Origin of the sequence: Mesorhizobium sp. M7A.F.Ca.MR.176.00.0.0 (assembly GCF_004023165.1) — a bacterium.
In the GTDB taxonomy this organism is placed as follows: Bacteria; Pseudomonadota; Alphaproteobacteria; order Rhizobiales; family Rhizobiaceae; genus Mesorhizobium.
The window spans coordinates 1-52,446 of sequence record NZ_RZTC01000043.1 but is presented as its reverse complement, the minus strand read 5'-3'; the positions used below and the strand labels follow the sequence as shown (position 1 = coordinate 52,446).

Below are 52,446 nucleotides of genomic sequence, written 5' to 3'. Positions count from 1 at the left end.
TACGAATGAGCCGCAGGAGGCATTTGACGAACGGGGAAGCAAGGGCCTCGTCGTCCTTGTGGACAGCAGGGCCAACCGGTTCATGAGGAATTTCGCTTTTCCCCAATTTCAGTACTCCTCTTGAAGGACGATCTCTTTTTCTGCGATGTGTGGTTCGGGCGCTTGCGTGGGCGGGGAATGGCTTGGGCGAGCCGATCCCACGCAACAGTGTCCCGTGGCCGACCTTGAGCACGTCCACCAATGCGAGACCTTTCACCGCGGCGCGAACGCCTGCGCCGCGGTTCGACCCGAGGTAAACGCAATGGAAATTCCACCTGCCGCAAGCCGCGCACTTTTGCGGCATCGACGTTATTGCTGCGAAGTGCGCCTGGGCGGGCGGATTTGCCGGTGTTCAATTCCAATTGTCATGCCCTTCGCGATCCTTGCTCAGGAAGTGACAGCGTTTTGAGTTTCGCAAGTCTTGTTTTGCGGAGCCACACAGAGACCCGCGTGACAGGCAGGCTCACCCGTGTAGTTGGCCAGGGCTTGGAGCAACGAGGTGAGGTAGCGCTGTTTGGTTTGGTCCGGCACTGGCTCCGAATGGTCCAGCGATTTGATTGCCACCTCGATCAACTCGATCGCCCGGTCCTTGTTGCCGCTCTCGTAATAATACTGAGCGGCCGGAAAGTAACACCCGAATTTAAAGTCTCCATCGCCTTGCGGAGGATTAAGTTCCAGGATCTGTTCGGAGAGCTCCTTGCCCATCGCAAAGCGATCATCATGCGGAAGATGGGAGTTGTCGATCGTGGGATGGAAGAGTTGGTTCAGCGCCATCACCACCCAAGACATCGCTTCGAACTTTTTGTTGATCGCGTCCTCGACCAATTCGCGCATAAGCGGCAAGCCGGTTTTGATGTCGCGCAGCTTGTGAAGCAGAATATCCGCATGAACCCGCCGAAAATCAAAAGAGTCTGGCATCACGGCGAGGCCTTCTTCGATGGCCAATAGTGCCGCTGCCCAATCCTCGTCCTGCATCGCCGGCCCAAGTTTGGCGTATATCGGCTGACTCAGCGACGATTCGCGCACACGCGAGATTCGCTTTGCATCGACGGCTTTCGCTTCATAGCTGCTGCGCCAGCTGCCGTTAAGGACTTTCGGCAAAACGTCATCGAGAGGTGCCGGGTGGCCGATATAAGCGATGTGGCCGTCGCGGTCGACCACGAACGAGGTGGGAATCCCGAATGAAGAGCTGGGTTCCAGCCAGAGCTTTTTCATTTCGCCAGTGCAATCGAACGCTGTCCGATAATTCAGATTCGGGAACTTCTCGGTCAGCCAGGCATCCACGTTGGTCCGCGCTTCGTCCGCGGTTGCAGCCTTTTCGCAAGCTGCGACTCCGATAATCTCAAATCCGCTGTCTTTATATTTCTCCTGCAGTTCGATCAAATGGGGCATGGCGTGGACACATGGTCGGCACCAAGTCGCCCAAAATTCAACGAGGTAGACCTTGCCGGGCCGAAGGCTCGTGAGGGGCTCGCCACGCAGCCAGTTCTCCACTTTGATCGCAGGAGCCGGGGACCCCATACGCAGTTCCATCTTGGTGTCCAAAGTCATTCCACACCTTTCGTCTCTTTTGTCGCGGATATTTTCCAGTCAAAATCGGACACGGTCTCGAGGGCATTGCTCCCTCTCGCTTGCTTCAGCGGAGCTCTCACCGTGTTGCCGCACATCAAGCACGGCAAAGGGCATGCCAACCCTTCTTAGCTTCGGCAAGCGCCGGTACCGCCTTGAATAAGCGAGCCCTAACACGGCCAGCTGACGTTAACCTGAATGTCGGCTTTCGACGGCTCACCTTAGCGGCTGCCGTTTAGGAAGGTGAGAGTTTGGCTGGCCCGCTGGCGATAAGACCGGCTTCGGCGTCCTGGAGTAGTCGCACTTCGGCGATGGGGTCGAAAGTGCGGGAGAGGCTCGGTACCCTTGCAGCCACCGCCGCATGTGGCCCGGCGTCATAATTCGCGTCGCGGTTGCCAACGGCGGCGTTGGGCTCGATCCACGTGGCGTTGAGCCCGACAGCACGTAAAGCTGCATCGTGATTGAATGCCCTTTGCTGTTTCACGCCAAGCAGGAGTCGCGCGACGCTACCTTGCTCAAGCGCGAGCAGAGCGATCTGACGCCGTAGGAATATTGCTCGTCCCGCTTTTGCCGCCAGAGGCGGAAATCTTTCCTGAATGCCACCGCCGATCATCAATATCGACGAATCATATCCCGCTGCCCATTTGTTCGACTCCGAGGTCGGGCCAGCACTCCGTCAAGGGACGGTTGATGAACCCTAGATGCTCGGGATTGGCGCATGGCGCGCGCCGCAGAAGGCTGTCAAGGATGCGGCGCGCTCGCCAGGCCAGCAGCCCAAAGTTCGGATCAGCCAGCCCGCGCTGTCCAAGGCAGGCGTTCTGAACGAAAAGGCGTCGGTCTCGCGGTCCGTCCCAGTACACCGAAAAATCCTCACCGATGGCGAGCTCATTGCCGATCTGTTCGAGGCGATCTGCGATCGGTTCTAGGAAACCCGGCAGCGGTTTCTCGTACCCGGTGGCCAGGATGACGATATCGGCGGTTACTTCTCCGATGTTGTCCAAGCCGCGTTGCAGCGTGAGCCTGTGCCCTGCTCCGGCATTGATGCAGCGCGACACGTTGCAACTTGGCCGCAATGTGATCTCGCATTGGTGTGGCTCGAGAAAGGCGTGGCGGTAGAGCGCCTGATAGACCGCGCGCAACTTGCTTTCTGAAATGCCCTCGGAGGCAAGCGCGAAACGCCGCAGGAACAGCTGTCGATGCACCTCGCTCATCGCAGCAAAACGATCCGAGAAGCATGGCGTGAACAGCCCGTTTGTGAACGCGTGGTCGTCGAAAGGCATCTCGCGCGTCAAGACCCATGTGATCGCCGCGGGCCGCCGTTCTTTCGGCCGGCCGACAAGGTGCAGTAGCAGCTCGGCTCCCGACTGTCCGCCGCCAACAACGCAGACATGCTTTTTTTGCACCTCAGGATTGATGTGGGCCAACTCAGATGAGTGGAACAGGTTGGGTCCAGTCCAGCCATGAAACTGAGGCGGAATTTGCGCCTGCTTGCCTATGTCGATGACGAGGTTTCTTGCATCAAGGACCGCGTTGTCCGTCCGCACGCGAAACTCGCCGTCGAAGCGGATTTCGCGAACGGCCTCGCCGCCACGGACAAGCGGATTCTTCTGGAACGCCCAGTTGAGATATTGGGCGAACTCGGCTCTAAGCACCCCGTGAAATTGCGCATTGAGGAAATTGTAAAGACGCCCGTTCTCGTGGAGGTAGTTTACGAATGTGTAGGCTGATCGCGGATTGACCAGAGTAACCAGATCCTGGAAGTGGCCGACCTGGAGCTCCGCGCAATCGAAAGCGCTGCCTGGATGTCCTCGGAAATCGACCTCCCGGTCCAGGAACAGTGCCCCTTGCGCAATCTCTTCCTGTATCTGACACGCAAGGCTCAAATTAGATGGTCCAGCACCCACACCAATACAAAAGAGGTCCACTTATCCTTACTCCTCTGGAGTGTTTTCCAACTCAGCGGCATGTTGACGTCGATCGCCGGGCATTGAGCAATGCGAACCTCACAGGCATGCTTGAGCCGCGGTCCCGACTGAGAGGACAGCAAAAGCGTGTGCCGCCTTCCAGGTCTTGGGCTCAATGTCGGCGGCATCGACAGCGGCGCGGCGTGATCCGAACCCAAGAGCAGAAGGAAAGTGTGTGATGCTGTCGCGCGGCTCTTCCGGATCTTACGGCGGCTTCTAGCGCCGGCCTCCACCCCAGGAGTGGCTGTTTCCCTGCCACGACGGAAGCGGCTCTTTCTTTCGAGGGGCGTAACCATGGATAACGGCTCTTAATGCTTTCGGAGACTCCCATGCATGCGGCGTGCCGGATAAAGACCTGTCAAACCAACGAGTTCGCGCAGTTCCAGCTCGTCTGGAATCCGACATTGTCGCACGCCCGACGATCGGGCAGGGGAAGCTCCGCGGCAGCGGCCCTTGCACACCGCAGGCTGACAGGGACAGCCGCCGATTTGACGCGCGTCCGGGTACTGATAAGGGGCCTTCCAACAGGGTTCGCGCACGAGGCGGGGTCTCCTGGTACACCCGCCCTGTGGCTTGGCTGCGGTCTGCTGCAGCCGTTCGTCTTTACTGCCCGTTGCGGACGATCTCGCACGAGTTGGTTCACGAGAGCGTCGTGAAGCAGTCGAGGCGTCCGGTTTGGCTCTGACAAGCGTCGCAAGATGTTCGCGGATCCAGCCATGTCTCCGCAATCCGACCGGTAACCGACGACGACTTCGGACTGGTTGGCGGTCCTACGACCTGATCGGTGTTCCTACGGAGCTGATCAGCGAGCCAAAAACAGCGGCAATGTGGTCTTCCCAAAGCTCCAGCTCGGCGGACCGCCGAAAATCCGCTCACGCAGCCCACGGCTGCCATAAGCACCCATGACCATCATGTCAGCACAGATGTCGTTCGCGTGCTGGGTCAGCACTGTGCCCGCCGATTTGCCGGCGCTCTTAAGCAGGTCAACGGAGACCCGAGCACCGTGCCGAGTAAGATAGGCAGCGATGTCAGCTCCAGACTGCGCGCCTTTCCCGTTGTTTTGCGCCTTTGGATCGACCATAGCGACACAGACTTCCCTGGCAGCGGATAGGATACTAAGAGCTTCCCGAACCGCACGCGAGGCCTCTACACGCGAATCCCAGCCGACCAGCACGCGTCGAGGCGACAGCGTCGCCTTAACGCCCTTCGGCACGATGAGCACCGGCTTTCCGCTATCGAACAAGCAGCCGTTGACAACAGGAGGTCCGAGAGTCTCATCGTTGAGGAGGTCTCCTCCAACGATCGTCAGGTCAGCGCAGAGCGCCCGCTGTCGTGCCACTTCACCGAGGCTAGCCGGATCGCAATAGTCGGTGTCAACGTCACAGGAAAGCGACATAGCTTTCAGCCTTTTGAGGATATCCGCGGACCGTCTTTCCATTCTGGTCACGTCCTGTGAAAATTTCTCGATTTGCTGAAATCGATAGTTCGGTACTGCAATTGCCTGTGCACGTCCTGTATTCCATTCGGGGGGCGGAGAGGACATCAAGAGCAATGGAGGCGGTATAATCAGTACCGATAGGTGCGCGCCGACCTCGGCACACAGTCCGGCAGCTGTTGTGAGGTCCTCATCAGAATGATCAGCACCCGTCACTTGAATATGCTTTTAAATTCCATTTGCCTGCTTCTCCTGGTCTTCGTTAGGAGCGCCTCAAAGCGGCAACACCGCTCTCAGGAGGAAGAGAGAGCGGCACCACATTCGATCACCGATTTCAGTCGTCCGGCTTCTCGAGCGAGTAGCCGGCCGACCTGACGGTGCGAATGACGCTGCCGGGCAAGGCCGTTTTCAGCGCCCTCCTGATTCGGCTGATATGGACATCGACGGTGCGTGCACCGACATGAATGTTGGGCAGCCAGGCCGCCCCGATAAGCTCGTCCCGGCTGAAGACCTTGCCGGGGGCCTCAATCATAAGCCGCAGCACGTTGAAGTCGATCCGTCCGAGATGGATGTCGTGGCCATTACCGCGAACCCGATGGGCATCGAGCTTCATCTCCAGGCCTCCACAACAAATCCAACTGTCGTTTTCAACCCCGTTCGGACCACGCTTGGTCAGCCCGAGCCTCGACCGCAGGCAGTCGAGCAGCTTGGCCGGAGCCACCGGCCGCACAAAGCTCTCAACGCCTGCCTTCAAGAGATCGAGGTGCTGGTGCTCGGCGCCAGGCGCGATCAGGGCGATGATGGGCAGGTCGGTGGTGCGCGGTTCCCGCTTGAGGTGGGCGCAAATTGCGGACCCGTTTATGCTGGCTGGGTCGCAATCCAGCACTACGGCCTGAAGCTCCCGTTGTTCGGCCAAGGCCAGCGCAGCCTTCGCGCCGTCTGCCGTCTCACTGCTGAAACCGTCAACCTCCAGTATGTGGCTGTAGAGCAGATAGAACTCGGCATCTTGCGAGCAGATCAGGACCAGCGGCTTTTTCATCGGCGATACCCCAACAACCTGGTCGGCCTCGAGTCCCTGGATCGAGGGGACTGGCCAACATAGTTTCTCGGGTCCGTCATGATGGCCTTTCTCGAAAATCGCGCCCATCATGCCAGCGCCACGTGGGGAAAGGTTTCGATGACAGAAATCGCATCGTCGACCAGCTTCGTACCGGCCGTGGCGAGCTTCAGGAGCGTCTCGAAGCCAAACCGGTGGACATCGCGCAGCGTTTTGGACAAAACGACCAGCCGTCCGGTCGTGAAAAGCACCCGACCAAAACCCTCATGGCTCACCTGGATCATCGGCGATGCCATAAGGCCGCAGCGCTCCTCGATCGCAAGCCCGATGGCGGCGTAGTACTTGTCGAGCCTCCACAGCACGTCGGGATCGGGATCTCCGATGATTGGGATCCCTCGGCGCTGTTCCTTGGTAATGATGAAGTCGCCCAGCAGCTCAGCGTCCGCTTTGCGTTCCCACGAGCCATAGGAATCCTGAGAACGGATCAGCCGCACGAGGCATTTGACGAACGGGGTGCAAAGAGCCGCCTCGTCTTCGGCGACAGCTGGGGGGATTGCGGGGTCAGGCATTGGCGTCCTCCTCTTTTCAGTCCTCGTCCTCGAAGGACGGTTTCTTTTCGGCAATGCCCGCTCGCGCCAGCACCTTGCGCAGCCAAGGCGGAGGACACGTCCTGAGCATCATCTGCGTGCGCAAGAGCACCTGTGGGATCGATTGGGACTCCGCCACTTTGATCGGGTGGATTTTTGCCGCGACAAGCTTGGCTGCCGAAGGGCCGCCAATTGCCAGACAAAACAGGATCTGACAGCCCTTGAGCGCATCCACCTTTGGCGTGATGCGATCATCGCGCTCGGCCCGATGCTCCCCGCTTTCATCGGACACGTCATCGAAGGCCACGGCTTCTACGAGATTCCATTCCTCGCGCGTCACGTCGTAGACAGCAAAGCGCCTGGCCGACCCGAAATGGGCGTTGAGGTCCTGCATGTCCTGAGTGGCGATCGCAACGCGCAATGCGCCCTTACGTCGTTCAGGCATCGGGGCGAAAACCTCACTACTGACCAGCGAGAGGCGGCGAACAGCGTTCATCGTGATATTTCTCGATTACGGAGTGGATCAAGCGCCTCAGGAGTGGGCGCGTGTTGGTTGGCCTGGAAGATGCTGGCGACCTCGAAGATCATGTCTCGGGTGCCCTGATAGAGAATTGCGAGCTTGTGCTGGCTGCCTAGTCGATCGAAGACCGGGAACCCGATGCGCATGAGCGGAATTCGGAGCCGCTCCGATGCTTGGCGCCCGTGCGAATGCGTGACAAGCAGGTCAGCACCGACGGCAAGACTTTCCAGATCGCCGAGATCGCCGATCTGAACCGAAACCGCCGGGACTTTCTCGAGAATTTTAGACCTGTCGGTCGTTGTGACGGCCGCGGCTATCTCGGAGCCGAGGCCAGCAAAGAAGGTCGCAAGTTGGAACAGCTGGTCTGGTTCGGCAGCGATGGCAATTTTCTTGCCGCCGAAATGGAAATGTCCGTCGAGCATCGCGTCCTGCAATTGCGCCCGGCGCCGGCGCACGCGGGCCGGTACCGCCGCGCCCGAAATCGCAGACAGCAGCGACACGAAGCGGTCCGTGTCCTGCAGCCCAGTCAGTGACTGGAACAACACGTAAGGCACGCCGGTCAACCCGTGCAGCGCTTTCGCCGGGCGGCGCATGTGCTCACCGATGGCGATGCATTGCATGGCCGTGCCCAACTCGCGAATGTCTTCGACGCTGGTGCCGCCGTATGTGGTCGCTACCCAGCGGTCAGGAACCGTACCGTCGAGCGAGCCTGAAATGTCGGGCAGAATAACCGGCTTGAGCCCAAAGCTTTCAACCATGTCACGCATATGCTCGATGTCGGCGACAGTGAGGTTGCATCCGGGCAGGATCGCGATCTTCTTCGGCTGCCGCGCACGTTCGCCCGAGCCTGTAATCCCTTTGATCATTGCGGTGACTGCCTTGGCCCAGCCCTCTTCGATCGCGCCGTCAAAATCCGGCGTGTTGGCCAGCACGACCTCCGTACCCGCAAGCTCTTGCGTGTGCTTCAGCTTGATGTTCGCAATATCACTCGCGCAATCTTCGCCACGCGTCTCCACCAGCGCGGTCGTGCACACCCCGATCAGCTTTGGCTTCGTGCGGTTCTTGAGGTTGAGGATGGCTTCTTCAAGATGGTCGGCAGCGCCGAGGATGGTCGCCACCTCATCCATCGCTGTTGTCTGCAATGGAATCGTTTCTTTGAAGTGCCGTACGAAGAGCACGAGCGCGAAGCTTGTGCATCCCTGGCTGCCGTGGAACAGCGGCATCGCGCCGTCGACCCCAAGAAAGGCAAAGGCGGCACCCAGCGGCTGCGACGACTTCAGCGGGTTCACCGCCGCGGATTTGGTCTGGGGAAGGATGCGGGCCATCGGTCGCCTCAACACTCGCTGAACTCGTGTGCCGTCGCGCCGGCGAATTCATCGAACAGGTGCCCGGACTCCTTCTTCGTGCATGGCAGTTCGTCTTTTAGATCAGGCTGGCAATCCCACGGGGCCGGCTGGCGCACCTGAGACCAGACCGGATTGTGAATGGCGAGGTCGATCTGGCGTACGAGTTCCACCATGCCGGCATAGCCGGCATAAGGGTGCTGGCGCTCCTGGTTGATATCGAGCCAGGGCGTCTTGGCCTTGAGCGCAATGAATTGCGTGCGACCGCCCGACAGCATGATATCGGCCCTGTGTTCAGAGAGCATGGCGTACAGCTCGCGCGCAGCCATGTATTCGAACATATGCTTGTCGTGCTTGAGAACTTGTTTGATGCGCTCCTTGTCCTGCACCGTAGATTTCTTGACCGAGGTGCCGACGATCTCGATTCCGATCTCCATCAGCGCACGGACAACCGACCAGGACTTCACACCGCCTGTGTTGAGCAGCACGCGCTTGCCTTGGAGCCTTTGCCGGTAGGATTCGAGTTTCTTCCACGCGATCGCCTCCTGCTGCGCGATCAGCGTCTCCGTGCGCTCGAGGATCTCCGGATCGGCGCCCTTCCTCACCAGCAGCCTGACAAGGTTGCGAAGAGCTTGCGATGTGTCGGAGATGCCATAGAAGGAGCCCTCGAAGAACGGGATGTCCCAGCGCTCCTCCATCTTGCGGGCAAGACTGATCAGCGCGGTCGAGCACACGATCATTGCCGCCCGGGCGCGGTGCGCGGAAGCAATGTCGCGGTAACGCGCATCGCCGGGAATGCAGGCGCGCACCCGGATGCCGAGCCGATCGAGGAGCGGCTTTACAAGCCAGAATTCGCCCGAGAGGTTGAATTCGCCAAGGATGTTGATGTCGTAGGGCCCGGGGTCGTCGGGTTCGACCGTGCCGATGACATGATCGAGCAACGCCTCGGCGGCGAGCTTGTTGCCGAGGTTCTTGGAGCCTGCCAGGCCAGGCGCATTGATCGGCACCACGGCCAAACCGAACTTTTCCGTGGCGCGTTTGCACACGGCCTCGATGTCGTCACCGATCAGCGCCGTTACGCAAGTTGAGTAGACGAAGATCGCCGGCGGCGCGTATGTGTGCTTGATCTCGCGGATCGCCTTGAAGAGTTTCCGCTCGCCCTGCCCCATCACCAGGTCGAGTTCGGTGAGGTCGGTCGTGAAGCTTGTCCGCCACAAGGTCGGCCCTGACGAAACCGCACCACGGTTGTCCCAAGAATTGCCCTCGCAGGCGAGCGGCGCATGGACCAGATGCGCAACGTCGGTGATCGGCTGCAGGACGATCTTGGCTCCGTCAAAGGCGCAGCCGCCGGCTGCCGCCCCTGGTGTCAGCGACTTCGAGCAGCCCTCCTTGCGCGCCTTGGCATCTTTGCCACGGTTCTTATCGCAGGCGGGCTCATCGAAGGCGTCCTTGATTTTGGCGCTGAGGGAGGACATCGCTCAGCCTCCCCAGTCCATTGGGCAAGGAATGGCCTCGGCGAAAAGCCGGCCACGGCTCTTAGCGCGTGAGGTCATAGGAATAATCCGTCACACCCGTCTCGCTCGTCTCGCGATCGAGTTTGTCGAAGATCTTGTCGAGGATCGTCGTCAGCACGCGCAACGCGCCCTGGTAGCCAAAGAGCGCAAAGCGGTGATGATGGTGCCGATCGAAGATCGGAAACATCAGCCGGATCAGCGGCGTTCCGGTGTCGCGCTCCAGGTACTTGCCGTAGGAATTGCCGATCAAAAGGTCCACCGGCTCGGTAAAGAGCAGCGAGCGCAGCGCCCACAGGTCCTTGCCCGCCCAAACCTGGGCAGCCTTGCCGAAAGGCGAGGATGCTAGCAGCTTCTTCAAATCGGCTTCCCATGCCGAGGTGCCATTGGTGGCGAGGCAATGGGTTGGCTCGCCGCCGGTCTCCATGACAAAGCGGGCCATTGCGTGAACGAAGTCGGGATCACCGTAGATGGCGTATTTCTTACCATGCAGCCAGGATTGGCTGTCCGCCATGGCGTCTACCAGTCGGCCGCGCTCGAGGCGAATTGCCTCGGGAATCTCCTTGCCGGAAATCGCCGCGACCTCCATCAGGAATTCGTCCGTCGCCTGAACGCCGAGCGGATAGTGGAACGAGGCCGTCGCCTGCCCGACCTCCTCGCAATAGCCCAGTGTCTTTCGGGTGTTGTGATGCTGCAGCGAAAGCGTTGCCTCGGCGTTGAGGGCCTTCTTCACCTCGTTGATCTTCGTGCCCCCGTCATACATGCGGTATTCACCGTCCGAAGGCGTATCGAACTGGTCAGAGGCATCCTGGATCAATGTATAGGACACGCCCATTACATCGAGCAGGCGCTTGAGCTCCCGGTTGTTGCCGACGCAGAAGCCGTCGAAGCCCGGAATGATGTTGATGGTTCCTTCGATTTGCGTACGCTCCTGACCTTTCCAGAAGTGCTCCAAAATGCCTTTGACCATGTTGTCATAGCCGTCGACATGACTGCCAACGAAGGCCGGGGTGTGGGCAAAGGGCACGTCGAAGTCGCGCGGGACTGAATCTTCGTCCTTGGCGTTCTGGATGAAGCTGTGCAGGTCGTCGCCAATGACCTCTGCCATACAGGTCGTCGACACGGCAATCATCTTGGGGTCGTAGAGCTGGTAGGTGTTGGCGAGCCCGTCGACCATGTTCTTCAGGCCGCCAAACACCGCCGCATCCTCGGTCATTGAGGAGGAGACCGCCGCGGCAGGCTCCTTGAAATGGCGCGACAGGTGCGAGCGGTAATAGGCGACGCAACCTTGGCTGCCGTGGACGAAGGACATGGTTCGCTCGAAGCCGGCGGCAGCGAATACCGCACCCAGCGGCTGGCAGGCCTTGGCCGGGTTCACGACAAGCGCTTTGCGGGCGAGGTTCTTTTCGCGGTATTCCCACGTCTGGGTGAAATCGCGCTGATCGGAAACGATTTCATCGGGGTGCGGACATTCGAAGTTTAGCTTCTTCTCAGCGAGCATCTTTCTGTATTCCGGCTCGCGGAACAGGGGAGCGTGATCGAGAATTTTTTCAGCCGACTGCGGCATGATGATTACCTCTTTTGCATCTGGCTGCGCGGGACGGCAGCTCAGGACGTCAAGACGTTCCAGGCTCCGGCGGATCAGAGGCCGCGGGAGTTCACCGTCTCAGTGGGAGACTGGGGCTGAAGCAAATGTTTATTCGGCAGCCATCGCCCGCTCATCGCCCCGGCTTCTTTTCCAAGGCGCGTGGAATAGGTCCCAGACCGGGTTGTTAATGGCGAGATCCACATCACGTGCGAAAATGGCAAAGCCATCGTAGCCGTGATACGGGCCTGAATAATCCCAGGAATGCATCTGGCGGAACGGTATGCCCATCTTCTGCACCGGGTATTTTTCTTTGATTCCCGAGCCGACCAGATTTGGGCGAATCCCTTCGATGAATTTCTCCAACTCATAGCCGGTCACGTCATCGTAGATCAGCGTGCCGTTCTTCACGTAGTGGCCGGTGCGCTGATAGTCGTCGCTGTGGGCGAATTCATAGCCGGTGCCCACGATGACCATGCCGAGGTCCTCGTAGGCCGTGACGACGTGGCGGGGGCGCAGGCCGCCGACATAGAGCATCACGGTATTTCCTTCCAGGCGCGACAGGTACTTGGCGATGACCGCATCAACAAGCGGCCTGTACTTGGCAATGACCTTTTCGGTCTTCTCCTCGATTTCCGGCCCAAAATGCTTGGCTATGTTGCGCAGAGAGGCTTCGATCTGGGAGGGACCGAAGAAATTGTACTCCATCCAGGCGACGCCATACTTTTCCTCCATATGCCGACAGATGTAATTCATCGACCGGTAGCAGTGGATAAGATTGAGCTTAGCCTTCGGGGCGCGCTCGATCTCTGCGAGTGTGGCGTCACCCGACCAGTTGCCAACCACGCGCAGCCCTATCTCCTCAAGCAGTATGCGCGAGGCCCAGGCATCGCCGCCGATATTGTAGTCGCCGATGACGTTGACGTCGTAGGGGCCGGCCTCGAACTTGACATCCTTTTTGTCGAAGACCCAATCCCGGATTGCATCATTGGCGATGTGGTGGCCAAGCGACTGCGAGACGCCGCGGAAGCCCTCGCAGCGTACCGGCACGATCGTCTTGTCATACTCCTTGGTCTTTTTGCGAGAAACGGCCTCGGTGTCATCGCCAATCAGGCCGATAGGGCATTCGGACTGCACGGTGATGCCGTTGTTGAGCGGAAACAAGACTTCAATCTCGTCAATGATCTGTTCCAGCTTCTTGTCGCCGCCGAAGACGATGTCCTTCTCCTGGAAATCGGAGGTGAACTGCATTGTCCCGAACGTGTCGACGCCCGTTGTACCGACGTAGTAGTTGCGGCGCTGCGACCAAGAATATTGGCCGCAGCCGACCGGGCCGTGCGAGATATGGACCATATCCTTGACTGGCCCCCACACCACGCCTTTCGAACCAGCATATGCACAGCCGCGAATCGTCATCACCCCGGGAATGGACTTGATGTTCGATTTGACGTCGCATTCGGAAAGGACCTCGCTTTCCCCGCCAGCCTCGTTGCCGCTCTTTGCGACGTTGAGGTGCTTCTTGCGGCGCTTCGCCGCCTTGTCGGGATAATGCGACAGCACCTCTTCGATAAGCTTCGCATGAAGAGCACCGTCATTCTCGTATTCCCGGCTCATGAGTCCCCCTTTCAAGGTTGGGTGACGCCTCAAAGAATAGGCGCCGTTCTCTGCAAGGCGCGCCGATTCATGGCAGCGCTAATGTCACTACTGGGCCGCCGCCTTCGCCGCTTCCTTGGAGTGAAGCTCGGCAAGCATCTGCTCGTCGGTCTTCATGATGCCGAAGTCGAGCAGCATCTCCTCCAGCTCCTCCATGGTGATCGGCGTCGGGATCGTACCCTGGCCCGAATTGGCGTGGATCTTCTCGGCCAGAGCGCGGTATTCCCCTGCCTGCTTTGAGTCCGGCGCGTACTGGATCACCGACATCTTCCTGAGTTCGGCATGTTGGACGATGTTGTCGCGGGGCACGAAGTGGATGAGCTTGGAATTCAATCGGCCAGCCAGTGCTTCGGCCAGATCGAGTTCGCGGTCGGTTTGACGTTCATTGCAGATCAGCCCGCCCAGCCGCACACCGCCCGAATGGGCATATTTGAGGATGCCCTTGGCGATGTTGTTGGCGGCATAGAGCGCCATCATCTCGCCGGACATGACGATATAGATCTCCTGGGCCTTGCCTTCGCGGATCGGCATGGCGAAGCCGCCGCATACCACGTCGCCGAGGACGTCATAGGAGACATAATCGACATCGTCATAAGCGCCATTCTCCTCGAGGAAATTGATCGAGGTGATGACGCCGCGGCCGGCGCAACCGACACCCGGCTCGGGGCCGCCGGACTCCACGCACTTGATGCCTCTGTAGCCCACCTTGAGCACGTCCTGGAGTTCGAGGTCTTCCACCGAGCCTTCCTGTGCGGCGAGATCCAGGACGGTATCCTGAGCTTTCGAATTCAGGATCAAGCGTGTGGAATCGGCTTTGGGGTCGCATCCTACGATGAGGATTCTCTGCCCGAGGTCGACAAGGGCAGCGAGCGTATTTTGGGACGTGGTGGACTTGCCGATGCCGCCTTTTCCGTAAAAGGCGATCTGACGCAGACCTGACATAATAGCTTTCCTTCCTTCGTTCTAATTATCGCGACTGCCCGCGACACAAGTGCCGATAGGCAGCTCGTGCCGCCTCACACCAAGCATCGCAAAAAGCGTACCAGCGTGATCGGCCGATCCCAGAAGAAACTTTGTCATTAAATTCCAGCCGCTTAGACGGCGGCAAAACGCGCGAACGGGCCTTTCAGGCGTCTGTCACGGACACGACAAAGCCGACACAGATTGTCGTGCGCCATCCAAACCGCCGTGTGTCGAGCTCGAAGCGGGAGAATGGGGAAGTTAGCCCAAAGCTGATGGCGAGACCATCGGAAGACATCGGCTCTTGTCTTTCCAGCCTGCCATTGATCGGGCGGTCGCTGGATGAGCAGGAGCCTGGGGCTTGACCGCGGCGCGGGTAGTTCAGGCAGGCTTACAGAGCGGGAACGCCGGCGGCCGATAGACATCCGCGCTTACCCTTTCATAGCCCGTCTACAAGTTGGTTCCGCCGACGCGCTATATGGAAGCCAAATAATTCAGTAGCTTAGCCGAGAGCATTGATTTTTTCAGAAAGATACGTGTTATACGCGTATGAACCGCCGAACCCATGGTCGGCGCCCTCATGCGCGTGAGACCCCGTTGTGGGCGAGGCTCGCGACTGGCTGCACGATCCTAGCCGGCCTGCTTGCCATTGAGTTTGGTCCCGCCGCGGTAGGCTGCGGCATCAAGGGCAACATCAGCTACAACACTGGCAAGAAGATTATCACGTTCTTGGACAGGAATCTTACTGGGAGACACGCATCAACCTATTGAAGGGCGAGCGGTGGTTTTGTTCAGAGGAAGCTGCACGAAAGGCGCCCACGGGGCCGCCACGATCGCAAAGTGTGTACAAAAGCGCCCTCTCTGCCGAACTGAACAGTGCTCACGGCCATAGCCTCGGATGAGCCCGACTGGCTTGACCTCTGCATGATGAGAGCAGCTTTTACACCAGGTGCGCAGCACATGTCTTTAACGAACGCATCGTCTTCAAGAATATAGAGAGCAATTCGGAAAACCGAGTAGTTGGCGGCGAAGCTAGGAGAAGGTATACACCACCCTCTTGTTACCCCAGAGTAGAACGTGCAGCTGCGGCAAGACGCGGGCTTCGAACCACCTGTCGCTGGTCACCTTTTCTACCAGCGGTTCCATGCGCATCATATTCCGTCCGACTCGACAGAGACGTCTTCATTACCACGGCGGGGCGGCGTGTGATTGCCGGGTTGCAGACAAACCTCGCCGCGACGTCTTTGGGACGAGTGGTGCCGGCACCGAATCCCTATCATTTAGACTAGCCAGCTTGGGGAGCGCCGTCAGACCGCCAGACCGGAAGAGGAGGCTTCGCGCCAAGTTGTGCCAAGAATGTTGGACCGTGCGGAACCGCTGGGGCGGCGCTCAACTCTGGCGCAGGATGAAGCGTCGATTGGGTGAATGACTAGGGCGCGCGTTCGACGGGTAGAGTGAGGTAAATCGCTGGATGTCTGCCGGATCAACGTCAACCGGTTCCATCGCCACCATCCACTCGACGTTTTCGGTGCACGGCGGCGTCGTCAGTGAGCCTTCATAAGTCCAATAGCCAAGCGAGGCTGGCAGAAGCCAGTTGGGATTCACCTCGTCGATCGTCACCTCCCCATTCGGCAGTTCGGGAAAGGCCGCAGCAAGGGCAGCAAAGCTGGCATTTGTCGCGCCGGGCGTTAAAAAGACGCCCAGCACGCCCAGAGTACCACTTTGCGTGTCCTTGTGAACGAAATGCACCTCCATCGGGAAGCTCTTGCCCGCCACGTGATGTTCGCTTGGCGCATGGAAATGGAACTGTACCAGTTCGTAGACACGATCGCCGCGGGTCAGCGTGCTGCCTTGTGGCATATTGATTTGAATGGTGTGGCCGTTGTTCACCATATTGCCGCCGCCCTTGTGCCAGCCGATGGCGATATGCGGGATATCCGCCTTGACCGCGCTGTTGATATTGATCGGCGATTGCTGCGTGCCGGCAGAGCATACGAAATTTTCCTTATCCAGATCAGCCCAGTGCTCCGGTCCGACCGGACCGGTGTACCCCCAATGGGCACTGGTCGCTTGGGCGGCTTGAACGCAAATCCGGCATGCGCCGAGCGCAACCAACCCTTTGATCAGGTGACGACGATACATATTGCTTTTGCTCCTCTTGCGAACTGATGTTGGTGGCTGCCCTAATGGACGCGTGATGGCCAATCGGCGCGGCCACTATTGTCCTTTGCAACTGATGGATGCCCGCATGCCTTGGCGTGCTTTCATAAGTGCGGCTCCCGTTTCTCGGCTGGCCGGCTTCTGCAGCCCGCAACGGGGGCAGTTTCAACCAGCTAAACGATAAAAAATTTGAGCAGACCAGCGCTTGACCCCCGCCGCAAAGGCACAGGCGAAGGTGATCACTGCGCGGCTGCCGCGCGCCTGAGGCCGCATCGCTATACTTTACACTCGCTGCCCAAGGAGACGCAGGCGACCCCAATACGTTTTCATCGCTACTCCCGACGCAGCCGACGACGCCACGAAAACGTTGCTATATTTCACGTTGGGCCAGTGAGGAAATCGATCTTCTTTATGGAAGGCATTTGCGCAATGGATGCATTCCCATGCTGACAGTCGTGCGTCAGGCCGGACAATGAGATACATCGATAAGAGCTGGACAAGGATGAGGGGATGACGTGCTTGCGACGGAGCAGGTGGGGCGAGAAGGCCAGTTCTTGCGGATTTCAACTTTGCGTGACGACAGCTCATCGGAGTCAAGGTGACACACGCCGGCAGCGGGGTGTCCGGGCGGTTTCCAGCCGCACAATCGCGAGACCGCTGACGCGAACAAAGCTCGGCTGTACTCGGCACGCGAAGAGAGCCTGCCAAGCCGTTGGAGCCCGGCCTTCCGGTGCGACGCAAGCCGCAGACTAGACCGCCCTCTTGTTACCCCAAAGCAGAACGTGCAGCTGCGGCAACACGCGGGCTTCGAACCACCTGTCGCTAGTCACCCTTTCGACAAGCCATTCCATTCGCATCATTATTCCGTCCAAGTCGACAGAGGCGTCTTCACTGCCAGGGCGCGGCGGCGTGTGATTGCCGGGTTGCAGATAGATCGGAAGGTGCGGATATCTCGCCGCGACTTCTTTGGCGTAGGCATAGTCACTCTCGTCGAAAACGACGAGCTTGAGCACGATTTGCGGCTTCTCTTGCGCCGCTTCGAGGCATGCATCAAACGCAGCCCAACGGGTCGTCATCTCGCTGGACGGCGGCTTTGGGCTAAGGGTCAGCACGTCAAGATCCGCAAACCACTCCCTCACCACGGAACCCTGCGTTTCCAGTGCAAAACGATAGCCCTCGCGATGGCCGCGTTCTATGAGGGGACCGAACGGCTGAATGGCCGGGTTGCCGCCTGACAAGGAGACCATAACCGGCCTGCCGCCGGAAAGCGCATGGACGGTTTGCCACACGGCATCGATCGGCATCGGTAGCCATTCATGGCGATACTGATTGTCCACCGCGTGAAGGCTGTCGCACCATGAACAGCGATAATCACATCCGCCGGTTCTGATGAACACCGTCGGCAAGCCGATGAGCACGCCCTCGCCCTGGATAGTCGGCCCGAATATCTCGCTCACACGGATTGCGGGATGCATGTCGGTCACGGACGGTATTCCGCCCAAGTTTTCGGTGTTTCGCTAACGCGCACGGCCGCGGTCTGCGGCAGACGTGCCTTGCACCATTCATAGAAATGTCTGGCCAGGCATTCCGCCGTGACCTTCTCATGTCCCAGCACGTCGTTGAGGTGCCGATGGTCGAAGCTCTCGTCAATGTAGCGTTTGAGCGGCGCCAGATCGTGATAGTCGCGCACGAAGCCGTGGGCGTCCAGTTCCTTGGCCGACAGCTGCACTACGACGACATAGTTATGCCCGTGCAGGCGCGCGCATTGATGGTTGGGAGGCAAGGAGGTGAGCTGATGCGAGGCCGAGAAGTGGAATTCCTTGCTGATGTGGAACATTACGCGCGCCTCCTGCGCAGCGCCTCAAGCCAGAAATCGGCGTCCTCGTAGTCGGTGGGATCAGCGTGCCCGGCGAGATGGAACGCTTCGCGCCGCTCGACGCAGGTCCCGCATCGTCCGCAGTGACGCACGCCGCCCTTGTAACAGGACCAGGTCTCAGCAAACGGGGTGCCGTATCTTGCGCCATCCGCAACAATGTCAGCTTTTCTGAGATTCACATACGGTGCATAGAGGCGTATCTGCGCATAGCCGTCGAGCGCGCGGTCTTGCATTGTCTGGAAAGCTTCAATGAAGGCCGGACGGCAATCGGGATAGATGAAATGGTCCCCACCATGCACGGCCGCCGCCACCGCTTCGGCGCTGTGGGCGGCGGCGAGACCGAAGGCGATTGCCAACATGATGGCATTGCGGTTCGGCACCACCGTAATCTTCATCGTGTCTTCGGCGTAGTGGCCGTCCGGCACGTCGATACTGCTAGTCAGCGCTGAGCCGGAAAGGCCACGGCCAATTTCGCCGATGTCGATGATCTGGTGCGGGACCTTCAGTCGCTGCGCGCAAAGAGCGGCGAAGCCCAATTCCTTCCTGTGCCGTTGGCCATAGTCGAAAGATAGAAGGCCGGTGAGTTCGTGCTCCGCTGCCACCATGTGAGCAAGGGAAACGGAGTCCAATCCGCCAGAGCAGACGGCGAGAGTCTTCATCATTGGTATCCTTGTTTTGACCGGGTAAGGCTGCGACCGGAGATTTCTCTGCGCCCCCACTACTCCAGCGACTCAGTTTTGTGAACCGGGAGAATTTGCGCTCAGCCCGATTGGAACGGGAGTGCGTCGCGTCCAACACGCGTGATCAATAAAAGTTGAGCGCTTCAGCAGTTTGTTTCGCATCGCGCCAACTTTCGCAACCTGCTGTCCGATCGTCGACTTCGAGAGAAGGTGATGTTCGGCCGACATCGGCTGGCTCTTAATTAAGCCGCAGAACACATGTTGGCTTTCTGGCCTTCGCTTGTGCGGTTGGCGAGGGCGACATGGATGCCAGCAAATTTGACATTGGCGACATCCGCCTGGAGAACCCTGCGCGGCGCGATTGAGGCCGCAGGCGAGCCTGCTCTACCTGCCGCCCTACAGTCCCGACTTCAATCCGATTGAGAACGCCTTCGCCCAACCTAAGGCGCTGCTGCGAGCAAAGGCCGAGATAACCATCAAGGCTCTATGAGACTGACGTTGCCCCAGCAGTTTTGAGTTCGTTTCCGGCGTGGGTTGTGCCCTGCTGGGCGGGTGAAGCGACGGGCGCTGGCGCGGAGCCCTTGGCATAGCGCAGCGCGAGCGACCGTCGCGGATTGAAGGTGCTGGCGAACTTGGCCGGGGTCTGCCAGGGGGGAGTGCGGCCGCGCGGTGTTGTAGTCGGCGTGCCACAGGGCGATGGCTACGCGCGCCTGAGCCAGCGAGGTGAACAGCGTCTCGTTGAGCAGTTCATCGCGCAGTCGGCCGTTGAAGCTCTCGATGAAGCCATTCTGCATCGGCTTGCCGGGCGCAATGTAATGCCATTCGACGCGGTTCTGATCCGCCCAGGAGAGGATGGCGTTCGAGGTGAACTCGCTGCCATTGTCGCTGACGATCATCCTGGGCCGGCCGCGCTGGTGATGAGCCGGTCCAATTCGCGGGCAACCCGCATGCCCGAGAGAGACGTATCAACGATGAGTGCCAGGCACTGTCTCGTGCAGTCGTCGACGACGGCCAGGATGCGGAAGCGGCGCCCGTCGGTGAGCTGGTCCGATACGAAGTCGAGCGACCAGCGCTCGTCGGGCCTCAGCGGCACCAGCATCGGCGCCCTGGTCCCGATCGCCCGCTTGCGGCCGCCACGGCGGCGAACGGCGAGCTTCTCCTCCCGATAGAGCCGGAACAGCTTCTTGTGGTTCACGACCAGGCCCTCCCGCCTCAGCATCACGAGAAGACGCCGGTAGCCGAACCGGCGACGCTCCTGCGCGATCGCCTTCATCCGCTCGCGAACCTCCCGGTCGTCCGGCCTGCTGGTCTGGTAGCGAACCGTCATGCGGCAACAGCCGATGGCTTTACACGCCCGCCGTTCGCTCATCCCGAAGCCTTCCTTCAGGCGAGCGACAGCTTTCCGCTTGGCGGCGGGCGTCACCATTTCTTTCCCACAAGGTCCTTCAACGCGGCATTGTCGAGCATGGCGTCGGCCAAAAGCCGCTTCAGGCGCGTGTTCTCGTCCTCCAGCGCCTTCAGGTCGCCGAGCCTCGGAGACATCCATCCCGCCGAAGCGGGCCTTCCAATTGTAGATCGAGGCGTCGCTGACCCCGTGCTTGCGGCACAGATCGCCAACCGATACCCCGGCCTCGTGTTTCTTCAAAATTCCGATGATCTGCTCTTCAGAGAAGCGGCTGCGTTTCATGTCCTGGTCCTCTGGATGGGCCAGAACGAACTTCAAACCGGATTAGATCAGAGGGGCAAGGTCAGGACGCCTCGGCGCGGTCGTCGACCTCTTCACCCCAGCCGAATGTGCCAACTACTTCAAAGCCGCAGGATATGACCTGGATCAGATAGGACGTGCTCCAATGGTTTACACCTGACACAGGAGTCCGGCCCCCACAACCGTTTCGCAATGAGGAGCAGCGCTGCCGCTGCTCCTCCAATCACACGACGGATTCACGATGCGGCAACTCGAGCCATGATTTCGGATCGAATGGCCGATGCGGTGTATAGTGAGGCATCCAGCGGCAAATCTCCAAATGCCAGTTGACACAGAAGATAATTAGCACCTGCCTCTTCCAGCTGATCAAGGAGAGCTTTTCGGACAGAATCTGCCGTTCCCACGACGCACAATTCACTTTCAATTGCTGCATCGAAGTTCAAAGGCAAGTTTGGTGGAGTGGAAATGGCATTTAGTTCGTATAGAAATTTGAAGCTATTGAGCCATCGTTCATAGGCAGGTGCTGCGAGCAAATACGCATCTGTTTCAGAACGCCCTATCACCACCATTCGGAGCAATCCAAGAAATGGCGCTTGCTGGCCAATGTCAGCATCGTGAATTCGGGCGGCGCGGAACGCGTCGGTAACGCTGCGAACAGAAGTGGAGGGTCCGACGCAGGCGATGTTTGCCCCATTCGCAGCGGCCCAGCTAGCCGGCTCGGGTCGATTGGTGGCGATCCATGTCGGCGGATGGGGATATTGGTGAGGTCTCAACGTCAGCGGAACATCTTTCAACTCAAAGTGGCGGCCCTGATAAGAAAGCGTCCCGCCTTTCATCGCATTGATGAGAATCTCACTGGCCTCCGCATACTGTTCTGGTGCTGCTTCTACAGCAACCCCGAAGTATCCCAATTCAGTGGGAGCAGAGCCGCGCCCTATGCCGAGTTCAAGCCTGCCGCCGCTCAACTGATCAAGCATGCAGATCTCCTCGAAGGCACGCAGCGGATGATAGAGCGCAAGTAGCATTACCATGGGACCAACACGAAGACTGCGGGTTCGCTGGGCGACGCTCGCTAAGAACATATTCGGTGATGGACCTCTGCCATGCGGGGTACAGTGGTGCTCGGCGAGATGATACGCATAAAAGCCAAAGCCATCGCACGCTTCTGCTAGGCTCAGCCGATCTGCATATTGCTGTGCGATGTCATCGCCGTTTTCGTCCAGATGATCGAAGATGCCGAAGGTCAGGCCCGAAGCGGAAATTTTCTTCAATTAATTGCTCTCCAAATTACCAATTATTTGTTCGATAAAATCATAGCTCACGACATATCAACACCTATTACTTGATGCTTAATGTGAATCGACTTCATGCTTGTGAACACCGCGATTCTTCTTAAAGTTCATACAGACGCGTTCGGCGGCAGCAAGGAATTTGTCCATCTGCTCTGTGGTGCCAATGCTGACGCGAATACAGTTCTTCAAATCTACGTCAGGAAAGCTGGCGATGAGGATCGCCTGCTCTTTCAACGCGGCTTGCCAGCATGAGCCCTCCTGTCCCGCCGGCACACGGGCCAGCAAAAAGTTTGCGTGGGAGGGTGTTACGGAAAAGCCAAGTTGCAACAGCGCCAGGGTCACTCGCTGTCGTTCATGCTTGATGTGCCTGTGGTTCTCTTCGTAGGCGTGGCGATGCGCAAGAATGCTTTTCCCGACCGCCTGCCCGATCACGTTCATGTTGAAGACATTCTGGATGTTGCGCAGCCTGCCAATGATTTCTGGGTGACCGAAACCGAAGCCGACTCGCACGCCAGCGGCAGCATAGCTCTTTGAAAAAGTCCTCAAGATCAAAAGATTCGGATGTCTATTGACGAGGCGCAGGGCATTGTCGGGTGCGAAGTCAACGTAGGCCTCATCCAAGACGATCAAGCGATCTGCTTGCTCCACAAGGCGTTCGATTTCGGCCACCGGCACGAATGTTCCGGTCGGATTGTTCGGATTAGCCAACAGAATGAACTTCGCGTCTTTTGCGGGGCCGGACAGCAGTTTTTCTATCGGCAGGGGATGAGCTTCGCTCGATGCGATTTCGAGAAACTCGGCACCCTGCAACATGGCAAGTTTACGGTTGAACGAAAATCCGGGCGACAGCATTGCCACTCTATCTCCTGGGGCGAGGAAAGCTCTGTAGATGAGTCCGAGCAGCTCCGACGAACCGTTGCCGGCAATCACCTGATCTTTGGAAAATCCGTAAGCATCGGAGGCAGCTGCCCTTAAGCTGAGATTGTCGTCTTCCGGATAAAGATACTGGTGTTCGATCGCAGCAATTGCACTTTGCATTACGCTCTTCGGCAACGGAAACGGGTTCTCGTTCGTATTTAGCTTAACGCAATTTGCATCCGTCGCTGGTCCGTTGGACGAGAGAGCATCTAATTTGCTGGCCACCGGCGAAAAAAGCGAAAGCACGGTCTTCAGTTTTGCATCGCACATGTTCTTCTCCGTTTTTCAGTCCCGCAGGGCATGTGACATGAGGCAATCGTTGATCGTGACTTGATCGACGTTCGGCTATATCAGCGCTGCCTTCCCACCCTGGTGGGGATCGCCGACCACGGTTTGGATTTGACACCGGGAAGCTGTCGAGAACCTGATGACGACCCAACGTTTGGCCGACGGCCGATTCGGCGCAACAGACGGTGTTTCAACATCGCATCGTCCTCAAAGCCGCATGCAGGGCCTGCACGACAGCCCGTCTCCAGCGCCCGCAGATAGGTGGAAGCCGAAGTCTTGCCGAACCTCAGTTGCTCTGCCACCTGGCCCACCGGACTGCCCTGTTTATGGGTCAGGCGCAGGATATCTCTGACGCTCGTTCGTCTTGCTTGCTTCCGTCTTGGCATGGGCTCTCTCGGTTTGCTGATGAGAGAGCCAAATACCGGCTCATCTGAGCATGAGACGCAGGCCTGACGATATGGAGCGTCGCTGGTGGCGCGCGTAGCCAAGAGGGTTCGCCTCGCTGGCGGGGCATGCAAGACGGCGCACCTCCTTAGCCATCCTGTCCCATCGTCTCAGATCGTGAGGCGCACCTTATAGTCGGTGAGGAGATCTTGCAGGGTCAGGTTACGCCCTAGCGCTTAAGGTTGTTGGTCGCACCGAGCAAGCGCGGGACCTGTCGACGGACAACAGCGGTGCCACTGCCGGCACTAGGTCGTCCAGCATCACAGTGAACCGCGTACGTAGTATTTTGTCGTAGGCGGCATTCTGGATAGCCGGATACGGGCTCTTCACCCGCTGCACCACCGATTGCGGGATGATGTCGCGAGAAACATTCACGGATTTCGTGAAAAAAGTGTACCCGCCGAAGAGCCCTACTCGCGGGGGCGGTGCAGCACCACCTCGGTGTCACTGTTCGTGTTCATGCGATGGACTAGGCCGGCCAGCTGTTGACGCAGCTCGCGGTAGTTGTAAGTCTCACCCGTGTAGACGAGCACCAAGTCAGGTCGGCCATCCTCCTGGAGCATCCTCGGCTGGCGGCCGCCCTGGATATCGATGATTGCCAGGCGGTGGTGTCCCAGCGCCGCAGGCCCGCCGATCCAAGTCCCCTCGTCGTCCGGACCGTGGTTCGCTATGGTGGCCGTCATATCGGCAAGCTCCCTTCGCGCATCGGGACCTCCGAGGTCTCGATTGAAGTCGATCCATTCACAGATGCCGCACAGGTTATGTCGCCGCATTTGGGCGAAGCAGATATAAGGCCAGTGGGAAACCATCGAGGCAAAGTGACGGATCTAGCCCAGCTACGATCCGCATCCGACATTGTCGGACATCGGACAGCACCGCGATTCGCTGCATAGGAAGCCTGGAGTCGCGATTTCCCCTGGGGGAATCAGCGCATGAAAGGAGAGCTGGGTCGTGTCTGCCGAAATGAGAAATTGCTCCCCCTTATTGCCTCACCGAGGAATGTTACCCAGCGCGATAGACGGACATGCCCTATTTCCCCCCGTTGCAGCTGAGGGAGATAGGGGCCAGCTCTTCATTCAACCCTCATGGAGGATGATCAGCCCAGCCATTTCCATGCGCCGGCCTTCACAAGCCGTGCACCATTCAGGTTCTTTTCCTTGAAGCGCGACGATCCTTGTCAGACGTCGCAACACTTGCTGCCGAGAGCACGAGCTCTTCCTCGAGCATGCCTTGATCTTCGCCTCGAACGGCTCGCACATGCTGGGTTTCAACGACTTCGCAGAGGTTGATATTCTGCAGTGACTTCGTCTCGCTGCTGCACGGCATTGACGCTGGGAGCCATGCTCGCGGGGCGCAATTGTGCTGAAGCCGGTGCCCACGGCAACGTTTCTTAACCCGCCCCAGATCCTGGCGTTTGGCTATTTGCGACATTCGTGTCCGGCTTCGGACAAAGGCCGGGTTTGCCGAACGGAGTCGCACCCAATTTCCAGTGCTGCTTGAGCAATAATATCGACCGGCATTACTGCACAACACGAAAGTTGCTGCAAAAACCGAAGTGAACCCAAGGCATCGGGTCAATTGGCATGGCGCTTGCGACTCGGTCGATAGAACGCAGTCAAAATCACGGTTGCAGACCATGCCTACCTCTCAAAGCTCGATAAAGCACGCGAGCAAAATTCCCCGTCTCCGCGGAAGCTCGTCGCCGTTAAACGTGCCTGCTCGGGGGCGGTCTTGCACAAGACCGGTCCGAGGCAACCACGCCAAGGCGCGAGGCTGCCGGAACTGTCGACCGAAGTCGATGCCGCTTCAGTTTAACCGAAAAATGCACCGTATCACTTTGGCCTGGAAGCAAATCAATGACCTATAGAAAGAACGTTCCTCTCGTGACCTTTCGCACGCGTGTTCGCGATGAGTCGATCGGGGGGCCAAATCCTTATCGGTGGGAGAACAAGACCTCCGACGATTATTTCGGGGGCAAGCGCATCATCCTGTTCTCGCTGCCTGGCGCCTTCACCCCGACCTGCTCGACCTTCCAACTGCCCGATTTCGAAAAACTCTATGATCAATTTCTGGAACTGCGAATTGACGCGATCTACTGCGTCTCGGTCAACGATGCTTTCGTCATGAATGCGTGGGGAAAGTCCTTGGGGCTGCAGAAGATCGAGCTGATCCCAGACGGGTCGGGCGAGTTCACGCGCAAAATGGGCATGCTGGTCGCGAAGGACAATCTGGGCTTTGGCATGCGCTCCTGGCGATACGCCGCTCTGATCGACGATGGCGTGGTGGAGCAGTGGTTCGAGGAGGAAGGCTTCTGTGACAACTGCGAGACGGACCCCTATGGCGTTTCATCCCCGCAAAACGTTCTCGACAAATTGAAGGCGGCGGCATGACCCAGAAGTGGAAAGTCTCACACAACCCAAGCACACACTAGAGCCTCCTCGGCAGATCACGGTTCAACATGCATCTCTCAGCAAGCCTGCTTCAACGCCAGAAGCAACGTATGGTCTTATCGCCTCAAGCCATTGAAGCTATTCGCTTGCTGCGATTGACGCATACTGAACTCCATCAGCTCGTGCAGCAGGCACTCGAGAAGAACCCCGTTTTGAAGCCTGACCCGTTTGACGACGATTCGCCGCTGCCAGGGGTGGATCAGCGGAGCAGTCAAAGCAGAAGCGAAATCGGCGAATCGCCCATTGGCGGGCCGTCTGGCGGGCGCGGGCAATGGAAGTCGCAACGCAGTAGCGGCAACGATCGACCTGCCGTCGAGGAGTTTACCGCCCACACCGAAACATTGCACGACCATGTCGCCCGCCAGGTCGCCCTCACCCCGTTCACCCCCCAGGAGCGGCTGATTGCCGGACAGCTCGCCGCTCATCTGGAGGACACTGGCTATCTTCAGGTAAACCTTTTCGATCTGGCCAGGAGGTTAAACGTTCGGCAAGCTGATGTGGAACGGGTCATCGGAATCTTGCAGCAATTTGATCCGCCGGGCATTTTTGCGCGAACTCTCAGCGAATGCCTGGAGATTCAGCTGCGCCAGCAAGACCGGTTCGACCCGGCTATGGCAGCTTTGGTCGCCAATCTCGAGATGCTTGCACGGGGGGATTTTCAGGGATTGAAGCAGCGTTGCGGAGTCGACGAGGAGGATCTCCTCGACATGAGGAACGAAATCCGCGCGCTCGATCCCAAGCCTGGAGACCGGTTCCAGTCCGGGACGCCGGAAACCATCGTACCGGACGTCTGGGTAATGCCCTCGTCCGAAGGTGGATGGCGGGTGGAGCTTGATCCGGCCACGCTGCCCAAAGTGTTGATCAACCACACCTATGTCGCCGAAATCTCGCAGCTGACCAAGCAAAATCCGGAAGGCAAAGCGTTTCTCGACCATTGCCAGGAAACAGGGAACTGGCTGATCAGCAGTCTCAAGCAGCGCGCTAAGACGATCCTTAAGGTTGCGAACGAAATCGTGCGCCAGCAGGATGCCTTTTTTACACACGGCGCCGCCCATCTGCGGCCTCTCTGTCTCAAAAATGTCGCTGACGAGATCGGCATGCACCAGTCGACGGTAAGCCGGGTGGCTTCGAACAGGTACATGTTAACTCCGCGCGGGGTGTTCGAGCTGAAGTATTTTTTCGCTGCGCCAATCGCATCCTGCGAGGGCGGCGATGCGCACTCCGCCAAAGCTGTCCGCCATCGGATCAAGGCAATCATAGCCGAAGAATCGCTCGACAAGGTACATTCCGACGAAGACATCGTTGCTCAACTCAAGGAGACCGGCATCGATGTCGCTCGCCGTACCGTCACCAAATATCGCGAGGCGATGAACATCCCTTCCTCCATACGACGGCGCCGCGATAAGCGTTTGTCCGCAGCTGCGATCAAGCGAAGTGACTAACCGACATTCGTGGTCGGCGAGAGGCAACTCTCAACTTCCTCCGGGCCGAAGCAGCTTTCGAAGTCATGGCATTCCCCGCAACTGGGTGCTGTGCATGACGAAAAGCCTTCGGCCTCACACAGCTTGCGGTAAAAGTACTTTTTCCATTTCATGTTTTCTGTGTTGCCTGCCGCCAGCGCGGGAAAATGTCTGGCAAGCAGGCGGCTGAGCTCAGCGCGATTTGAGAGGCCAAGATCCCGCCAAAGATGGTCCATGCGCATCGCACGCCGGGCGATGATCTTGGCCAAGCGGGCGCTCGCCGGGTCGGCCGGCGCAGCATGCGCTAGCAGCAGCCGGCGTAGCAGTTCCTCTTCCAGTTCCGGCTCGGGCTCGCTCAACTCCTCCAAAGCGAATACGCTGCTGGAGGTAGACGGGAAAGTTGCGGCCAAGACATCACGCAATTCGACAGACGAAAGGCCTGTCCCCTCCGTCGCCAACACCTCGCCCGCCTGGACCTCCTCAAGCGAACGTGAATGTACGCAGGGCAGCACATGCTGATCGAAGCTCCTCCCTAGCTCGGACCCACGCCATTGCGCGCTGGATAGGCAGCCATCATCGTAACGGCCGGCTTCAGCTTCCGGCATGACAAAGCGCCTTGTTGACCGCAGGGATGATCTTGTCGCCCCAGAGCTCGATCTGGCGCAGCATCGTCTTTTGGTCGAAGTCGCCCAATTGAGTCTGAACTGCGATCTGGTCCGGTTTCAAGATATCGATCTCTTCCAGCAGGCGATCAATCACGCGATTTACGCTGCCAATCGGCAAATTTTTGCGCATGGTCTCGAAGGACAGATCCTGCTGGGTCGGTGTCTCCTGCAGCAGGTAGCCATCGTGGCTCTGTTGGCGGCGCTGATGCAGGGCTTCAGAAAGCCGGCGCTGGAAGCGGGCATTGTCGAGATAGCTGTTGATCTCCAACTCGTCGTGGCTGGCATAGCAGCAGCGCAGCAGCGATATCTTGACGTCGGTGACGTTCTTTTCCTCGGATGCCGCCGCCCTCTCGACTGATTCACGCAGTGTGGTCAAAGTCTCTAAGCCGTCGTGGAAGGCTGTGACAAAAAAATTGTGCCCCTCGCGGTAGGCCCGAGCCATCCGTGCGGCTCCGCCAGCGATCCAGATAGGCGGCGTCGGCTGCTGGACTGTGCGGACCGAAATCGCTGTTGGGGGGATCTTCTCATATTGGCCGTCGTGTTCGAAGACGTTTTGGTTGAGGCCCTTGAGAATGATGTCCAGGTATTCCGAAAAGACGGCCGGCGCCTCATCGATGTCCACGCCGAACCGTTCGAACTCGAACTGCTGGTATCCCAAGCCTACGCCGAGCTCGAGACGGCCGTTCGCAACGATGTCGGCGAAGCCGATCTCGGACAGCAGGCGCTGCGGTTGGTAAAGCGGCAGCACGCAGACGGCAGTGCCCAGGCGAATCGTGCTTGTCAAGCCGGCGCAGTGCGCCACCATCATCAGCGGGGATGGTATGAGGCTGTAATTGTTGAAGTGGTGCTCAGCAAACCACGCGGTGTTGAACCCAGCCTGCTCCGAAGCGACGGCCTGTTCGATGGAGTTGCGGATGACGCTTTCTGAGGATTGGTGATAGCCACGCTGGGCGGCCAGAATGAAAGTGGCAAATTCCATGATTTCTCCTCGTTATGGACACGTCAGCCGACCGGGAATGTGCTCGGCATGCGCATGCTTGGATCTCAAGCACCTCAGGTGCGTCGTGGAGCCGAGGCTTCATAATGCTCGGCCGGTCGCCCTGGGAAGGCCTGGCAATTAACCTGCGGCCTCCGCAAAACATTCGTCATAGAGCTCGCTGGCGTTTCCCGCATCACCGAACGAGGTCCAGCCGCCGTCCACGTAGAGGATCGAGCCGTTGATGTATGAGGCGTCAGACGAAGCAAGGAAGAACGATGCATCTGCGACGTCTTCTGGCCGTCCCATCCTGCCCATGGGGATGCGTCGTCCGATTGCTGTCAGGTCGATGCGGCCGGCTTTGGCCAACTGAGCAAGTGCGGGCGTGCGGATGTGGCCAGGAGCGACGGTGGCTGTCCGAATTCCGACCGGCCCGAGTTCGGCCGCCATGCAACGGGTCAGCATATCCATCCCCGCCTTGGAGGCGCCGTAGGCATGGCGCGGCGCGAACGGCAGAAAGCTGTCGATCGACCCGAGATTGAGGATCACGCCGCCCGGGCGCATAGCCTTGATCGCTTCGCGCGCGCAGGTGAAGGCGCCGGTAAGGTTGACATCCAGGACGTGTTCGAGCTGTTTCGACAGTTGCTCGATCGCAGGCACAATCCTGTCGGCGGTATCAGCACTATTGACCAGAACATCGATATACCCGAAGCGTCCCCTCAGTTCTTCGAACATCGACACCACATCGCTCTCGACGGCCACGTCCAGCGATTTCGCCAGATGCTTGCCGGGGAGCGATGTAGCCAGCTCTGCCGCTGCAGTGCCATCTTTATCAGCAATCACGACGGTGTCGCCGTTCGCGGCAAAGCGGCGAGCGACGGCCGCGCCAATGCTTTTTGCGCCACCGGTGACGAGCACGATTCGCGCATCTGTGCATTCGGCCGGACAGGAGAGCTCGGCTTGAAGCGCACCATCCACCGGCGGGTGAGCATCCCCCGGCTGGTTGAATGACATCCAGCCTCCGTCGACTGCCAGCACCGAGCCGGTGATGTAGCGCGCCTGCGTGCTGCTCAGAAAACGCACGACCCTGGCGATCTCGTCGGGGCGAGCCAAGCGCCCCATCGGCACGCGGCGGCGTATCGCCGCGAGGTCCATTTTGCCAGCGCGTGCCAGTTCTGTGACCATTGGGGTGCGGACGGAGCCCGGCGCCACCGCCGTGACGCGGATTCCTCGCATAGCCCACTCGCATGCAAGGGATTTTGTCAACGAGATCACGCCAGCTTTCGAGGCTGCGTAGGCGTTGCGCCTGGGATTGCCGACCACGCCCGCCATCGAAGCCACATTGACGATCGCACCGCCCGGCTTCATGCGCCGCGCCGCTTCCCTGGCCATAACGAATGGCCCAATAAGGTTCACTGTCACGCCGCGTCGGAAGGTATCGACAGCGGTGTCGATGATCCTATCCATCGTGGGTCCAACCGCCGCATTGTTGATGAGGACATCGATTTGCGCGAAGCGTGCTTCGACCTGGCCGAAAAGTGAGAGCATGTCCTTCTCTCGCGACACATCGCACTCCAGACCGACGTGCGGCGACCCGAGATCCCGAGCCAGTTCAACCACACCACTGCCCGGAAGGTCCACCGCAACTACAGTGTCTCCGTCCGCGGCAAGGATATCGACCAGGGCACGGCCGATCCCGCCCGCAGCGCCTGTGATGATTACGGTGCGTGCTGCCAGTTTCACGAGAGCTTCTCCACGATGACCGCTTGTGATCTCAGCCCATCAACCTTGGGCGGAATGAAGGGCCGAGCCAAATCGTTCCAGTGACCGCCAGTTGCGGCCCCACACAGATGTCGTTCCCGTAGGGCGCTCATCCTCCATTTCTACCCACTTATGCAGCTCCCAGTTGGGGACCCTCGACGCCATCTTGGTCGGTGGGGATGTGACCCTTGAGCAACTGGTAGATGGGATCGTCTGGATGTGGTGCTCCAATCGGCTGTCGCCGGCCGAACCTATCTGCCTCAAGAATCGCTGGCGGGATTTGCTCCTCAACCCAATCGTAGACGACTGTCCGTTCCGCAATTCGCCACTCGTCCTGCCTCTTCTGAAACAGATCGCAGTAACGGCCGCAAAGCAGCGTCTGACGTATTTCTTGGTCTGTATCCGGTCCGCGTTGCAGCGCGGTGAAATAGCTCTCGACCGCGGCCTCTGCTGAACTGATGAAGTCGATCAGGCTGTTCGTGATTTGATGGATGTTACGGTGCCCCGGCAGACCGAGAGCAAATTGGATGAAGTCCTCTGCCGGTCCGCAATAGGGACCGTGCCTGTCATACGCTTCGGGCCAGTATGCGCTACGCAGCGCCGCCTCATCGGCGCGGTCTATCCCGCGGCAGTACCGATACAGGCAGTTGCGGATCGCCTCTCGGTCACGCAGTTCGGTAATTTTCGCGTGGTCGACAGGGTCTGTCGCGAATTGTATGATTGTTTTGTCCTTCCCGATGCCAGTCTGCACTTTGCGTGTGTCTCTCTCTACAACTGAGTTAGCGGGGGGCTCGTCAACTTCCAGAGCTTGTTCGGGGCAGGCTCGTACCCCTTTTGAGGCAAGCAGTTGCTCCCCATCGGCAACATCAATATCACCGGGCAAGATGTAGCCGGCGTCATCAAGCTTGAAGACTCTCGGCGCCCGCGCCCAGCAGCGCGCATGACCCTGGCATCTGGCTTTATGTACGACGACACGCATAGCGAACTCCAATGTCGTTGGCTGAAACTTCAGGACCAGTCCAGGATCAGATTCTCGATCCCGAACACATGGCCGCCGAAGGTGATAGGTTCAGTCCCTGTCTTGATCCGAAAGGCTGGGATGCGCGCCAGCCACTCCTCCAGGCCAATGACAATCTCCCGCCGGGCAAGGTGTGAGCCAAGACAACGATGGGGACCATAGCCAAAGGCAGCGTGCCGGTTGTCCTCGCGCGCCAGATCGATCTCATTCGGGCATTCGAATTCCGCCGGGTCACGATTGGCAATCATCGTGGCACAGGAAACATAATCTCCCTTGCGGATCGGCGCGCCTTTGAAGTCGACATCCTTCGTTGCCACTCGGATCATCTGAATGGTCGAATAGGCGCGCAGCAATTCTTCCGCAGCGACGGCAATCCGGTCAGGTTCGCTTCGTAGCAATTCCTGATCTTTGGGGTTGCGCGCGAGATGGGCCAAGTCGAAGCATATGGCTGCTGAGACCGTGTCGAGTCCCGCGACGAACACAAGCACGCCGATGCCACGGACTTCTTCGTCACTGAGCAGACGACCCTCGACCTTTGCCTTCACGATGAAGGTCATGAAATCATCGACCGGCTCCTTGCGGCGCTCGGTGGCAAGTTCGTCGATGAAGGCCACGATCGCCCGGGCTGCGGGTGGTCGTTGCTCCTTATCGCCGTGGAGCAGATCTCTAGCCCAGCCGACAAATGTTTCTAGTCCGTCGTCCGAAAGCCCAATAAAGCGAAGGAAGATATTGACCGCGAACGGAACTGCAAAATCCTTCATGATGTCGCAGCTCGTGCCTGATGCGGCGATCCTGTCGATCAGCTTGATCGCTCGTTCCCGGACAGCCGGCTCCAATGCCATTACCCGCTTTGGCGAAAGCAGCGGATTGAGCAATGAGCGAAAAACACCGTGGAATGGCGGATCGAGCTCAAGCGGGATCATCGGCCAGCTCTCGCCGAGCACAGAGGCGAAGATGCTGCGATGGCTGGAAAACGTTTCGGTGTCCTGCAGCACCCGGCGCTGGTCGCTCGCGCGAGTGATGACCCAGGTACCCCGACCGTCGCGCGTGTTGCTGGTTGAATAAAAGATCGGAGGCCCGGCATGAACGCAAGCAACCGCTGCATGCGGATCCCCGTTAGCCGTCGGCAACATGCCGGGCGACGTAAACAGGTTGAAGTCCCTCACCATTTCGGGCGGGACATGATCTGGAACCGGCCGCGATTTAACCGCGCCAGAATCGAGAGACCGTTCATGAGATGCTGTCGTTTGCATGCAATCGTTGGTGCAAGCTCCGTGCCGAATTCGTCTTTCGATAATCCTTGCCGTTTTGCTGGGCAACAGGTGGCGCCTGTGCTGACTTACTGGTCGGGATTGCAACATTCTTGTCCAGCGTCGGACACAGAATGTAGAAAGCTAGACACCGACTTGGAGCAACTCAACTGGTGGGATCGCTAGCCGATCATGTGCCCGGGGAGCATCCAGTTCGAAAGCTTGCGCTAAGCGGCTTGGTGACTTGGCCGAGGTCACCAGGTGGAAACGACCAACACTTGGGGTGAGCCTAGTGGCGCTCCCCTCGATGATGTCTGGCGGGGTGGTTAGCCGCCTCCGTGGGACAAGATCAGTCTACACGAATGGACTATAGCCTCTCCTCGCATGCCTCATTGGCCGTCCTTCAGAGCCGGTCACACGAGCTTTTGTCTTTCAGCAGGGCGTTTTTCTCGCCAGCTACAGAGCCACACCGACGCCATTAATGAGCGTCCAGTCGACGGGTTGGATGGCCCTGTCCATCTTGCCCAGCACCTTGGCTTCGCATTTGCCGGTGCGGCGGAAGCCTTCAAGACGCAGTTCTTGACCTTCTCCAGATCAGCCTCGGACGGATATCGGCAAGGGTTCAGCTCGTCCTTTTGAACTTGCGCATCTTCGTGTTGGCCAACCCCAGGCCGCCCGACATATTTGCGGTCTATCCGGCACCTCAACTTCGAACAACCTTGCGGCAAGCTCTTGGGATAGACCACGCTCGTGCCTCCACCACCCGCTCAGCAGAGCCAGATTTGTCGTTGATGGCACGGAACTTGCGCAGTCATTCGCAGATGCGTCACGGACCGAGAGTGTCGTCCCATGAATTCGATCACCAAAAAGGCCGCCCGACGTTGCTGGGACCGCCTGCAATTACCTTATCCCAGAATTGGGAGCAACGGCTTCAAAAGGGATAACTCATCACCTCAATTTTGTCGATCGCGCGGCCATCGAACCGCAGCCATCCATCAGACTTCCGCCTCGTTGCACTCATTGCGACCGCCTTGGTGCTTGCGACAACCGCTCAATTCTGGCTGCCAGGATAACCACATATGGCGACGGAACTTCCTGCTTCAAAGCAATATAGAGATCGTCGATCATCCCCCCATCAAGGCCTCAATCGAGGACACCGCGTTCGGCTTGCTTGGTTCGCAGTGAACAGACCGCACTTCACGAATGCGATCGATGCGACCGCGCCGAGAACTCTCCCGCATTGTCGACGGTTGGGTCCGTCGGCCCTCCGATGAGGCCTCGGATGCGTCGGGCGCCGAGGCCTCGACTGATGCCGACTGGCCGCCGCCGGAAGGTCTCGCGGCTTTGATCCCCGGCGATGTAGCCACCCCTGCTGCAACACTAGCCGGAGAACTCATTCATGACCGAATCGGCGACAGATTTAGTGGACGCGGCTTTGTTCGACCGAGATCGGCTTGACCCAGAAAGTCCCTATCAACGTTCTGGCCCTGCATGGGGTGCCATCATTTCGCTTTCCTTCGGCACCTTCGGGCTTGTGACGGCAGAGTTTCTGCCCGCCAGCGTTCTGACACCGCTCGCGCATGATCTCCGTATCACCACGGGCACGGCTGGACAGGCGCTAACAGCGACCGCAATCGTCGCGGCGATCTCGGCACCGATAATCGCCTTCGTGACAAAGCGTCTGGACCGCAGGGTCGTCATCTGGGCGATGACGCTCCTGCTGATCCTGTCGAACGTTCTGGCAGAGGTTGCGGGGTCGCTGCCGGTTTTGCTGGCGGCACGCGTCGTCCTTGGCATATCGCTTGGTGGTTTTTGGTCAATTTCGGCAGCGTTGGCGATGCGGCTGGTTCCAAGTCACCTCATGCCGCGCGCCATGTCGATCATCCTCACCGGCGTTTCTGTCGCCTCCGTCTGCGCGGCTCCAATCGGCGCTTATGTCGGTGACATTTGGGGATGGCGAGCCTCGTTCAAGGTCGCCGCAATCGTGAGTGCCGTTGCGCTGCTCGTGCAACTCGTAACCATTCCGCCACTGCCTCCGATCGAAGTGCGCAGATTCCGCAGTCCGCTGGATGTCGCGAAGAATCCGGCGATGAAGGTTGCGGTGCTAGTCGTGCTATTGGTCGCTTCCGGCCATTTTGCCAGCTTCGCCTACATCCGCGCCTTTCTCGAGAGCGTTCCTGCGCTCGAAAAGAAGTCAATCCCGCTCGTGTTCCTTGCTTTTGGCACGGCCGGCGTCTTCGGCAATTTAGCCGGCGCATTCCTCACCAAACACAGTCTCAAGGCGGTCGCGGCCCTGCCGCCCCTGCTCATTGCCGTAGCCGCTGTCTCGCTCCTGACCATGGGAGCATCGGCCTTGACCTCGGCAATTGCAGTTGCCGTATGGGGCTTTGCTTTTGGCGCGGTCCCGGTCGGATTGCAGACATGGATGGTGCTACGCGCCGCTCCGAAACAGGCCGAGAGCGCTGGTGTACTGATGGTCATAACCTTCCAAGTGGCCATCGCAGCCGGCACAACTTTCGGTGGCCTATTGGTGGATCACACGGGTATTGCCAGTGTCTTTGTCTACAGCGCGGTTGCCACGTTCCTCGCTGTCTTGACAGTATTTTTGCTCGGCCCCAACCGCAAAACCTGACCGCCTGGTGGGGAGTGACGGTCGGCGGCGTTCACGCTATTGTCACCTCTGAGCTCGGCCCAAAGGCCGCGGCTTCGTCGTAACCATGCGGTCGATGGGGCAGCGCCAAATTGCTTCCTGCTCATCGCGTTGCGATAATACAGCGCGCTTATTGCGTCATCGTGTCCCCGGTCTCGGCTTCAATGCCCGGCTACTGGCTGCGGAGGCAGATGGGCGCCGGCGTCCCACCGACGACGATCGGTCTTTTCTCATGTAGCTGTCGGGGAAACGAGGCAGGTTTTCCGCCAGAACCCGCCAGTCGTCGCGCTCGCGTTCGCCTTCCTTGCGCGCACCGAACAACTGGATGATGATCTTGCCGTCGGACCCATATGCTTCGAGCGAGGTGACGTGACTGTCATTGGTCGGCTTGCGCACGGCCCAAACCTCACGGATTTGGTGGGTCCTGAGATGCAGCCGGAACGTTTCGTCCAGCACATGGATGCACGGCCCGATCTGCTTGACCGACTTGATTAAGCCGGAATGGGTCTGGATAGAACCTCGGTTGCCGACGAAGCACATGATCGGCAATTCGTCTTCGGCCGCACGCTGGAGCACGGCGCCAACTGCGGCATTGTCGAGCAGCCAAGCGTAATCCTGGCCGACCATGCGCAAAGCCTGGCAGCGGCTGAGCTTGAGCGTCTTTAGAAGGTTGACGTCAGTCAGCCGGCTCCAGTACTCGCGTAGGTCGTCCACCGTGCCGGCCCAGTCCGCAGTCCTCGCCCCCAGGTCGGCTACTCTCGCCTTAAGCGACATGGTCGGCTCCTGGTTGGCGGATACGAGCTCGGCCACCAGCTTTCGATAGGCATGAAGGTTGGAGACCGGCCTGAGATGCACCTTATGCACTGCTGCGCCGGCGGCGTCGAAGAATTGCAAACTGCGCTGGATTCCGCCGCGATGGCGCCTTTCAACAGCGAAACCATACCTCCAAGCCTGCGGGAAGACGCGAAGGTCGAATTCGTCACCAAGGACCATGGCGTGATTGTTGCCGGTTATCACTCTGTTGAAGACGCTAATCTTTTCGTGCACGGCACCTTGATTGCAGGTCAGCGCCGTCACTTCGCCCACGAATTCGAGGCCCGTCAGAAGGTGATTCATGCGCGGGTCGATGCGTGCCGCGCCGAAACCGCAATGGGCCGCGACCAGTTCCGCTTCCGAAATGGCCAATTGGGCGGCGAAATCACGCGCGGGAATGTTCGGACAGACTTCCCACGCACGCCGGATTTCGTTGGGCGACCGCTTCTTGCGCTGATCCATGTTTTTACCCCTGCCCCGTTCTTCTTTTGACGATCGATCGAAAAACGGGCCTCAGGGGTGTGCACGGCGGACGCGATCGATCGTCAGGCACATGCCAGTCGAATCCTGTCTCCGGGCGGTCAGCGGCCAATCGCCGGTAGAGAGCGATTGTTGGGTGGTCGGCGCCAATCGGCCGATCGAGCATTCGGGTACCACCGGCGGTGCTGCTTTCCCACTTAAGGCGGGTCTGATGGATCATATTGCTTTCCTTCGTTCTTCGATTGCGAGGGCAACCCAAAGGTGAATCGGCCGGCAATTTTGCCGCCGCAACGAAGGCTTCACAAAAATCGTGCCAGTTGCTCCGCGGCAAGCTCTGAACATCTTTGGCTCTGTTCATTGCTTTACGCGTGAGTGCATCGCGAACTCAGGCGCCCTTCCTGTGACGCGGACGCGACAAACCCGACAGTAAGTGTCGGTTGTCGGACGTCTCCCCAGCAATCGAGCATAAGAGACGTCGGGATGTCCTACGGTTTTTGACACGTCTTCCCTTTGGCACGGTCCATGCGAGATGATCCGCGAAAACGCCGGACCGAGGAGAAATCGAGCCATGATTACGCTCACCGACAACGCTGTTGCCGCCATCAAGGCCGCTCTTTACCGCGCCAGCGAGCCGGCGGAAGGATTTCGCATCATGGTCCATGCCGGCGGCTGCACCGGCTTCCAATACTCAATGGGCCTGGAGAGCGTCTCACGTGAGGGCGATGCGATCATCGAGCGAGATGGGCTCAAGGTGTTCATGGATAGAGGCTCCCAACCCCATGCCGCCGGCATGACCGTGGACTTCGTCACTGGGCTCGAAACATCCGGCTTTGTTTTCGATAACCCCAATGCGCGTGAGACGTGCGGCTGCGGCAAGTCCTGCAAATGATTGCGAGGGAACAGGCTATGTTCGACAATAGCGACGCCAAGGAATACTGCGTCGAACCGGTAACCGCCGGCGCTCTGGAACCGGCCGACACGCACTGTCGGCCCGGAACAATTGCGTTCGGTGATGCGCCAAATCGCGATCATCGATCGTTGCCGTGGGCAAGCAAACAAAATTGCCCGAAACAGCTGAATTCCCGGCGGATGCCGCCACCAAAGGGCAATGTCGACAGCGACCGGTCAGCAAGCCATCGCTCGCCCGGCCGCCCACCTTACCAGATACGATATGCGCCAGAGGTTCAATGGCCGCCCGCCTACCCTTGAATCATTTCAGCAGTTGAAGGATCACTCCCATGAACCCTGTCTATCTCGACAACAACGCAACGACGCGGGTTGATCCTGCAGTCGTTGGAGCGATGTTGCCTTTCTTTACGGAGCAATTTGGCAATCATTCGTCCATGCACGCCTATGGCGCATCGGTTGCTGAAGCCGTGAGAAAGGCGAGGCAACAGTTGCAAGCCCTCATCGGCGCGGGATTCGAGGACGAGATCATCTTCACCTCGGGCGGGACTGAAAGCGACAGTACAGCCATCCTTTCGGCGCTGGAGGTGATGCCCGACCGAACGGAAATAGTGACTTCCGCGGTTGAACATCCGGCCGTTCTGAAGTTGTGCGCGCACCTTGAGAAGACGCGCGGCGTCAAGGTGCACATTATCCCAGTCGATCACTACGGCCGGCTCGACCTGGACGCCTACAGAACCGCCCTCACCCCACAAGTGGCAATCGTCTCGATAATGTGGGCGAACAATGAGACCGGTACGATCTTTCCCGTGGTTAAGCTTGCCGATCTAGCCAGGGAAGTCGGCGCGCTTTTCCACACTGATGCAGTGCAGGCGGTCGGAAGGCTTCCGATTGAGCTGAAATCGACCGCGATCGACATGCTGTCGCTCTCCGCCCACAAGCTGCATGGTCCAAAGGGGATAGGCGCGCTTTATGTAAGACGTGGCGTGCGCTTCTCCTCCATGATCAAGGGTGGGCACCAAGAGCGCGACCGGCGTGCAGGCACTGAAAACACACCCGGCATAGTCGGACTGGGCATGGCGGCCGAACTCGCCTTGAAATTCATGGACGAGACAAAACGAATAAAATGGTTGCGCGACCGCCTTGAGAACGGGATCATCCAGCGCATCCCAAACACATCCATCAACGGCGATCCGCAAGAGCGATTGCCAAACACTGCAAACATTGGATTCGAAGGTATCGAAGGCGATGCAATTCCAATTGTCCTGAGCCGGCTGGGAATCGCCTGTTCCGCCGGGTCCGCCTGTGCCTCTGGCTCACTGGAACCGAGCCATGTTCTGATCGCTATGAACGCGGCATGTGGGGCAGTCCGCTTCTCCTTGTCGCGTGACAACGGCGAAGATGACGTAGACCGCGTGCTTGAGGTCCTGCCTGCGATCACCGAGAAGCTACGGGCCGTTCCCAGTGCTGGACTGTGCGGGCGAGGTGCAGAACAGCTTCATTCCGGCCCGGGTCCGAGCGGCACAATAGCCGACAAGCCGTGAGGTCTTCCTCAACGTGACGACCCTGCGCAATGGAGAGCAGTCAAACTCGGGGTCGCCTTCACCACTTCAGAAAAGCTTGAGATCGCCAAGTCTCTTGCCCAGCCGCCGTGCCAGAGGTCGGCACGCCGTCAGCAATGTCACCAATGCATCGACACCACAATTACGCGCCGGGAGAATACAATGAACTGCTCCGCTGATAGCCGCCCGATCGATCGCACCGATATCCTAGCGCGACTGAAGGGCCTGTCGGCCGCGGAGGACTTCTTCGCCTGCCTTGGCGTCTCCTATGACCCGAAAGTGATGAATGTCTCGCGGCTCCATATCATGAAGCGCGTGGGCCAATACCTTGCCGAAGAAGATTTCTCCGGTCTGCCTAACCAGGTAATCGCCGCGCGGGTGCGCGCCAAGCTGGAACGCGCCTACGAAGATTTCGCGACTTCCTCGCCGCTCACGCAACGTGTGTTCAAGGTGCTAAGGGACCACGATCCAAACATATGTCCCGCACCTGGCCGCGCCTTCGTCCCGCTCGACTCTGCACTGAAGCGGTTCGGAAAGTAATGAGCCCGACACGGCTGCGACGCGACAATGTCGAGAAGTCGACAAATCCAGTCCTCATGACGCCTCCTCGGAAGCAAACGAAGCCACCTTCTGGAATAGAGGCAGGAAGACGACTTGGCATGAACGATGCAGGCAATGAGGTGAACCGCCAAGCACGAATCCGGACTGGGAGCTTAGAGAAACCGCCAATGCATATCGTAGTCTGCATCAAGCAGGTGCCGGATTCGGCACAGATCCGCGTGCACCCGGTGACGAACACGATCATGCGTCAGGGTGTTCCGACCATCATCAATCCTTACGACCTGTTCGCCCTGGAAGAAGCGCTCAAACTGCGCGACGTTCATGGTGGCGAGGTTACTGTGCTCACAATGGGTCCGCCCATGGCGGAGGACTCGCTGCGAAAGGCGCTCGGTTACGGTGCTGACCGAGCAGTTCTCTTGACGGACCGCTATTTTGCCGGATCCGATACGCTGGCGACTTCCTTTGCTCTTTCGCAAGCAATCGCAAAAATTGGGGAGACTTTCGGCAGGCCGGACATCGTCTTCACCGGCAAGCAGACGATTGACGGCGATACCGCCCAGGTCGGACCGGGCATAGCCAAGCGCCTAGATTTATCGCAACTTACCTATGTCGCGAAGATTGCCTCCATCGACCGCGATACGCGAGAGATCGAAGTCGCGCGTCGCGCCGAAGGCGGCACCCAGTTGCTGAAGAGCAGACTCCCTTGCCTCATTACAATGCTGGAAGACACCAACGAAATCCGCCGGGGCTCGCTCCAGCAGGCTCTGTGCGCGGCGCGCAGCCAAGTCGTGAAGTGGACTGCAGCCGACGCCGGCATTGACGATCTCACCCGGTGCGGTCTGCGTGGCTCGCCTACAGTCGTCAAGCGTGTTTTCGCCCCCACCGCACGGGCAGAAAGGGCGGCGCAGATCGACACCGCGGAAAGGGGCTTGCAGGACATAGCCGATGAACTCATCGCCGATATCTTAACCCGCCGGCCGGCGCTGGAACATGAGCTGGCCTTCAACAGCGGCACGTGACGGCCAGGAGCAGAAAATGTCGACCGCAAGCCAAACTACCCCTCGCATTGCCCCCGGCCGTGCCGGTGTAAAGAAAGAACTTCCCGACCGTTTCAAAGACTACCGGCACGTGTGGGTCTTCCTCGAGCTCGAACGCGGCAATGTGCATCCTGTATCATTCGAACTGCTGGGCGAAGGCCGCAAATTAGCCGACAAGCTTGAAGTCCAGCTCGCGGGCGTCGTGCTGGGACCGCCGGGCGAGATGGTCGAGGACGCTGTTGCCGAGGCCTTCGCTTACGGGGCGGATCTTGTCTACATCGTCGATGCGCCGCCGCTCGCCGACTACCGGAACGAGCCGTTCGCCAAGGCGCTCACGGATCTGGTCAATACCCATAAACCCGAAATCCTCCTTCTCGGCGCGACCACACTGGGCAGGGATCTTGCAGGCTCGGTAGCGACGACCCTGCAGACGGGGCTCACGGCCGACTGCACCGAACTTGATGTAGATTCCGACGGTTCACTCGCCGCGACCCGTCCGACTTTTGGTGGCTCATTGTTGTGTACGATCTATACACTAAATTACCGGCCGCAAATGGCGACGGTGCGACCAAGGGTCATGCCTATGCCGCAACGGGTGGATAAGCCGGTCGGGCGTGTCATGCGGCACAAGCTGTCGCTCGTTGAGGACGATATCGTCACCAAAGTCCTCGGCTTCCTACCGGATAACCAGTCGGCAATGGCAAATCTTGCCTATGCGGATGTCGTGGTTGCGGGAGGCCTCGGTCTCGGAGCGGCGGAGAACCTTCAGCTTGTGAAGAATCTTGCCCGAGCGATCGGCGCCGAGCATGGCTGTTCGCGCCCCTTGGTCCAGAAGGGCTGGATGCCGGCTGATCGACAGATTGGACAAACTGGCAAGACCATTCGACCGAAGCTTTACATCGCGGCCGGAATTTCCGGCGCCATCCAGCACCGAGTTGGGGTCGAGGGGGCCGATCTCATCGTCGCGATCAACACCGATCCGAACGCGCCGATTTTCGAGTTCGCCCACCTCGGGATCGTCACGGATGCAATCCGCTTCCTGCCCGCACTGACGGAAGCCTTCACCCGGCGGCTGTCGCCGCACAGTCGAGACAAGCTTGCGAGTTGAGGGAGAGGACATGATTGAACAATTCGATGCCATTGTGGTCGGAGCTGGCATGTCTGGAAACGCAGCTGCTTACACTTTGGCAAGCCAGGGGCTGAAGGTACTGCAGTTGGAGCGCGGGGAATATCCGGGCTCCAAGAACGTCCAGGGTGCCATAATGTACGCGAACATGCTGGAGAAGATCATCCCGGACTTCCGCGATGATGCGCCCCTCGAGCGGCACCTGGTCGAACAGCGACTTTGGGTGATGGACGACACGTCTCACACCGGAATTCATTACCGGTCGGACGACTTCAATGAGGCGAAACCCAACCGCTACACGATCATCCGCGCCCAGTTCGACAAATGGTTTTCCCGCAAGGTGCGCGAGGCTGGCGCGACGGTCCTGTGTGAGACGACCGCGACGGAACTCGTCCGTGATGGCAATGGCAAGGTGATCGGCGTCCGCACAGACCGGGCTGGCGGAGTGGTCTTCGCGAATGTGGTCGTTCTCGCAGAAGGGGTGTCGGGATTGCTTGGCACTCGCGCAGGCCTGCGCGAGATGCCGAAGCCGGAGACCGTGGCGCTTGCCGTCAAGGAAATGCATTTCTTGCCCGAAGAGGTCATTGGCCAGCGGTTCGGTGTCAAGGGCGATGAAGGCTGCGTAATCGAGGCCGTGGGCACGATCTCTCGCAGCATGGCCGGGCTCGGCTTCCTTTACACCAATAAGGAGTCGATTTCACTCGGCATCGGCTGCCTGGTCTCGGATTTCGCCGCGACGATGGAGAGCCCGTCCGCCCTCCTGGATGCGATGAAAAACCATCCTTCGATCCGGCCGCTGATCGCTGGCTCGGAGGTGAAAGAATATGCCGCCCATCTTATCCCCGAAGGTGGTTACAGGGCCATTCCGCAGCTCTTCGGCGACGGTTGGGTCATCGTCGGCGACGCAGCGCAACTGAACAATGCCATTCACCGTGAGGGTTCGAACCTTGCCATGACCTCGGGTCGCGTCGCGGCTGAGGCGATCATCAAAGTCAAAAGCCGCAACGGTCCTATGACCAAAGCGAACCTTGCGCTCTACAAGACGATGCTGGATGACTCCTTTGTGATCAAGGATCTTAAGAAATACAAGGACATGCCAGCCTTACTCCACACCAATTCCAGCAACTTTTTTGACAGCTATCCGCGGTTGATGTCGCATGCCGCTCAGAACTTCATGCGTGTCGACGGCACGCCGAAGATCGAGAAGGAAAAGAACACCACGGCCGCCTTCATCAACGCGCGCTCGCGCTGGGGGTTGGTCAGCGACGCGGTCCGCCTGGCATTGGCATGGCGCTGAAGAGGGTACAAGATGACGATCGCAGTGACGAAGGTTCGTGTCGAGGACAAACTTTACCAGAACCGCTATCTGGTCGATTCCGGCCGCCCCCATATCATAGTGCGACCGCACGACAAGCCAAGCGCGAACTTGCTTGCCTTGACCTACGTCTGTCCGGCGAAATGCTATGAGTTGAATGACAAGGGTCAAGTCGAGATCACCGCCGACGGCTGCATGGAATGCGGCACCTGCCGGATATTGTGCGAGAAAGGCGGCGACATCGAGTGGAACTATCCGCGCGGCGGCTTTGGTGTCCTGTTCAAGTTCGGATGATCAGCCGGTGCCAAGAGCATGCCGGCAGCGAGCAACTGCGGCACACCATGAGCCTCTCCATCCACTTGCAAAGAGCTAGTGAATATTGGCCTTTCGCAATTCAAATTTCCTTGACTCGTTAGCGGTGTCCTCAGGCCACGGCGCTGCCCTGTGCGCCGGACTTATCACCGGTCACGTGGTCGAGCCCCTTTGGGACAACGCCCGGCCATCGTGCCGGATGGCAGCCACAACGGCCGGTGAGCAAGTGGAACGGCACAACCCATGGCAAAGACGTATGTGCTAGTGCATGGTGCCTGGCATGGCGGATGGTGTTGGCGGGACGTGGCTGCCAATCTTCGCAAGATGGGATGCCACGTGACCACGCCGACCAGGTGTCGGCGAACGCGCACATTTGCTGTGCAAGGACATCACGCCCGACACATTCGTGACCGACATCGTCAACCACATTGTGACGGAAGAGCTGAGCGATGTGATCCTTGTCGGTCACAGTCTAGGCGGCATCAGCATCACCGGCGCCGCCGACCGGATACCCGACCATATCAGCCATCTCGTTTATCTCGACGGCGCCATCGTCGAGAGCGGTCAAAGTGTATTCAGCACCATGCCCCCCGACATCGTCGCCGCCCGTCGAAAATTGGTTGCGGAGGAAGGACGGGGTATCTTCATGCCGACTCCGCCGCCAACAGCATTCGGCATTCCCGAGGGACACTCGCTCACGGACTGGGTGCGGCGCCGGATAACACCGCATCCGGCAGGCACCTACGAAAGCGGACTTAAGCTCGAGCACCCGCTCGGCAACGGCAGACCCCGAACCTATGTCGTCTGCACTAATCCACTCCACCCGCCGATGGCGGGAGCGCGAGAATGGGTCGCGAAGCAGGATGGCTGGGCGTGGCAGGAACTCGCCACTGGCCACGACGCAATGATCCTCGCGCCGACGGAAGTTGCTCTCCTTCTTAGCGCAGTCGGCTGAGGAACCAAGTAGGGTGAGCGGCGGCCGATTCTCAGGCCGTGGCCTTGAGCTCTGGTGCACGGATAGGCCCAACGGGTCGTTCCGGTGGCGCCACCGAAACCACTAGGCGGGAGTGGCCTGTCCTGCCGACGTCGCAAGCTTGCGAGCGTTCCGCCGCGGCCGCAGCCCGTAGCGCCGGGCAACCTCCGAGATCACCGCGTCGGCTCCAGGGTCTCGGAGATGACTCCGTGCCTTGTCGTCCATCGACCAATGCCGCCGACCAACAGCGCCGTTGATCACCCTCGAAAACGCCGAGGCTGCCGCTCAGGGTCAATCGTAAGTTCAAGTTCAGACACAAGCCGATCTCCGATCCACCTCAGAATCGGCAGGCCCACAGATCGCGGGTCCTCCTGGAAGGACACAGCGCTTACCCTTGAAATATGGAGAACCATGGCTTTGCGCCGTCGGCAGTTGAGCTGATCTCGCAATGCTATTTCCCCGGCAACGTCCGAGCCGGAGAACTGCGTGCTTGGCGTTCTCCTCTGGAAGGAACCAATCTTTCGGAACGTGGCAATGTCATCGACGAGCTCTCACGGGCCAGCACGATGCCGGTTCGGCGCATCGGCGCCCGCCTGAACACGAGATGGGCACTTGCGATTCTAACGATACGGCCGGACGGGGGCTGGGACCGCGGCGGACGGAGCGTGACGGCTGATCGACACAATGGAGAAGGCCGGCTGGGTTCAGGCTAATGCGGCTCGAATTCTCGGCCTCAAGCTGCGACAAGTCGGCTAGGCGATACGCCGGCATAGTATCGAGGTGAAGGAACTTCTAAGAGCCTGATGAGCCAATCGTCAGGCCAGTGGTCTTGCGCGCCCTGTGCGCGACAAGGAGTGCTTCGTGCTTCTGAACGGATTTGGACTTGCACTGTCGCAAGCAGGACAAAATTGTGTCGCGCCGGCCTGACACAATGCGATATCGACCCGAATAGTGAACTGAAGCCGCTTTTTTCAGTTGGTATGGCTCTTGCACCTTGAACCGCGACGTTACCAGCAACGGAGCCGTTTGATGTCCTCACCGACAGTTTCGATTGAGGGGCCGACTAGCACGACATCCGAGGGTTTTCTGGCAGCCGCGAAATCCGGTGGCTGCGCATCGTCCTCCTACGGCTCGTCGCCGACCAGCCCGGGCGAAGGGGATCCGGCTATTTGGGAAAGGATCAAGGATCACCCCTGCTTTTCGGAGGAAGCGCATCATTATTTCGCGCGTATGCATGTGGCGGTCGCGCCGGCTTGCAATGTCCAGTGCAACTATTGCAATCGCAAATACGATTGCGCCAACGAGAGCCGGCCTGGTGTTGTGTCTGAGAAGTTGACGCCCGACCAAGCGCTACGCAAGGTCATCGCCGTTGCCAACAAAGTTCCGCAGCTTTCGGTTCTTGGCATCGCTGGGCCGGGGGATGCCTGTTACGATTGGGAGAAAACGAAGGCAACGCTCGACCGCGTCATCAGGGAAATCCCCGACATAAAGCTGTGCGTCTCCACTAATGGGCTCGTGCTGCCGGACCATGTCGCCGAGCTTGCCGAAATGAATGTTGATCACGTGACGGTCACCATCAACATGGTCGACCCGGAAGTCGGCGCGAAGATCTATCCATGGATCTTTTATGAAAATCGCCGCTACTTCGGCATCGAAGCCGCTCGAATCTTGCACGCGCGGCAGATGCTGGGCCTGGAGATGCTGAGCGCGCGCGGCATCCTCACCAAAATCAACTCGGTGATGATTCCTGGAGTGAACGACCAGCACCTGTTTGAGGTGAACAAAATGGTCAGGGAGCGGGGCGCGTTTCTGCACAACGTGATGCCTCTGATTTCGGACCCGGCGCACGGTACCCACTACGGACTCATCGGGCAGCGCGGCCCAACGGCAATGGAGATGATGGCTCTTCAGGATCGACTTGAAGGTGGCGCCAAGTTGATGCGCCACTGCCGGCAGTGCCGGGCAGATGCTGTCGGCCTGCTCGGTGAAGATCGTGGCCAGGAATTCACGCTGGACGGGATTCCCGACGATGTCGCCTACGATGCTGGCAAGCGTCAGGCCTATCGGCAGGTGGTCGCACACGAGCGCCGTGATCATGAGGCGGCGAGGAGCGAGGCCATCGGTATGGTCAAGGCAACAGACTCCGAAAAGTCGCTTCTGGTTGCGGTGGCCACTAAGGGAGGTGGACGGGTCAACGAACACTTCGGCCACGCGAAGGAATTCCAGGTTTATGAAGTCTCGCCTAGAGGGATCAGCTTGGTCGGGCATCGGAAGGTCGAGCGGTATTGCCTCGGAGGCGGGGGCGAAGACGCCATCCTCGAGGGCGTCATCGCAGCGCTCGAAGGCATACACATAGTGCTATGCGCCAAGATCGGAAATCGCCCGAAGGAACAACTCTCGCGAGCTGGACTGCGCGTAACCGACGCCTATGGCCATGACTACATCGAGACCGCAGTCAGCGCACTTTACGCGGCAGAGTTTGGGATCAGACCACTAGCGGCGACGGCCTGAGCCGTCTCGTCCGATAACCAGGAGTTAGAATGGCTTTAAAGATCATCGCATCCCAATGTACCCAATGCGGGGCCTGCGAGTTCGAATGTCCTTCGGAAGCGATCAAGTTCAAGGGCGACGCCTATGTGATCGATCCAAACAAGTGCACCGAATGCAAGGAGGCCTTCGATACGCAGCAATGCGTGTCGGTCTGTCCGGTACCGAAAACCTGCGTTCCCGCTTGATTCCTACCGAAACGGTCGGGTTCGCCGCACGACGACGCCTGCAACCCGCGACCACAACAAAAGCCTCGAGAAAGGAATGGACAGCATGTGGTCCAGACGCGAACAGGAGGTCGAAATCGGCAGACCGCCACGGTTCATGCAGGGTGAGCGGGTCCGTGCGATACGCCACATAAAAAACGACGGCACCTATCCCGGCAAGGAGATCGGCGAAAACCTCGTGCGGAAGGGCGACGAAGGCTACGTGCGCGACATTGGAACCTTTCTCCAGCAATTCTTCATCTATGCGGTCGAATGGATCGATCGTGGCACGGTCGTCGGCATGCGAGCGCGCGAACTCATTAGCCTCGACAAAGTCGAGGTTCCCTGCGGAGCTGAAGGCATTTCCAACGGGGGAACAGCCGGATGAAAGTAATGATTCGCAGGACTGCTACTGGCTTGTCGGCTTATGTCCCCAAGAAGGATCTCGAAGAGCCGATCACCGAGATTGAGAACGCTGACTTATGGGGCGGGACCGTGACGCTCAGGAACGGTTGGCGGCTCATGCTGCCCGACCTTCCGCGCGACACGCGTTTGCCGATCACCGTCGAGGCGATGAAGATTTCCGACGGGGCCTGATGCCGGTGGGTTCAGTGGCGGAGAGGAAACGCGTATGAACACGATGCTGAGCTGGGACCATCTCGTCGTCGTCCGGGGCAGTTTTGCCAAAAAACTGATTGACCTGCTGAACGGCGCTCTCAAGGCCGATCGAGTGATCCCCTATCTCGGTCCTGGTCTTCTGCAGCTTAACCCACCGGAATCACCTGTACCTTGCACCCCTGAAGATGTCGCCGCGGCCCTCAACAAGCGGGCGCCTGCCCCTTCCAGGATTCGCACCAATATGTGGTCGGTCGCGCAGTTTATCGAGCAGCGCCGACATCGTCGGACTCTCCAAGCGTGGATGGCGGAGATATTCGCAGCCCCCGCCGAGCCGACCGTTCTTCACGCCTGGCTCGCAACCCTTCAACTGTCTGTCATCATCGACAGCTGGTACGATGGCGCCATGCGAGCAGCCCTTGCAGAGGCCGGCCAAACAGACGTTGTCGAGATACAAGGAACGACGCGCGCGACCGGAATCGGTAACATCTGGACGAGAACTTACGATTTGTCAGGAACAGAACTCGAGGCCGAACAAGTGGCTAGGACGGTGCTCTATGCGCCGCACGGCAGCGTCAGGCCGGCGGCAAACTTCCTCGTGGCTGATTCCGATTACGTCGAAGTCCTAACCGAAATTGATATCCAGACGCCGATCCCGGACGCGGTGAAGCAACGGCGCGTCAACCGGGGTTTTTTCTTCGTGGGCTGCCGCTTCAACGATCAGATGCTGCGCACATATGCCAGACAGCTGATGAAGCGCTCCACTGGCCCACATTTTGCGGTGATCGATTCGGCTACGCTGACCAGAAACGAACGTCGTTTCCTTGCCGAAGGCGCAATCACGGTCATCGACATGCCGATCCGCAACGCCGCGGCTCGCCTTGTCGGGGTCGATGCTAGCCAGGATTAATGGCCGGCGATTGCTGGTGAGTCGCTGCTTGCCTCCAAGGGCGAAAACTCAGTTGGGAATACATTCGTGAGTAGTAATGCTAGTGGCAGCACAACGTAGGCTCTGAATTCGTTGGGCGATGTGAAAGGGTCCGCTGCTGCGGGACGTGAGCACGTTGCGGCGGCATTACGCACATGATCTTGTGACCCCCGTGGCAAAAGAACTGAAGCGCCCGAGTCGCGACAACATATGCAGCGCTCAATGGCTTCGACAAAAATTCGGCACAGTTTCGACAGTTCGCATGCACCTCCAGGGTCAACGAGGTTGATTATGCCTGTTTATGTGGGTCGGCCACGCGAGCAGGAATTCCCACTACCTTTGCCCCGGCGGGAACATCTCGTGTGACCACGCAGCCAGCGCCTACCACTGCATTATCACCAATCGTGACGCCAGGCAGAATGATTGCTCCACCGCCGATCCAGACACGGCTGCCAATGTGAACAGGACGCCCGACCTGCAGGCCGGCCTGCCGCTGCTCGGCATCATGTGGATGATCGGCGGTATAAATCTGCACAGCAGGCCCAATTGCCGTTCCTTGCCCGATTTTGACCTCTACCACGTCAAGAATAACGCAGTTGAAGTTGATGTAGGCATTGGCTCCAATGCGGATATTGAATCCGTAGTCGCAAAAAAAGGGCGGACGGATGACCGTTCCGCGCCCAACCTCTCCCAGCCGCTCGGACAAAAGCTCATGCCAATGCCCCGTGGTCTGCCCCAGCGTATCATTGTACCGCTTGAGCCAAGCCCCGGTGGCCAACAGGTCAGCTTGGATCTCCGGATCCGCCGCATTGTAAAACTCGCCTGCGAGCATCTTTTCTTTTTGGCTACGCATCATAGTCTCCCGTCAGGTCGTGTCCCGTACAGTGATGCAGGAACGCACATCAAACTGCCTCGGCAACTTTGTAACTCGGTCTTGCCGGGCGCGCGGTCGGTCACGAGCCGGGGCGACAGTTTCGTCTCGACCAACTTCCGCGAATTTGGATATCGCAGATCAACCGGTCGCAGGGGCCAATACCTGACGAGGTCGGCAACTGTCCAGCGGTCGAACTCACTTTCATGCCCATCTCAGATTGCGTGATATCGAGCGGTAAGCCATCAGCTAATGTATCGACCAGGTCCCGCCAGCGGAGATCTGCGCGTCGCCTCTACGCATGCTGGCGTGTCACCAATAATACATCGATTATTTCTGGATCCAGGCACGTCGAATTGATTTGCCCTTGCGGTGTAGAGCGAAGTTCCTAGCCATAGGATTACTCCTTTTTAGTTTGTCAGTCGCAGAGCCCCAGTATGACTACGTGGTAGAAAGCACACGGCCGGAATCTTGGCAGCGCTGTTCACACCCACTTCGTAAGCCTGGCCGATGGGCTCGCCAGAGCACCAATGCTTGACCTGCTCCAGCTCTTGCTCGGCGGGTTGTTTCAGAGACGCTTGATCTCGATACCGCGTTTTCTCAGCACGTAGCCGATCTGGCGCGGGGTCAAACCGAGCAGGCGCGCCGCCTTTGCCTGCACCCAGCCACACTTTTCCATGGCAGCAATGACCGTATCGGCATCGGGCACCCTACCACGACTCGTGGCAGGGCCTATCGGCGCTTGCCCGTCGCCGACGGGCGGGGCGGCACAGGCGGCGGAAGGCTCGATCGTAGTCGACTTCTCTGACGTCGGCGGTCCGTTCTTCCACAGCGCCGCGGCCAAGCACTGATCCGCGTAACAGGCAAAGTCAGTTCTGAGGATTGATGGACCCGTCGCCAGAACTGCCGTCCGTTGAACGCAGTTTTCGAGCTCTCGGATGTTGCCTGGAAATTCGCAGTTCATTAGCACCTCAATCGCTTCGGGAGCGAAGGTCAGCGTGTGATCATTCTCAGTATTGAAATTCTTGAGAAACTGAGCGGCCAAGAGCGGAATATCACCTCGCCTTTCGCGCAATGCCGGCACGCGTAAAGTGACGACGTTGATGCGATAATAGAGGTCTTGCCGGAACTCCTTGCGTTGAACTGCCGTTTCCAAGTCCCTGTTCGTTGCGGCAATCACGCGAACATCAACTTTAATGGTGTGGTTGCTGCCGACGCGCTCAAACTCCTGCTCCTGCAGGACACGCAGCAGCTTAGCCTGGAACGAACCTGATATTTCGCCAATCTCGTCCAGAAACAATGTGCCTTTGTCGGCAGCCTCAAAGCGCCCCTTGCGCAAACTGCTCGCGTCGGTGAAGGCACCCTTCTCATGACCGAACAAGTCAGATTCCAGAAGCGTCTCGGTGAGCGCCGCGCAATTGACCTTGATGAAGGGCTGCTTGGCGCGAGGCGAGAGCTCGTGAATGGCTTTGGCAACCAGCTCCTTACCGGTTCCGGATTCACCTCGCAACAGGACCGTAGTCTTCGCCTTGGCCACCTTGACAAGGTGCTCACGCAGCTTGCGCAGCGCCTGACTATCGCCAAGCATCTCCTTGCTGATCTTTTTACGTTCCATTTGGCAGCCCATCCCACTCCGCCACCCGCCGGTAGAACTGCACTGGACGGTGAGCTGTGTTGTATTTCGTCATCATCATTCTCGATCTCACCTTTGTTGCTTCGAAATTTTCGGCGCGCGGACGCCCTCGGCAAATGGCAATGGCGCCTGAGCATCGTTGCCTTTCACCAGGACGAGCGTCTTCCTCCGCGCGGGCGCTCGCAATATGCGGTTTGCGCAGGCCTTTACTCGACCGGTCGCTGTTCTGTCCGGCTTCTGCCGCACCGCAGCCTGCAAACTCATCCTTGACAAGAAAGGAGGGGAGTCAACCGAGCTCTCCTTGCATTTATGCAAGGAAAATTGTCAGTTTGATAGAATTCTATCAAAACGGCAGAAACGCCCCGCCCCAGTTTGGCTGTACCTGCGGCGTTCAGCGTACGTGACGACATGTGCGGACTTGTCCCAATTGCCATCCGAGTTGTGCGGAACAGTAGCTGCTGCGCTGTTCGCTTCAACCGCGTGAGGCCGGAGACAGTAGAGACGGCGGCTCGTCGAGCGAGGTTTCATTGTTCGGCTACTAAACCGGCTGTCCTTTGGTGGGAGTTGGTTTCGCCCAAGTTCTGGGCCTGGGGGCGTCTAGCCCGTTTCGCCGCACAGGCTCCTTCCAAATCGTCGAGGCCGAGAAGGAGGGACCCCACAGCTCTCCCTGTATCACAATGCCCCGCCCCTCAAGCAGCTAGATACGACAGGTGACCTCAAATGAGGCGTCTTGCATGGCTTCTAC

The 52,446-nt window shown here is 58.9% G+C and carries 42 protein-coding genes and 7 pseudogenes; 19 read left to right on the top strand and 30 right to left on the bottom strand.

Annotated elements, in window-relative coordinates; genetic code table 11:
• Window positions 1-426 precede the first annotated feature (426 nt).
• The 17 genes and pseudogenes from EOB59_RS16445 to queC form a co-directional block, all read right to left on the bottom strand.
• On the bottom strand, window positions 427-1,572 hold the full coding sequence (locus EOB59_RS16445) for a TlpA disulfide reductase family protein (protein ID WP_024505906.1): 1,146 nt from the start codon (window positions 1,570-1,572) through the stop codon (window positions 427-429).
• 271 nt (window positions 1,573-1,843) lie between these two features.
• Window positions 1,844-2,221: a hypothetical protein gene (locus EOB59_RS16440; protein WP_024505270.1), complete on the bottom strand. Its 378-nt coding sequence runs from the start codon at window positions 2,219-2,221 to the stop codon at window positions 1,844-1,846.
• Between the two features lie 13 nt (window positions 2,222-2,234).
• Entirely contained in the window at window positions 2,235-3,533 is a 1,299-nt protein-coding gene (locus EOB59_RS16435; protein ID WP_024505269.1) for a SidA/IucD/PvdA family monooxygenase, read from the bottom strand.
• A gap of 841 nt (window positions 3,534-4,374) precedes the next feature.
• A complete protein-coding gene (locus tag EOB59_RS16430) occupies window positions 4,375-5,223 on the bottom strand; it encodes a universal stress protein (RefSeq protein ID WP_245486653.1) in 849 nt (282 codons plus the stop codon).
• Between the two features lie 118 nt (window positions 5,224-5,341).
• On the bottom strand, window positions 5,342-6,157 hold the full coding sequence (locus EOB59_RS16425; RefSeq protein WP_032899653.1) for a response regulator transcription factor: 816 nt from the start codon (window positions 6,155-6,157) through the stop codon (window positions 5,342-5,344).
• Window positions 6,154-6,633 carry a NifX-associated nitrogen fixation protein gene (locus EOB59_RS16420; protein ID WP_024505267.1) on the bottom strand — a complete coding sequence of 160 codons (480 nt, stop codon included), beginning with the start codon at window positions 6,631-6,633 and terminating at the stop codon, window positions 6,154-6,156. The genes EOB59_RS16425 and EOB59_RS16420 overlap by 4 nt, the downstream gene beginning before the upstream one ends.
• A gap of 16 nt (window positions 6,634-6,649) precedes the next feature.
• Window positions 6,650-7,147: a nitrogen fixation protein NifX gene (gene nifX / locus EOB59_RS16415; RefSeq protein WP_024505266.1), complete on the bottom strand. Its 498-nt coding sequence runs from the start codon at window positions 7,145-7,147 to the stop codon at window positions 6,650-6,652.
• On the bottom strand, window positions 7,144-8,496 hold the full coding sequence (gene nifN / locus EOB59_RS16410) for a nitrogenase iron-molybdenum cofactor biosynthesis protein NifN (RefSeq protein ID WP_024505265.1): 1,353 nt from the start codon (window positions 8,494-8,496) through the stop codon (window positions 7,144-7,146). The genes nifX and nifN overlap by 4 nt, the downstream gene beginning before the upstream one ends.
• Window positions 8,497-8,504: 8 nt before the next feature.
• Window positions 8,505-9,989 carry a nitrogenase iron-molybdenum cofactor biosynthesis protein NifE gene (gene nifE / locus EOB59_RS16405; RefSeq protein ID WP_024505264.1) on the bottom strand — a complete coding sequence of 495 codons (1,485 nt, stop codon included), beginning with the start codon at window positions 9,987-9,989 and terminating at the stop codon, window positions 8,505-8,507.
• A 61-nt stretch (window positions 9,990-10,050) separates the two neighbouring features.
• Window positions 10,051-11,592, bottom strand: a complete 1,542-nt coding sequence (gene nifK / locus EOB59_RS16400) for a nitrogenase molybdenum-iron protein subunit beta (protein WP_024505263.1) — start codon at window positions 11,590-11,592, stop codon at window positions 10,051-10,053.
• Window positions 11,593-11,721: 129 nt separating this feature from the next.
• Window positions 11,722-13,224, bottom strand: a complete 1,503-nt coding sequence (gene nifD, locus EOB59_RS16395) for a nitrogenase molybdenum-iron protein alpha chain (RefSeq protein WP_024505262.1) — start codon at window positions 13,222-13,224, stop codon at window positions 11,722-11,724.
• A gap of 87 nt (window positions 13,225-13,311) precedes the next feature.
• Window positions 13,312-14,205 (bottom strand): nitrogenase iron protein, encoded by an 894-nt coding sequence (gene nifH, locus EOB59_RS16390; protein ID WP_024505261.1) that lies wholly within the window; start codon window positions 14,203-14,205, stop codon window positions 13,312-13,314.
• A 1,050-nt stretch (window positions 14,206-15,255) separates the two neighbouring features.
• Window positions 15,256-15,452 (bottom strand): annotated as a pseudogene (locus EOB59_RS36395) (7-carboxy-7-deazaguanine synthase QueE); the annotation flags it as partial.
• Window positions 15,453-15,612: 160 nt separating this feature from the next.
• The gene (locus tag EOB59_RS16375; protein ID WP_024505260.1) at window positions 15,613-16,365 is read right to left on the bottom strand and encodes a carbonic anhydrase; all 753 of its coding nucleotides are present in this window, start codon (window positions 16,363-16,365) and stop codon (window positions 15,613-15,615) included.
• A gap of 767 nt (window positions 16,366-17,132) precedes the next feature.
• On the bottom strand, window positions 17,133-17,858 hold the full coding sequence (gene queE / locus EOB59_RS16370) for a 7-carboxy-7-deazaguanine synthase QueE (RefSeq protein WP_164752747.1): 726 nt from the start codon (window positions 17,856-17,858) through the stop codon (window positions 17,133-17,135).
• A 5-nt stretch (window positions 17,859-17,863) separates the two neighbouring features.
• Window positions 17,864-18,220 (bottom strand): 6-carboxytetrahydropterin synthase QueD, encoded by a 357-nt coding sequence (gene queD, locus EOB59_RS16365; protein WP_024505258.1) that lies wholly within the window; start codon window positions 18,218-18,220, stop codon window positions 17,864-17,866.
• Window positions 18,220-18,918, bottom strand: coding sequence for a 7-cyano-7-deazaguanine synthase QueC (gene queC, locus EOB59_RS16360; RefSeq protein ID WP_024505257.1), 699 nt, complete (start codon window positions 18,916-18,918; stop codon window positions 18,220-18,222). Before queC ends, queD begins: the two co-directional genes overlap by 1 nt.
• A 369-nt stretch (window positions 18,919-19,287) precedes the next feature.
• Here queC and EOB59_RS36390 point away from each other — a divergent pair.
• A pseudogene (locus EOB59_RS36390) lies at window positions 19,288-19,417 on the top strand (transposase); the annotation flags it as partial.
• Between the two features lie 6 nt (window positions 19,418-19,423).
• Here EOB59_RS36390 and EOB59_RS16350 read toward each other — a convergent pair.
• The 4 genes and pseudogenes from EOB59_RS16350 to EOB59_RS16335 form a co-directional block, all read right to left on the bottom strand.
• Window positions 19,424-20,626 (bottom strand): annotated as a pseudogene (locus EOB59_RS16350) (IS3 family transposase).
• A gap of 254 nt (window positions 20,627-20,880) precedes the next feature.
• Window positions 20,881-21,915: an LLM class flavin-dependent oxidoreductase gene (locus EOB59_RS16345; RefSeq protein WP_081714418.1), complete on the bottom strand. Its 1,035-nt coding sequence runs from the start codon at window positions 21,913-21,915 to the stop codon at window positions 20,881-20,883.
• Window positions 21,916-21,993: 78 nt separating this feature from the next.
• Window positions 21,994-23,124, bottom strand: a complete 1,131-nt coding sequence (gene hisC, locus EOB59_RS16340) for a histidinol-phosphate transaminase (protein ID WP_127218593.1) — start codon at window positions 23,122-23,124, stop codon at window positions 21,994-21,996.
• Between the two features lie 872 nt (window positions 23,125-23,996).
• Window positions 23,997-24,269: a hypothetical protein gene (locus tag EOB59_RS16335; protein ID WP_196815419.1), complete on the bottom strand. Its 273-nt coding sequence runs from the start codon at window positions 24,267-24,269 to the stop codon at window positions 23,997-23,999.
• Between the two features lie 1,173 nt (window positions 24,270-25,442).
• Between EOB59_RS16335 and EOB59_RS16330 the strand changes: the two genes are divergently transcribed.
• Both EOB59_RS16330 and rpoN read left to right on the top strand, forming a co-directional pair.
• On the top strand, window positions 25,443-25,976 hold the full coding sequence (locus tag EOB59_RS16330; RefSeq protein ID WP_024505252.1) for a peroxiredoxin: 534 nt from the start codon (window positions 25,443-25,445) through the stop codon (window positions 25,974-25,976).
• A 68-nt stretch (window positions 25,977-26,044) separates the two neighbouring features.
• A complete protein-coding gene (rpoN, locus tag EOB59_RS16325; RefSeq protein WP_024505251.1) occupies window positions 26,045-27,478 on the top strand; it encodes an RNA polymerase factor sigma-54 in 1,434 nt (477 codons plus the stop codon).
• Here rpoN and EOB59_RS16320 read toward each other — a convergent pair.
• The 6 genes and pseudogenes from EOB59_RS16320 to EOB59_RS16300 all read right to left on the bottom strand — a co-directional run bounded on the left by EOB59_RS16320 (window position 27,475) and on the right by EOB59_RS16300 (window position 33,085).
• Window positions 27,475-28,101, bottom strand: coding sequence for a nitrogen fixation protein NifQ (locus EOB59_RS16320; protein ID WP_024505250.1), 627 nt, complete (start codon window positions 28,099-28,101; stop codon window positions 27,475-27,477). The genes rpoN and EOB59_RS16320 overlap by 4 nt on opposite strands.
• Window positions 28,088-29,140 carry an LLM class flavin-dependent oxidoreductase gene (locus EOB59_RS16315; protein WP_024505249.1) on the bottom strand — a complete coding sequence of 351 codons (1,053 nt, stop codon included), beginning with the start codon at window positions 29,138-29,140 and terminating at the stop codon, window positions 28,088-28,090. Before EOB59_RS16315 ends, EOB59_RS16320 begins: the two co-directional genes overlap by 14 nt.
• 138 nt (window positions 29,141-29,278) lie before the next feature.
• On the bottom strand, window positions 29,279-30,880 hold the full coding sequence (locus EOB59_RS16310; RefSeq protein WP_063169384.1) for an SDR family oxidoreductase: 1,602 nt from the start codon (window positions 30,878-30,880) through the stop codon (window positions 29,279-29,281).
• Window positions 30,881-31,028: 148 nt separating this feature from the next.
• Window positions 31,029-31,616, bottom strand: a complete 588-nt coding sequence (locus tag EOB59_RS16305) for a nuclear transport factor 2 family protein (protein WP_050580531.1) — start codon at window positions 31,614-31,616, stop codon at window positions 31,029-31,031.
• A 138-nt stretch (window positions 31,617-31,754) separates the two neighbouring features.
• Window positions 31,755-31,877: pseudogene (locus tag EOB59_RS36385) on the bottom strand (ferredoxin); the annotation flags it as partial.
• 29 nt (window positions 31,878-31,906) lie between these two features.
• Complete coding sequence (locus tag EOB59_RS16300; protein WP_024505246.1) at window positions 31,907-33,085, bottom strand: cytochrome P450; 1,179 nt, start codon at window positions 33,083-33,085, stop codon at window positions 31,907-31,909.
• 1,480 nt (window positions 33,086-34,565) lie between these two features.
• On the opposite strand from EOB59_RS16300, the gene EOB59_RS16295 reads away from it, so the two are divergent.
• Window positions 34,566-35,798, top strand: a complete 1,233-nt coding sequence (locus EOB59_RS16295; protein WP_127808910.1) for an MFS transporter — start codon at window positions 34,566-34,568, stop codon at window positions 35,796-35,798.
• A 261-nt stretch (window positions 35,799-36,059) separates the two neighbouring features.
• Here EOB59_RS16295 and EOB59_RS16290 read toward each other — a convergent pair.
• Window positions 36,060-37,091, bottom strand: a pseudogene (locus EOB59_RS16290) (hemin-degrading factor); the annotation flags it as partial.
• Between the two features lie 586 nt (window positions 37,092-37,677).
• Here EOB59_RS16290 and EOB59_RS16285 point away from each other — a divergent pair.
• From EOB59_RS16285 to EOB59_RS16215, 15 genes and pseudogenes are all read left to right on the top strand, one after another.
• Window positions 37,678-37,998 (top strand): iron-sulfur cluster assembly accessory protein, encoded by a 321-nt coding sequence (locus EOB59_RS16285; protein ID WP_024505241.1) that lies wholly within the window; start codon window positions 37,678-37,680, stop codon window positions 37,996-37,998.
• Between the two features lie 17 nt (window positions 37,999-38,015).
• Complete coding sequence (locus tag EOB59_RS16280; RefSeq protein WP_127231682.1) at window positions 38,016-38,318, top strand: hypothetical protein; 303 nt, start codon at window positions 38,016-38,018, stop codon at window positions 38,316-38,318.
• A 29-nt stretch (window positions 38,319-38,347) separates the two neighbouring features.
• Window positions 38,348-39,559: a cysteine desulfurase NifS gene (gene nifS / locus EOB59_RS16275; RefSeq protein WP_024505240.1), complete on the top strand. Its 1,212-nt coding sequence runs from the start codon at window positions 38,348-38,350 to the stop codon at window positions 39,557-39,559.
• Window positions 39,560-39,739: 180 nt separating this feature from the next.
• Window positions 39,740-40,117 carry a nitrogenase stabilizing/protective protein NifW gene (gene nifW, locus EOB59_RS16270; RefSeq protein ID WP_024505239.1) on the top strand — a complete coding sequence of 126 codons (378 nt, stop codon included), beginning with the start codon at window positions 39,740-39,742 and terminating at the stop codon, window positions 40,115-40,117.
• Between the two features lie 188 nt (window positions 40,118-40,305).
• Complete coding sequence (locus EOB59_RS16265; RefSeq protein WP_024505238.1) at window positions 40,306-41,157, top strand: electron transfer flavoprotein subunit beta/FixA family protein; 852 nt, start codon at window positions 40,306-40,308, stop codon at window positions 41,155-41,157.
• A 16-nt stretch (window positions 41,158-41,173) separates the two neighbouring features.
• On the top strand, window positions 41,174-42,283 hold the full coding sequence (locus EOB59_RS16260) for an electron transfer flavoprotein subunit alpha/FixB family protein (RefSeq protein WP_024505237.1): 1,110 nt from the start codon (window positions 41,174-41,176) through the stop codon (window positions 42,281-42,283).
• A gap of 10 nt (window positions 42,284-42,293) precedes the next feature.
• Window positions 42,294-43,598 (top strand): FAD-binding protein, encoded by a 1,305-nt coding sequence (locus EOB59_RS16255; protein ID WP_024505236.1) that lies wholly within the window; start codon window positions 42,294-42,296, stop codon window positions 43,596-43,598.
• Between the two features lie 12 nt (window positions 43,599-43,610).
• Window positions 43,611-43,910 (top strand): ferredoxin family protein, encoded by a 300-nt coding sequence (locus EOB59_RS16250; RefSeq protein ID WP_024505235.1) that lies wholly within the window; start codon window positions 43,611-43,613, stop codon window positions 43,908-43,910.
• A gap of 391 nt (window positions 43,911-44,301) precedes the next feature.
• The gene (locus tag EOB59_RS16245; RefSeq protein WP_338101325.1) at window positions 44,302-44,883 is read left to right on the top strand and encodes an alpha/beta fold hydrolase; all 582 of its coding nucleotides are present in this window, start codon (window positions 44,302-44,304) and stop codon (window positions 44,881-44,883) included.
• Window positions 44,884-45,553: 670 nt separating this feature from the next.
• A pseudogene (locus EOB59_RS36380) lies at window positions 45,554-45,657 on the top strand (helix-turn-helix domain-containing protein); the annotation flags it as partial.
• Between the two features lie 273 nt (window positions 45,658-45,930).
• Window positions 45,931-47,412: a nitrogenase cofactor biosynthesis protein NifB gene (nifB, locus tag EOB59_RS16235; RefSeq protein WP_024505233.1), complete on the top strand. Its 1,482-nt coding sequence runs from the start codon at window positions 45,931-45,933 to the stop codon at window positions 47,410-47,412.
• Window positions 47,413-47,441: 29 nt separating this feature from the next.
• Window positions 47,442-47,636, top strand: a complete 195-nt coding sequence (locus EOB59_RS16230) for a 4Fe-4S binding protein (protein ID WP_024505232.1) — start codon at window positions 47,442-47,444, stop codon at window positions 47,634-47,636.
• A gap of 85 nt (window positions 47,637-47,721) precedes the next feature.
• Complete coding sequence (locus EOB59_RS16225; protein ID WP_024505231.1) at window positions 47,722-48,042, top strand: nitrogen fixation protein NifZ; 321 nt, start codon at window positions 47,722-47,724, stop codon at window positions 48,040-48,042.
• Window positions 48,039-48,251, top strand: coding sequence for a putative nitrogen fixation protein NifT (gene nifT, locus EOB59_RS16220; protein WP_024505230.1), 213 nt, complete (start codon window positions 48,039-48,041; stop codon window positions 48,249-48,251). Before EOB59_RS16225 ends, nifT begins: the two co-directional genes overlap by 4 nt.
• A gap of 34 nt (window positions 48,252-48,285) precedes the next feature.
• A complete protein-coding gene (locus tag EOB59_RS16215; RefSeq protein WP_024505229.1) occupies window positions 48,286-49,179 on the top strand; it encodes an SIR2 family protein in 894 nt (297 codons plus the stop codon).
• A gap of 307 nt (window positions 49,180-49,486) precedes the next feature.
• Here EOB59_RS16215 and EOB59_RS16210 read toward each other — a convergent pair whose 3' ends face one another.
• The gene (locus tag EOB59_RS16210; RefSeq protein WP_024505228.1) at window positions 49,487-50,053 is read right to left on the bottom strand and encodes a sugar O-acetyltransferase; all 567 of its coding nucleotides are present in this window, start codon (window positions 50,051-50,053) and stop codon (window positions 49,487-49,489) included.
• Between the two features lie 583 nt (window positions 50,054-50,636).
• Window positions 50,637-51,680: pseudogene (nifA, locus tag EOB59_RS16205) on the bottom strand (nif-specific transcriptional activator NifA); the annotation flags it as partial.
• Window positions 51,681-52,446: the final 766 nt, after the last annotated feature.

Excerpts from the sequence above, each read along its gene's own strand:
- EOB59_RS16215 (WP_024505229.1), top strand. The coding sequence starts at position 48,286 with ATGAACACGATGCTGAGCTGGGACCATCTCGTCGTCGTCCGGGGCAGT.
- nifH (WP_024505261.1), bottom strand. The coding sequence starts at position 14,205 with ATGTCAGGTCTGCGTCAGATCGCCTTTTACGGAAAAGGCGGCATCGGC.
- hisC (WP_127218593.1), bottom strand. The coding sequence starts at position 23,124 with ATGTGCGATGCAAAACTGAAGACCGTGCTTTCGCTTTTTTCGCCGGTG.
- nifW (WP_024505239.1), top strand. The coding sequence starts at position 39,740 with ATGAACTGCTCCGCTGATAGCCGCCCGATCGATCGCACCGATATCCTA.
- EOB59_RS16265 (WP_024505238.1), top strand. The coding sequence starts at position 40,306 with ATGCATATCGTAGTCTGCATCAAGCAGGTGCCGGATTCGGCACAGATC.
- EOB59_RS16420 (WP_024505267.1), bottom strand. The coding sequence starts at position 6,633 with ATGCCTGACCCCGCAATCCCCCCAGCTGTCGCCGAAGACGAGGCGGCT.
- EOB59_RS16225 (WP_024505231.1), top strand. The coding sequence starts at position 47,722 with ATGTGGTCCAGACGCGAACAGGAGGTCGAAATCGGCAGACCGCCACGG.
- EOB59_RS16230 (WP_024505232.1), top strand. The coding sequence starts at position 47,442 with ATGGCTTTAAAGATCATCGCATCCCAATGTACCCAATGCGGGGCCTGC.
- EOB59_RS16210 (WP_024505228.1), bottom strand. The coding sequence starts at position 50,053 with ATGATGCGTAGCCAAAAAGAAAAGATGCTCGCAGGCGAGTTTTACAAT.
- queE (WP_164752747.1), bottom strand. The coding sequence starts at position 17,858 with ATGCATCCCGCAATCCGTGTGAGCGAGATATTCGGGCCGACTATCCAG.
- nifT (WP_024505230.1), top strand. The coding sequence starts at position 48,039 with ATGAAAGTAATGATTCGCAGGACTGCTACTGGCTTGTCGGCTTATGTC.
- EOB59_RS16445 (WP_024505906.1), bottom strand. The coding sequence starts at position 1,572 with ATGGAACTGCGTATGGGGTCCCCGGCTCCTGCGATCAAAGTGGAGAAC.
- queD (WP_024505258.1), bottom strand. The coding sequence starts at position 18,220 with ATGTTCCACATCAGCAAGGAATTCCACTTCTCGGCCTCGCATCAGCTC.
- EOB59_RS16335 (WP_196815419.1), bottom strand. The coding sequence starts at position 24,269 with ATGACGGCCACCATAGCGAACCACGGTCCGGACGACGAGGGGACTTGG.
- EOB59_RS16280 (WP_127231682.1), top strand. The coding sequence starts at position 38,016 with ATGTTCGACAATAGCGACGCCAAGGAATACTGCGTCGAACCGGTAACC.
- EOB59_RS16320 (WP_024505250.1), bottom strand. The coding sequence starts at position 28,101 with ATGCCGGAAGCTGAAGCCGGCCGTTACGATGATGGCTGCCTATCCAGC.
- EOB59_RS16250 (WP_024505235.1), top strand. The coding sequence starts at position 43,611 with ATGACGATCGCAGTGACGAAGGTTCGTGTCGAGGACAAACTTTACCAG.
- nifS (WP_024505240.1), top strand. The coding sequence starts at position 38,348 with ATGAACCCTGTCTATCTCGACAACAACGCAACGACGCGGGTTGATCCT.
- nifN (WP_024505265.1), bottom strand. The coding sequence starts at position 8,496 with ATGGCCCGCATCCTTCCCCAGACCAAATCCGCGGCGGTGAACCCGCTG.
- EOB59_RS16285 (WP_024505241.1), top strand. The coding sequence starts at position 37,678 with ATGATTACGCTCACCGACAACGCTGTTGCCGCCATCAAGGCCGCTCTT.
- nifB (WP_024505233.1), top strand. The coding sequence starts at position 45,931 with ATGTCCTCACCGACAGTTTCGATTGAGGGGCCGACTAGCACGACATCC.
- nifD (WP_024505262.1), bottom strand. The coding sequence starts at position 13,224 with ATGAGCCGGGAATACGAGAATGACGGTGCTCTTCATGCGAAGCTTATC.
- EOB59_RS16425 (WP_032899653.1), bottom strand. The coding sequence starts at position 6,157 with ATGATGGGCGCGATTTTCGAGAAAGGCCATCATGACGGACCCGAGAAA.
- nifE (WP_024505264.1), bottom strand. The coding sequence starts at position 9,989 with ATGTCCTCCCTCAGCGCCAAAATCAAGGACGCCTTCGATGAGCCCGCC.
- EOB59_RS16440 (WP_024505270.1), bottom strand. The coding sequence starts at position 2,221 with ATGATCGGCGGTGGCATTCAGGAAAGATTTCCGCCTCTGGCGGCAAAA.
- EOB59_RS16330 (WP_024505252.1), top strand. The coding sequence starts at position 25,443 with ATGACCTATAGAAAGAACGTTCCTCTCGTGACCTTTCGCACGCGTGTT.
- nifK (WP_024505263.1), bottom strand. The coding sequence starts at position 11,592 with ATGCCGCAGTCGGCTGAAAAAATTCTCGATCACGCTCCCCTGTTCCGC.
- nifX (WP_024505266.1), bottom strand. The coding sequence starts at position 7,147 with ATGAACGCTGTTCGCCGCCTCTCGCTGGTCAGTAGTGAGGTTTTCGCC.
- queC (WP_024505257.1), bottom strand. The coding sequence starts at position 18,918 with ATGAAGACTCTCGCCGTCTGCTCTGGCGGATTGGACTCCGTTTCCCTT.
- EOB59_RS16375 (WP_024505260.1), bottom strand. The coding sequence starts at position 16,365 with ATGTATCGTCGTCACCTGATCAAAGGGTTGGTTGCGCTCGGCGCATGC.
- EOB59_RS16295 (WP_127808910.1), top strand. The coding sequence starts at position 34,566 with ATGACCGAATCGGCGACAGATTTAGTGGACGCGGCTTTGTTCGACCGA.
- EOB59_RS16260 (WP_024505237.1), top strand. The coding sequence starts at position 41,174 with ATGTCGACCGCAAGCCAAACTACCCCTCGCATTGCCCCCGGCCGTGCC.
- EOB59_RS16300 (WP_024505246.1), bottom strand. The coding sequence starts at position 33,085 with ATGGTGAGGGACTTCAACCTGTTTACGTCGCCCGGCATGTTGCCGACG.
- EOB59_RS16255 (WP_024505236.1), top strand. The coding sequence starts at position 42,294 with ATGATTGAACAATTCGATGCCATTGTGGTCGGAGCTGGCATGTCTGGA.
- EOB59_RS16315 (WP_024505249.1), bottom strand. The coding sequence starts at position 29,140 with ATGGAATTTGCCACTTTCATTCTGGCCGCCCAGCGTGGCTATCACCAA.
- rpoN (WP_024505251.1), top strand. The coding sequence starts at position 26,045 with ATGCATCTCTCAGCAAGCCTGCTTCAACGCCAGAAGCAACGTATGGTC.